This window comes from Methylosinus sp. Ce-a6, assembly GCF_009811655.1.
GTDB lineage: Bacteria > Pseudomonadota > Alphaproteobacteria > Rhizobiales > Beijerinckiaceae > Methylosinus.
In genome coordinates this window covers 1-51,291 of the sequence record NZ_BGJX01000025.1, presented here as the reverse complement: position 1 = coordinate 51,291, position 51,291 = coordinate 1, and the positions used below count along the sequence as shown (strand labels likewise).

Genomic DNA, 51,291 nt, shown 5'->3' with positions numbered 1-51,291 from the left:
GCCGTCGTCTCGGCCAGAGCCTCGAAGTCGCGTCCGCTCGCGTCCATCGCAATCCCCCAAAGATCGAATCAGAGGATGCCGAGAGATTCAGCTCAGACGCGTCTTGTCACCTACTTCTTCACCCGATCGCCCTGCCATTTCTTGCGGTCTGTGTTGACGAAAAGCGCGCAACGCCTCAGTCGAGCTCATGGAGGCCGCTCCGTCGCCGACATACGTTGGGGGGATGTGAACCGGGTCGAGATGGCCCATCCCTTCGCCGATGCTTTGCCTGTTCTGGCGTCCTTTCTGACGATGCCGCGCACGGGGCTGGCCGGATGTCCGCAATGCGTGCGGTACTATTTCGCCGAGAACGGCAAGGGTTCTGGCGCCAATGCGCGCATGGTTGTCGCGCCGGGGCGCGAAGCGGATGGGCTGATGCAAATGGCGGCGGGACAGTCCGGGCAACTCCTTTCGGACCACTACGCCGACCAGCAGTCCGATTGGGTCGCAGGCCGCTCGAGCCCGTTTCGCCGAGCAGATCTCACAGGATCGATCATGCTGAAGCCTACCTCCCTCCGATGAGGCGAGGGGTGAGACGCCGCGCGGCTGCATGGCTGCGTCTTTCCGGCCGACCTCATTCTCGACGATCCGATCAATGGGTCAACGGTTCAACGCCTATGTCGAGCAGGTCCTCGTCCCGACGCTCGCGCGCGGCTATATCGTCGTGATGGATAATCTCGACGGCAACAAGGGCGCCGGCGCGTGTCGGTCGATCGAGGCGCCGGTGCGACGGCGCTCGTTTTGACGGGCAATGAGGCGCGATCTATCCTAGGAACAAGCTCATCGACCATCCGCGGCGCATCATGTCCATCGGGTCGCGCGATTGGGCGCAAAGATCATCACACGTCCAGATTGGCGACGTTCAGCGCATTCTCTTGGATGAATTCGCGGCGCGGCTCGACGATGTCGCCCATCAGCTTCACGAAAATATCCTCGGCCTCGGCGGCCTCCTTCACCTTCACTTGCAGCAGCGACCGCACCTCGCGGTCGAGCGTCGTCTCCCACAATTGGTCGGCGTTCATCTCGCCGAGTCCCTTGTAGCGTTGGATGGCGAGGCCCTTGCGGCCCTGCGCCGCCATAGCGTCATAGAGCGCGAGCGGGCCGGAGAGCGCGATCTCGTCGCCGCGCCGCGCCAGCGCCGCCGGGCCGAAGAAAATCTCGCGCAGCGTCTCGGCGCGCTCCTGCAGCTTGCGCGCCTCGCTCGAGGCGAGCAGAGCGGCGTCCAGCGTCACCGCCTGCGTGACGCCGCGCAGAGTGCGGCGGAAGACATAGCCGCCCTCGCGCAATTCGCCGGTCCAGCCGCGCTCGGTCTCCTCGGCGATCGCATCGAGACGTTCCGCTATTTCCGCCGCCTTCGCGTCGTCGGGCGGCGATTTGAGCGCGTCGGCCATCGCCGTCTGCTCGACGACGCCGCGGTCGTAGCGCGAATGCAGACCGTTCATGATGGTGCGGAAGGAGCGTGCGTCCTCCAGCGCCGCGCGCAGATCCTTGCCGACGCGCGTTTCGCCATTGCCGCAGCGAAGCGCGGCGCCGTCGAGCAGGGAGTCGATGAGATAATCCTCGAGCGCGCGCTCGTCCTTCAAATATTGCGTCGACTTGCCCTTGGTCACCTTATAGAGCGGCGCCTGGGCGATGAACACATGGCCGCGCTCGATCAGCTCCGGCATTTGCCGATAGAAGAAGGTCAGGATCAACGTGCGAATATGGGCGCCGTCGACGTCGGCGTCGGTCATGATGATGATCTTGTGATAGCGCAGCTTATCGGCGTTGAACTCGTCGCGGCCGATGCCGGTGCCGAGCGCGGTGATGAGCGTGCCGATCTGCTCCGACGACAGCATTTTGTCGAAACGCGCGCGCTCGACATTGAGAATCTTGCCGCGCAGCGGCAAGACCGCCTGGAACTCGCGATTGCGGCCCTGCTTGGCCGTGCCGCCGGCCGAATCGCCCTCGACGATGAAGAGCTCCGCCTTCGCCGGATCGCGCTCCTGGCAATCGGCGAGCTTGCCGGGAAGATTGGCGACGTCGAGCGCGCCTTTGCGGCGCGTCAGCTCGCGCGCCTTGCGCGCCGCCTCGCGCGCGGCCGCCGCCTCGCAAACCTTGGAGACGACGCTTTTCGCCTCTTGCGGATGCTCCTCCAGCCATTGGTCGAGCATTTCATTGACGACATTCTCGACCGCCGGACGCACTTCCGAGGAGACGAGCTTGTCCTTCGTCTGCGAGGAGAATTTCGGGTCCGGCGCCTTCACCGAGACGACGCAGGTCAAGCCCTCGCGGCAGTCGTCGCCTGTGAGATCGACCTTCTCGCGCTTGGCAAGGCCGGAACGTTCGGCGTAGCCGGTGATCTGCCGCGTCAGCGCGGCGCGAAAGCCCGCGAGATGCGTGCCGCCGTCGCGCTGCGGAATATTGTTGGTGAAGGCCAGAACAGTCTCGTGATAGGAATCGTTCCACCACAGCGCCACTTCGACATTGATGTGCTCGCGCTGCCCATGGATGAGAATCGGCGCCGAGACGAGCGGCGTCTTGGCGCGGTCGAGATAGCGCACGAAGGCCTCTAGCCCGCCTTCGTAATAGAGCTCCTCGCGCTTTTGCTCGGCGTGGCGCGCGTCGGTGAGCACGATGTGCACGCCGGAATTCAGAAAGGCCAATTCGCGCAGGCGCCGCTCGATCGTCGCATAGTCGAATTCGACCATTGTGAAAGTGGCGGGCGAGGGCAGGAAGGTCACTTCCGTTCCGCGCTTGACCTTGCCGTCCTCGATCGGCGCGTCGCCGACGATCACGAGCGGCGCGACGGAATCGCCATTGGCGAATTCCATGAAATGCTCGCGCCCGTCCTGCCAGATGCGCAGCTTCAGCCAGGAAGAGAGCGCATTGACGACGGAGACGCCGACGCCGTGCAGGCCGCCGGAGACCTTGTAGGAGTTCTGATCGAATTTGCCGCCGGCGTGCAGCTGGGTCATGATGACCTCGGCCGCCGACACGCCTTCCTCCTTGTGGATGCCGGTCGGAACGCCGCGGCCATTGTCGGTGACGGTGCAGGAGCCGTCGGCGTTGAGCGTCACCGTGACGAGCGTGGCGTGGCCGGCGAGGGCTTCGTCGATGGCGTTGTCGACGACCTCATAGACCATGTGATGGAGGCCGGTCCCGTCGTCGGTGTCGCCGATATACATGCCGGGACGCTTGCGGACGGCGTCGAGGCCACGCAGCACCTTGATCGAATCCGCGCCATATTCGGGCGGCGTCGTCGCTCCGTCTTCGGTGTCGGTCATCTTTTCGGGGACTCCTCGGGCAGGGCGGGGACGGCGCGATTCGAGAATGTTGATTTTACCGCTAAAAGCGGATGGAAAGCACGAAAAACCGAGCGGCCGCGCGGGGGCCGCTCGGCGCCGATATCGGCGACCGCGAACGGCCGCGAGCTCGAGCGCGCGCCGGGGCTGAAGGTCGTGGATCGGGGTGACGGCGCCGCTTTGGTCACGCCCCCACGAAAGCCCCCGGCAGACGTAAAATCCGGCAGGCGCCGCCTGTGTCCACCGTTGGAGCTCCCGCATCGCGAATGAGCAGCGCTTGCGAGCGCGCGAGCTCGGTCAGCAGCGAGGAATCCTGCAAGGCCTGCGGCGTGGCGACGAGGCGTCCCTCGGCGTCGCGCGTCAGCGTCGCGCGCATATAGTCGCGTCGGCCTTTATTGGCTTTCAGCGGCGCGCCGGCGATGGCCGCCTCGCTCTCGTCCGCGCCGGCGCGCGGATCGCCCTGCAGCGCGCGAATGAGCGGGGCGAGAAAGACCAGCGCGCAGACGAAAGCCGCCACCGGATTGCCCGGCAGGCCGAGAATGCGCGTCTCGCCGAGCGTCCCGTGGATGAGCGGCTTGCCCGGCCGCATGGCGATGCGCCAGAAATCGAGCGCCATGCCCTGGCGGGCGAGCGCCGGCCGCAGGAGATCATGGTCGCCGACCGAGGCGCCGCCGAGCGTCACCACAATATCGGCCTTCGCCGCGCGCGCCTCTTCGAGGCCTCTCTCCAATTCGGCGATGTCGTCGCGGAAAATGCCGAGATCGATCACTTGCGCGCCGGCGGTTTCGGCGATGGCCGCCACCGCATAGCCATTGCAGGCGATGATCTGGGCGGGGCCGGGCTCGGCTCCGGGCGGAACCAGCTCGTCGCCCGAGGCGATGAGCGCGACGCGCGGGCGCCGCGCCACCGGCAGCAGCGGATGATTGATCGCGGCGGCGAGCGCCAGCTCGCTCGGGCCGAGCCGCGTTCCGGCAAAGAGCGCGGCGTCACCCTCGCGAAAATCGAGCCCGCGCTCGCGAATATGCCGGCCGGGCGGAGGGGGGGAGGGGGAGGCGGAGCCGACGCCGGCGGCGTCGATCGTCGCATCCTCCTGCAGAAGGATCGTATCCGCGCCCGCGGGAACGGGCGCGCCGGTGAAGATGCGCGCCGCCTCGCCCGCTCCGAGCGCCGCGCCATAGCCATGCCCCGCGGCGCTTTCGCCCACGACTTTCAATCGCGCGCCGGACGCGGCGAGATCGGCGGCGCGCAGCGCATAGCCGTCCATGGCGGAGACGGCGACCGGGGGCTGTGTGCGGCGGGAGACGAGGTCCGTCGCCAGCGTGCGGCTGAGCGCCTTCGAGAGGGGGACGTCTTCCTCGCCGGAGAGGCGCGTCACGCCGGCGAGCACGCGGGCGAGGGCCTCGTCCACGGACAGCAATTTGTCGTCAGCCATTTTGGTCCATTTCGTCGCGACGCCATTGGCCGGAGCGTCCGCCGCGCTTTTCGACGAGCTCGACGCCCTCGATGCGCATGCCGCGATCGACGGCCTTCAGCATGTCGTAGATCGTCAACAAGGCGACGCCGACCGCGGTCAGCGCTTCCATTTCCACGCCGGTCTTGCCGGTGACTGAAACTTCCGCCGTCGCGCGCACGCCCGGCAGGCTCGCGTCCGCCTCGAGATCGACGGCGATTTTGGTGACGGGCAGAGGATGGCAGAGCGGAATGAGCTCATGCGTCTTCTTCGCCGCCATGATGCCGGCGACGCGCGCGACGCCGAAAACGTCGCCCTTCTTCGCCTGTCCCTCCACTGCGAGAGCGAGAGTCGCCGCATCCATCATTATGCGCCCGCGGGCGATGGCGACGCGCTTCGTCTCCGCCTTGTCGGAGACGTCGACGATATGCGCTTCGCCCTTGTTGGAAAGATGCGTCAGCGATCCCATTGCTACGCGCCCGCCCGCCTGTGGTCGCCCTTCGCCGAGCCATGCAGCAGCTCGCGCGTCGCCGTCGCCACATCCTGCTTGCGCACCAGGCTCTCGCCGACGAGGAAAGTATAGACGCCCGCCTTCTCGAGCCGCAGACAATCCTCGTGGCTGGCGATGCCGCTCTCGGCGACGATGATCTTGTCCTTCGGAATTTTCTCGGCGAGACGCTCGGTCGTCTCGAGAGAGACGTCGAATGTATGCAGATCGCGATTGTTCACGCCGATGAGCCGCGTCTCCAGCGCCAGCGCGCGGTCGAGCTCTTTCTCGTTATGGACCTCGACGAGCACGTCCATGCCCAGATCATGCGCTGTCGTGTTGAGGATCTTCGCCTCGTCGTCCGATACGGCGGCCATGATGATCAAAATGCAATCGGCGCCATAGGCCCGCGCCTCGAACGCCTGGTACGGATCGTAGAGGAAATCCTTGCGAATCGCCGGCAGGTGAGCCGCCTTGCGGGCGGCCTCGAGATCCTCGAGCCTGCCCTGGAAGGAGGGGCCGTCGGTCAAAACGGAGAGACAGGCGGCGCCGCCGGCCTCATAGGCGCGCGCCAGCGCCGCCGGGTCGAAGTCGTGGCGCAGAACGCCCTTTGACGGGCTCGCTTTTTTGATTTCCGCGATCAGCGCGATGCGGCCTTCGGCGAGTTTTGCCTCGATCGCATGGACGAAGCCGCGCGGCGGATCATGGTCGCGCACATTGCGCTCGAGCGTCGCCAGCGGCATGCGCACCTTGGCGTCGTTGATCTCGGTCCGCTTATAGGCTTCGATCTTGTTCAGAATGTCGGTCATGCCGCTTCGGGTCCTTCGCGCTTGTCGAGGATTTCTATCACGAAGTCACGAAGGACACGACGTCTTTCCCGCCAGCGCGGCCCCGCGCCGCAGGGATTTCACCGCGTCGGCGCGGCTTGCGCATTGGAGACTCGAATGAGCGCCTCGAGCTTCGCGAGCGCGGCGCCGCTGTCGAGCGCGCGCGCGGCGAGCTCGGCGCCCTCGCCAATGTCCGCCGCCGCCTCGGCCACCACCAGCGCCGCCGCTGCGTTGAGAACCGCTATGTCGCGATAGGCGTCGCGCGCGCCCTCGAGAACCGCCCGCAGGGCGCGGGCGTTATGGGCCGGGTCGCCGCCGATCAGCGCTTCCGGCGCCGCCCGCGCGAGGCCGGCGTCCTCCGGCGAGACCGTGAAGCTTCTGACGACGCCGTCTTCGAGCGCGACGACATGGGAGGCCGTCGTCGTCGTCAATTCGTCGAGCCCATCCTCGCCATGGACGAGCCAGACGCGCTTGGAGCCGAGCTCGGCCAGCGCGCGCGCCAGCGGCTCGAGCAGCGCGCGCGATGAGACGCCGAGCAGCTGCTTCTCCACGCGCGCCGGATTGCACAGGGGACCGAGCAGGTTGAAGACGGTGCGCAGGCCGAGCTCGGCGCGGATCGGCGCGGCGTGGCGCATCGCCGGATGGTGCGTCGCCGCCGCCATGAAGCAGACGCCTGTCTCGGCGAGGCAGAAGGCCGCGTGCTCGGGCGCGACGCCGACTTTGACGCCGAGCTCCGCCAAAACGTCGCTCGCTCCGGAGCGCGAGGACGCCGCCCGGCCGCCATGCTTCGCCACGCGGACGCCGCAGCCGGCGACGATGAGCGCCGCCAGAGTGGAGACATTATAGGTGCCGGCGCCGTCGCCGCCCGTGCCGACGATGTCGATGGCGTCGGCCGCGCCCTCGACCGGCGCCATCGCCGCGCGCATGGCTTGCGCCGCGCCGACGATCTCGTCGATGGTCTCGCCGCGCTGGCGCAGGCCCATCAGCAAGGCGCCGAGCTGCGCCGGCGTCGCGCCGCCCCCGAGCACGACCGAGATCGCCGCGCGCGCCTCCTCGCGGGAGAGCGCCGCGCCCGTGGCGATGGCGGCGAGAAATGGCTTGAGGTCGGTCATCGCCGAAGGTCTCGGTTGAAGGATGCGCCGGAAGGCTCGTGGTCCAGGGCGGGGGTCGGACAGCGAGCCCTCGGGCTCGCTCGGCTCACGCGACTTTGGCGGGGCGGCGCGTCGCGTTCCACTCTTGCGCGAGATCGAGGAAATTGCGCAAAATCTTGTGCCCGTGCTCGGAAGTGATGCTCTCGGGGTGGAATTGCACGCCATGAACGGGGGCGCTCTCATGCGAGAGGCCCATGATGAGCCCGTCCGGCGTCTCGGCGGTGACGCGCAGGCAGGCGGGCAGCGTGTCGCGCGCGACGATCAGCGAGTGATAGCGCGTCGCCTGGAACGGCCCCTCTATGCCGCGAAAGATCGTCTCGCCCCGGTGCAGGATCGTCGCCATCTTGCCATGGACGGGGAGGGGGGCGCGGATCACATCGCCGCCGAACGAGAGGCCGATGGACTGATGGCCGAGGCAGACGCCGAAGATCGGCACATTCGCCCAGGCCGCAGCGATGAGATCGAGGCAGATTCCCGCTTCCTTGGGCGTGCAGGGGCCGGGCGAGAGCACGATGGCCTCAGGACCCGCGGAGAGCACCTCGGCGACCGAGACCGCATCGTTTCGCCACACCGTCACCTCGGCCCCGAGCGAGCCGAAATAATGCACGAGGTTGAAGGTGAAGCTGTCGTAATTATCGATGAGCGTGACTTTTGTCATTCGCGCAGGGTCCGGTTCTCGGCGGGGCGGGCTTCCACTTGGCGGATTTTTTCGGCTCTTCGGCCCGTTGAGTCAATTCATTCGCTCCGCAGGGCCGGGGCGATGATTCACTTTTCCCTTCCAGGGGGAGGCGGAAGCCCATGGGGAGGTGGAAGCGCGGACTTGCGAGGTTTGTCGCTCACCAGATCGGCGGTCTTTCATGCTCTCTACCCGCGCCGCGCGAGCCGCCAGTCCGGCCGCAGATTGGCGATGAGCATGATCTCGGCGATGCTCTGGCGCGTCAGCAGGCCGACGAGCCCTCCCTCGGCGTCGAGCACGCCCATGGCCGAGGCGCCGGCGAATTTCTCGATCGTCTCGTCGAGCGGCACGGCGGCGCTCACGGTCGGCGCGTCGCGCTGGACATGGGGAGCGATCGGCGCGCCGCGATCGTCGCCCTTCAGCGCGTCGATGATGTCGGCGCGGTCGAGCAGCCCCATGAAACGGCCGTCCGCCGCGACGACCGGAAACTGATCCTGCGATGTGGCGAGCAGGGTCTCGACCGCCTCTGCGAGATCGGCGCCCCAGCGGATGGCGGCGATGCGCGTCTCCATGGCGTCGGCGACCGAAAGGCCGCGCGCGGCTTCGCTCGCCATGGTCATCTGCGCCTCGCCGCTCGCGGCGATGTAGACGAATATGGCGATGAACACGAGCACCGGATTGCCGAACAGGCCCAAGAAGCCGAGCGCGAAGGCGAAACCTTGGCCGATGAAGGCGGCGATGCGCGTCGCCTGCCCGCGCGGCAGCCACATGGCGAGCGCCGCGCGCAGCACGCGGCCGCCGTCCATGGGGAAGGCGGGGATCATGTTGAACAGCGCCAGGAACAGATTGGCGGCCGCGAGCCGGGCGACGACATTGAGATGCGGATCGTCGAGCTGCGCCAGCGTCTCCGGCTGGAAGGCGCCGAGCGCGATGAACAAAATCGCGGCGATGACGACGTTCACCGCGGGTCCCGCGAGCGCGACGAGCAATTCCTGATAGGGTTTTTCCGGCATATGGTCGAGATTGGCGACGCCGCCGATCGGCAGCAGCGTGACCTCCGTCGAGACGATGCCGAAGCGTCGCGCCGTCAATATGTGCCCGAATTCATGCAGCACGACGCAGGTGAAGATGAGCGTGATGAAGATCACGCTGTCGCGCGCCGCTGGCGCGCCGCCGACGCGATAGGCGGAAAAGCCGATCCAGGCGAGCAGCAGCAGGAAGGTGATGTGAATGCGGACGGCCGTGCCCTTGAAAGACCCGAGAGTGAGCGACCAGCGCATGGAAGAGGCCTCTGTCCCTTACGTGACGTCCGCGACGTCTTCTCATAGCAGAAATCCCCGCCGATCGGCCATGAAAAAGGGCGATCGACGCGAGATGCGCAGATCGCCCGAGTAGAGCGGAGTAAGTCTGGGAGGGGAAGCGTTAGAGGCGATAGCGTATCTGATCGGTCCAGAAACGCTCGAGGCGCGTCAGAGCGGTGTTGACGGTGCGGAACTCGGCCGGCGACACGCCGCCGATCTGCTCCACGGTGGTCGCATGCTTCTCATAGAGAGCGGCGACGATGTCGTGCACTTCCTTGCCCTTGGGCGTGAGGCTGATGCGCACGGAGCGGCGGTCGACGCGGGAACGGGCGTGGTGGAGATAGCCCATCTCGACGAGCTTTTTCACATTGTAGGAGACGTTGGAGCCGAGATAATAGCCGCGCGTGCGCAGCTCGCTCGCGGTGAGCTCCTTGTCGCCGATATTGTAGAGCAGCAGAGCCTGAACGGAATTTACGTCGCCGCGATTGCGGCGGTCGAACTCGTCCTTGATCACGTCGAGCAGACGGCGATGCAGACGCTCCACCAATGTGAGCGATTCGAGATAGATCGGGCGTATCTCGTTGATCTTCTCCGCGCGGGCCTGCGCGGCCTCGGTCTTCGACGCCGTATTCATGAACTAGCTCCGTCTCGTCTTTTGCGCCGGATATTCGAGGTCCGGTCCGTTCTCCATGGACAGAAACCTATCCGCCGCGAATGAAGACCGCTTTAAACAACAGTCTGAATCCGCCGTTTACCTCCACTACCGTCGATGGGGTGAACGGTCTGTGAATCAAATTGTTAGAATTGCATTAGGCGTGTTTCGGCAAGAGCCGCGCCGCCCTATTTGCCGAGCCGTCCGAAGAGCGCGCGCAAATAGCGCTGCGCCCGGCCGAAGACGCCGCCCGCCGCCTCCGCCTCGGGGCTGCGGCGTCTGCGTCTCTTCTCGCGCAGGCGCCGCGCCTCATAGTCGCGGCCGGCCGCGAAGGTGAGGAAGAAATAGAGCCCGATGAGCGCGAGGTCGAGGGCGACGAGCCAGTAGCCGCCGGCGAAAAATCCCGGCACGCTCAAGGTCACGAATATTTGCGCGCCGGCGATGAGCAGCCACAGCACGCCGCCCCAGGGCGTCGCCAGCCAGAGCCCGACGCCGGCGACGAGATCGAGCACGGCGAAGAAGACGATGGCGATCGCGGCGTTGGTCGGGGCCTCGTCGAAGATCGGCCGGCTGGCGGCGAGCACGATGACCCACTGCATCACGCCCTGCAGCAGCCAGAACAGCGCCATGATGCGCATGAACAGCGTGAGCATCTGGCCCCAGCGCGCCGCCTCGCCCGCGGCGCCCGCGTCGCCGACGCGGATCGGCCGGTGAGGGTCGTCCGCATCGTCGTAGAGCGAATTGTCGGTCACGCCGCGCCTCTTTGGCGGTGAATCAGGAATCTCGACGCGCGACCCCTTCTCCCGCGAGCGGGAGAAGGGAGCGCCCTTTGCTGCGCGCTTCTCTGTTTCACTTGCTCGGCCGCCTCTCTGGCGAATGCGCCCTCAAATGCTCGATGGGTTGCAGACTTGCTCTCGCTATTGCCCGCGCCTCGCACGCGTCGCGAAGCGCACGGCTTCTTCGGCGGCGCGGAACAGCGCCTTCGACTTGTTCACCGTCTCGCGATGCTCGTAATCGGGATCGCTGTCATAGACGACGCCGGCGCCCGCCTGCACATGCATCGCGCCGTCCTTCACGATCGCGGTGCGCAGCACGATGCAAGTGTCCATCTGTCCGCCGGCGCCGAAATAGCCGATGCAGCCGCCATAGATGCCGCGCTTATCGGTCTCCAATTCGTCGATGATCTCCATCGCGCGCACTTTCGGCGCGCCGGAGACGGTGCCCGCCGGGAAGCCGGCGGCGAGCGCGTCTATGCAGTCGCGCGCGGGATCGAGCGCGCCTTCGACATTGGAGACGATATGCATGACATGGCTGTAGCGCTCGATGGCGAAGCTCTCCGTCACGCGCACCGTTCCCGTCGCGGCGACGCGGCCGACGTCGTTGCGTCCGAGATCGAGCAGCATCAGATGCTCGGCGCGCTCTTTCTCGTCGGCGAGGAGATCGGCCGCGAGGCGCTCGTCCTCCGCCTTCACGGCGCTGCGCCAGCGCGTGCCGGCGATGGGGCGGATCGTCACCTTGCCTTCGGCGACGCGCACGAGAATTTCCGGCGAGGAGCAGACGATCTGGAAATCGCCGAAATTCAGGAAGCAGAGAAAGGGCGCCGGATTGACGCGGCGCAGCGCGCGATAGAGCGCGAAGGCCGGCAGCGAGAAGGGCGCGGTGAATCGCTGCGACAGCACGACCTGGAAAATGTCGCCGGCGCGAATGTAGTCCTTGGCGCGCTCGACCATATCGAGGAATCGCCCGGGCGCCGTGTTGGAGACTGGCTCCTCGGCGAGCAACAACGGATCGGCCTCGGCTTCGCGCTGCGTCAGCGGCGCCTCGAGCGTGGCGACGACGCAGTCGAGCCGCGCGAGGGCCGCCTCATAGGCCGCCTCTGCGGAAACGCCCGCCGCGGGACGCGCGGGCGTCACGACGATGATCTCGTCGCGCACATTGTCGAAGACCACCATGACCGTCGGCCGCAGCAGGATCGCGTCGGGAACGCCGATCGCATCCGGTTTGGCCGGCGCGAGGCGCTCCATCAGCCGCACCGTGTCATAGCCGAGATAGCCGAACACGCCCGCCGCCATGGGCGGCAGATGCGCGACCTCCTCGATCGCCGATTCGGCGAGCAGGTCGCGCAGCGCGTCGAGCGGCGGCTCGGCGCAGGGCTCGAAGGCGTCCCGTTCGCGCAGCGCGCGGCGGTTGATCTCGGCCTTCTCGCCATGGATGCGGAAGACGACGTCCGGATCGAGGCCGATCATCGAATAGCGGCCGCGCGCGGCGCCGCCCTCGACCGATTCGAGCAGGAAGACATTCGCCTCCCGCTCGCGCGCGAGCTTCAGATAGGCCGCGACGGGCGTCTCGAGATCGGCGACGAGCCGCGTCGCCACGAGCGAGGCGCGGCCCGCCCGATAGGCGGAGGCGAAATCGTCGAACGCCGGTTCGGACAATGCGCTCACTGGTTCTGATCCGCTCCGGCGGTCGCCGCCTGCAACGCATGCTCGTTGATGGAGACGTTGAAGACCTTCTCGAGCGCGCCGACATATTGCTCGAGAATGTCGTTGGTGAAGGCCGGTTGCATCTGGTCGGCCGCCGCCTTGGCCTCGATCGAGGCGGGATCATAGGCCGGCGTCGTCGCGCTCTTCACTTGGAAAACGAGCCGGCCGCCGTCGACGGCGGCGGAGCCCGCGCCATGCGGCGGCGCCTCGAAAATGGCGACGATCGCCGCGGTCGAGAGCTCGGGATGCGGCGCGCGCTTCACCTCGTTCACATGTTTGGGCGCGGCGCCCGCGCCCTTGGCGACGTCCTCGAGCGTCTTGCCGGCGCGCAGCTCCGCGGTGAGCGCTTCGGCGCGCTCGGTCAGCGCCTTCTGCTGCTTCTCCGCGCGCAGCGCCGTCTCGACGGCCTCCTTCACCTCGTCGAAGCCGCGCTGGCGCGCCGGCTCGACTTTGGCGATCTCGAACCAGACATAGCCGCCGTCGCGCGTCGCCACCGTGTCATTGTCGACGCCGACGTCGGAGGCGAAGACCGCCTTCAAGAGATCCTCGGAGCCGAACAGGCCGGGGACCGGCTTGCCGGCGGGATCGAGGCCGGTCGAATCGACGGCCTCCACCGCGGCCGCCTCGAGCCCGGCCGATTTGGCGGCCTCGCCGAGCGCCTTGCCGCCGGCGCGCTGATCCTCGATCGCGTCACGCAGCTTGCGAACGGAGGGAGCGGCGCGCTCCCGCGCGATCTCGCCGCGCAGCTCGTCCGTCGCCTGCTCATAGCTGCGGGTGAAGACGCTCGGCACGATCTTCTCGACCTGGAGGATCGCCGAGCCGAAGGCCGTCTGAACGGGGCCGACGAAGCCCGGCTCACGCGAGGCGAAGACCTTGTCGGCGATCTGCTTGTCGCCGAGATCGTGGGCCTCGAGCAGGCCCAAGTCTATGTCCTTTTGCGAGAGCTTGCGCTCGGCGGCGAGCTGGTCGAAGGAAAGGCCTCCCTTCAGCCGCTCCAGCGCCTTGTCGGCCTCGTCCTTGGAGGCGAAGAGAATCTGGCGCAGATGGCGCTTCTCCGCCGTGCCGTAGCGCTTGGCCTTGACCTCGTCATAGAGCTTGCGGACATCCGCCTCGCTCACCTCCCGCGGCTCGGCGAGCGTCGCCGGCGTCACGGCGAGAAGGGCGAGCTTACGATATTCGCGCGCGCGAAAGCTCTGCTCGCGATCGGCGAAATATGTCTTCAGCTCTTCCTCGCTCGGCTTGGCGATCTCGCCGACGGCCGCGGCGGGAAGCAGGAAATAATCGACCTCGCGGATCTCGTTGCGGAAGCGATGCAGCGCCTCGAGCACGAGGCGCGGCGGCTCCAGCCCGGCGACGACGGAATCGGTGAGCTCCTTGCGCAGATAGCTGCCCTTCTGCTCGAGGAGGAAGCTGCGCTCCGTGTAGCCGGCGTCGCGAATGAGCTGCTTGAAGCGGTCCGCGTCGAATTTGCCTGTGGAGCCCTTGAACACATTCTCGTCGCGGGTGAGGCGCAGCGTCTCGTCCTCGGAGATGGCGAGGCCGAGCGATCTCGCCTTCTGGTCGAGCGAGACCTCGGTGATGAGGCGCTGCAGCACCTGCTGGTCGAGGCCGAAGCGGCGGGCCTCCTCATTGGTGATGGCGCGCCGGGCGCGCTGCTGCAGCCGGCGCAGCTCGTTCTGATAGGCGCTGCGATAGGCCTCGACCGAAATCTCGCCCGAGCCGACCTTGGCGAGGCGCGTGGAGGTGAAGCCGCGGAACACGTCGCCTATGCCCCAGACCGCGAAGCTCAGCGCGATGAAGCCCATGACGAGCCCGAGGATGATGCGGCCGATCCGATGTTGCGAGGCGATGCGCAGGCCTTCCAGCATGATGTGGGGCTTCCCTTGGGCGTTGCGGTCTCCGGCTCATTCGGCTGATCCCGGCCGGAATTCGCGCGGACTATAGGTAGCGTCGCCTCCACTTGCAATCTTGCGCTCGCCGCCCGCTCGGGCGGGTTCTGGGCGGCGGCCGGCGGGCCGCGGCGGAGGAGCCGTCGCCGCCTCCCGACCTTTTGGTCGCGCGAGGAGGCCGCGGCCGCTCGCGAGTCGACCTTGGGTCCGCGGTTCGTCTCGTTAACGGGCGGTTAACCGTGAGACCGGAGACTTTCCTATTCGAGGCATCGCCTCGGCGCTCACGAGGTCTCCCATGTCGACGATTGCGGCGCGGCCCTCCCTCACTCGATTTTTTCAGCCCTTCGGCCTCGTCGTCGCCGCCGTCCTCGCGGGGGGCGCCACAGGCTTCGTGCTGGGCTCGCGCACGGGGGTGGGGGAGCCGATCCGCGCGGCCAGGCCGTCCGGCGCGCAAGCACTCGCCAAGGCCCTCTCCTGGAAGCGGGAGACAGCCGACGAGTCGGAGCAGCGTCGCGAAATCGCCGACCTGCTCGACGAGCTGCGGACCGCTCGCGCGCTGATCGAATCGTCGCGCCATGACGAGGAGGGGCTGCGCATCGCGTCGCGCCTGCGCGCATTGGAGGCCGCGCGCGATGCGGGCGCCGCGCGCATGGAGCGGCTCGAGTCGCATCTCGAGCGGCTCGAGAGTCAGCGGATCGATTTCTCACCCACAGGCTCGGCGCCCAGCTCGGCGTCCAAGAGCGAGCCGCGCCGCAACGGCCGTTGAGCTCCGGCCGGGCGCCGACCGCCACGCGCTTCCGCGAGGCGCTCGAGGGCTTTGAAGCCTATGGGGTGATGACGCTGAAAAGCGTCACCACCTGGGGTCGTTATGGCGAGATTTTCGCATGTGACGAAGGCGCGCCGGTCTTCAGCCTGGAAAATCCGCGATAGGCCGGGCGGCTCGCCCGGCTCATCGCACGCGCATCAGCTGTCCGCGCAGCTCGCCCTCGGGATGTTTGGACGAGTGGAGGTTGAAATACCATTTGCCGTCCTCGAGCTGCTTGATCTGCTGCGCGTCGAGCGTCGCCGATCCTTCGAATTTTCCGCCCGCGGCCGGGGCGGGCAGCACCGGCCCGGCGTTTTCGCCCGCCTTGGCGGGGCCGTGGAAATGCGCCTGGGTCTCCTGTCCCTGCAGGCCCTGGTAATGGCCTTTCCAGGTGATCTTCTTGGTCGAGGGATCGAGCGTGACCTCGATCGATCCCGTGCCTTTGCTCATGCTCGGCGGATTCTCCGCTCCGCCGGAGAGATCGCCCTTGAACATCATGACTTCGGCGACGGCCGGCGAGGCCGCGAGGGCGAGCGCGACGGCCGCCGCGAGCGACGCGTTCAGCGATGCGTTCCTGGACATTTATCGACCTCCTGTGCCAAATGGCGGGAAGAACGCCCCCGAGGCGCCTTCACCTAACGCGCCGGCGCGGCGCTTCAAGCCGACGGCGAAAGCCGCGGCGCTGGAGGAGCGAAGCGCGAGCTCGCGCATCGATTTGGGAAGAAACATCATGGCCGAGTGGTATAACGAGATCAGCCTCGAGGATTTGAAGAGCGGCATTGCCGACAAATCGATCATTCTCGTCGACGTGCGCGAGGCGGACGAATACGCCCAGGGCCATATAGACGGCGCTTTGTTCGTGCCGCTGTCGAGCTTCGATCCGACGAAGATTCCGACGCCGGCGGCAGGTCAGAAGGTCGTCGTCTATTGCCGTTCCGGCAAGCGCTCGGTGAACGCCATGGAGCAGGCGCGCCTCGTCGGCCGCCGCGACGTGAACACGCATTTCGGCGGCGGCATCATCGGCTGGCAGAAGGCCGGCGAGCCGGTGGCGACGGGAATGTGAGCGGTGGGAGGCGGAGTGTCTTTTTGCGCGCTCGACAATCCGCCCCGCCTGGGCCCGCGTGCGACGACCAGTGGCCCGACACACGACCGATAGAAGCGCGAACACGTAATTTTAACAGTTTTCTCTAAAATGCGGCGGTCTGGACTTCGAACGGAGCCGGTTTCGGAGCGCCCTCGGCGGCGCGACGAGCTGCGCGGGACCAATTCGGTCGAATTCCGCCTCCAACTCGCGCATCGATCCGCGATCGCGTCGTAACGTGGCGCGCGGGAGAGTCGTTGCGCGTCGTCATTCTGGGTTTCTCCCAGGAACACACAAGGCGTCGTCGCATATGAGGATTGCTCCCAAAATTCTTGCTCCCGCTATCGGCCTTTCCCTCATCATGGCCATGAATGTGGGCCTTGCGCTCTGGCTCGCGCAGGATGTGGCGCAGGCCAACGCCCAGATGGCGAAAGCCGCCGACGAGGCGCTCGAGGCGAGCGAAGTGCGCGCGCTGAGCCGCGCCATCCAGCGCGACATGGTGAAGCTGACCGCCGACGCCTGGAAGGAGTCGCAGCACAAGCTCGACGCTTCCATCGAAACGCGCGCCCGCGCCTTGCTCGAGCGGGCAAAGAAGCTCGCGAATATGGTCGATCCCGCCAATACGGCGATGCATCGCGATTTCGTCGCCTTGCAGGAGACGGTGGTGAAAGAAATTCTCGCGGCGAAGGCGACCGTATTCGCCGGGGATCGCGGCAAAGCGACAGCGGAATTCGTCGGCCGTGTCGAGCCTGCGGAAAAAGCGGCGTCTGCATTGACCGACGCGTTTCTCGAGGAGACCGAAAAGCGCATCTTCGCGCTCGCCGCCGAAGTTCGGCGCGTGCAGGCGTACTCGCAGACGGCGCTCATCGGCGTTTCGGTCGTTTCGCTCGTCTTGGCGTTGGGCGCCTCGCTCTTGATCGTGTTCCGCGGAGTCGCCGGTCCCTTGCTGGCGCTGGCGACGGCGATGCGGCGCCTCGCCGCCGGGGATTTCGATCTCGAATTGCCCGGTCTCGACCGAAGCGACGAAATCGGGGAGATTGCGACGGCGGTGGAGCGGTTCAAGGCGCAGGCCGCCGAAAAGGCGCGGCTCGAGGCCGAGGAAATGCATCGGCGGCAGCAGGCGGACGCCGAGACTCATGCGGAAATCGCAGCCAATAATGCAAGGATCGCGGCCGAGCAGGCGGCGGTCATGAAGGAGCTCGGTCACGCTCTCGGCCGTATCGCCGAAAAGGATCTCACCTATCGCATCGACGAGTCCCTGCCAGACGCCTATTCGCGTTTGCGCGATGACTTCAATTCGGCGATCGGCCAACTCGAAGCGGCGATGACGGACGTCATCGGCGCCGTGGAATCTATAGGAGCCACGACGCATGACATAGCCGCGGCGTCCGACGATTTGTCGCGGCGCACGGAACAGCAAGCGGCCGCGCTGGAAGAAACGGCGGCGAGCATGGAAGAGATCGCCCAATCTGTCGGCCGCACCGCCCAAGGCGCGACGCACGCCAGCGACTCTGTCGCTTCGGTGAAAACGGAAGTGCAGGCGAGCGGCGCCGTCGTGGGAATGGCCATCGACGCCATGAGCCGCATCGAAAAATCCTCGCGGGAAATCGGGCAGATCATCAATGTGATCGACGAAATCGCGTTCCAGACGAATCTGCTCGCGCTGAACGCTGGCGTCGAGGCTGCGCGCGCTGGCGAGGCGGGCAAGGGCTTCGCCGTCGTCGCTCAGGAAGTGCGCGCGCTCGCCCAGCGCGCGGCGGAGGCGGCGAAAGAAATCAAGGGCCTCATCTCCGCGTCGAGCGCGGAAGTGGGCCAGGGCGTCGATTTCGTCAATCGCACGGGCGCGGTGCTCGAAAAGATCGTCGGCCAGGTGCTGGCCATCGATCAAATCGTCGCCGACATCGCCAGCGGCGCCAATGAGCAGGCGTCCAGCCTGAACGAAATCAGCGCCGCCATCACGCAAATGGATCAGATGACGCAAAAGAACGCGGCAATGGTGGAGGAGACGACCGCAGCGAGCCACAGCCTGCGTCATGAGGCCGGCGCGCTGGCGACGTCGGCCGGAGCCTTCCGAATTTCGGCGGCCTTGCGCCGGGCTTCCGACCACGCTCGGCCGACCTCCGTCGCGCCGCTCGCAATCGTTGCCGGCGCGTCGCGCAAACGCGCGGTCGGAGACAATGGTTGGGCGGAGTTCTAGACCAGCTCAGCTTCCGATCCTTTTGGATCGGAAGCGGGTCTGACGGGAAAGATGCCGCAAGCGCTCGGTGGCTTCACTCCCACTCGATCGTCCCCGGCGGCTTGCTGGTCACGTCATACACCACGCGATTCACCCCGCGCACCTCATTGATGATGCGCGTCGCCGCCCGGCCCAGAAAGCTCATGTCGAAGGGATAGAAATCCGCCGTCATCCCGTCCGTGCTCGTCACCGCGCGCAGCGCGCAGACATGATCGTAGCTGCGGCCGTCGCCCATCACGCCGACTGTGCGCACCGGCAGCAGCACGGCGAAAGCCTGCCAGATCACGTCATAGAGCCCGGCCTTGCGAATCTCGTCGAGATAGATGGCGTCCGCCTTGCGCAAAATCTCGAGCTTCTCGCGCGTGACGCCGCCGGGGCAGCGGATCGCCAGGCCGGGGCCGGGGAAGGGGTGGCGTCCGACGAAAGCCTCGGGAAGGCCGAGCTCGCGGCCGAGCGCGCGCACCTCGTCCTTGAACAATTCACGCAAGGGCTCGACGAGCGTCATATTCATGCGCTCGGGCAGGCCGCCGACATTGTGATGCGATTTGATCGTCACCGACGGCCCGCCAGAGAAGGACACGCTCTCGATGACGTCCGGATAAAGCGTGCCTTGCGCCAGAAATTGGGCGTCAGTTTGCTTCGCCTGCTCCTCGAATGTCTCGATGAAGAGGCGGCCGATCGTCTTGCGCTTGACCTCCGGGTCCTCGACGCCGTCGAGCGCTCGGAGGAACAGCTCCTGCGCCTCCACATGCACGAGCGGAATATTGTAATGGTCGCGGAAGAGGCTGACGACCTCTTCCGCCTCGCCGGCGCGCAGCAGGCCGTGATCGACGAAGACGCAAGTGAGCGCGTCGCCGATCGCCTCATGGATCAGCACGGCGGCGACGGCGGAATCGACGCCGCCCGAGAGGCCGCAGAGCACGCGGCCGGCGCCGACCTGCCGGCGCACGGCGTCTATCGCCTCGCCGCGAAAGGCCGACATGGTCCAGTCGGATTTCAGCCCCGCGACATTGTGAACGAAATTGGCGATGAGCTTCGCCCCATCCGGCGTATGCGCGACCTCGAGATGGAACTGCACGCCGTAATAGCGCCGCGCCTCGTCGGCGATGGCGGCCATGGGCGCGTTCTCGGAGGCGGCGATGACGCGAAACCCCTCCGGCAGGCGGGTGACCCGGTCGCCATGGCTCATCCAGACGGGATAGCGGCCGCCCTTCGTCCAGACGCCGGCGAAGAGCGGGCTCTCCTCGACGACGCCGAGCTCGGCGCGGCCGAATTCGCGATGATGGCCGCCCTCGACGGCGCCGCCCAATTGCGCGGCGAGCAATTGCTCGCCGTAGCAGATGGCGAGCACGGGGATTTTCGCGTCGAAAATGCTCTGCGGCGCGCGCGGCGAGCCGTCCTCGGTGACGGAGCAGGGGCCGCCGGAGAGGATCACCGCCTTGGGGCGGATGTCGGCGAAGGCCCGCTCCGCGCTCTGAAAAGGCGCGATCTCGCAATAGACGCCGGCCTCGCGCACGCGCCGCGCGATGAGCTGCGTCACCTGCGAGCCGAAATCGACGATCAGCAGCTTGTCGTGGCGATCGGCGATGTCGTGGTGGAAGCTCTCAGTGGCGGTCATGCTGGTCTTTCGTGATGGGGGCGCGAGACGTAGTGACTACCTCGCGTAGTCGATAGTGACTACCTCCCGTAGTCGGTCGTGTGCAAGAGCGCGGCGCGCCCCCTCCCCAACCCTCCCCCGCTGGCGCGGGAGAGGGAGCAGATTGCGCGCTTCATCGAAACTGCGCAAATATTTGCCAATAGACCAGCGACGCCGCCGTTCTAACCCTCTCCCGCGCAGCGGGGGAGGTGGCGAGCGCAGCGAGCCGGAGGGGGCCCCGGATGCGCCAAACACGCTTGATGACCAAGCGCGCACGGAGCCTCAGGCGTGAGCTGACCGACGCCGAACGCAAGCTGTGGTATGCGCTCCGCGCGCATCGTCTCGCTGGTCTGTCCTTCCGCCGACAAGCGCCTTGTGGGCCTTACATCGCCGATTTTCTCTGCGCCGAAGCGCGGCTCGTGATCGAGGTCGATGGAGCGACGCATTCGACAGAGGAAGAAATCGCTTACGATCGACGTCGAGAGGAATGGTTCGCTGCGAATGGCTATCGTGTGCTGCGTCTCGCCAATGACGAAGTCTATCGAAATCTCGACGGTATTTGCGAAACGATACTTTCTTCCGCTCACCCTCTCCTCGACACACAAACATAAAACCCATCCGTCCCCGCCGTTCGCGGCGTCAGCCGGAATCCCGCCCCATGCGTCGAGCCGAAGCGGGCGAGCTCCGGCAGCCCGGCCTTCGCCGCGGCCTCCGCGGCCGGCACGGCGGAGAAATCCGCATGTTCCGCCAGAAAGCGGGCGATCTGGTCCTCGTTCTCGTCGAGGAGCAGCGAGCAGGTGACATAGACGATGCGTCCGCCCGCCTTCACGAAGCGGGGCGCTTTATCCAGCAGCTCGCGCTGTTCGGCGAGGCGCTGCTCGAGCGCGCCGGGAGCGAGGCGCCATTTGGCGTCCGGATGGCGCCGCCAGGTCCCCGTTCCGGTGCAGGGCGCGTCGATCAGCACGAGGCCGCAGCGACCCTCGAGATCGGCGAGAACATCAGCCTGCCCACGCGGGGAGCGCACCTGCACATTGCGCGCGCCGGCCCGCTCGAGGCGAGCATAGATGGGGGCGAGGCGCCGGCCGTCGTCGTCATAGGCGTAGATTTGCCCGCGATTATGCGTCTGCCCGGCGAGCGCCAAAGTCTTGCCGCCGCCGCCGGCGCAAAGGTCGAGAACCTGCTCGCCGGGCTCGGCGGCGCAGAGCAAAGCGGCGAGTTGCGAGCCTTCGTCCTGCGGCTCGACGAGGCCTTTGACATAGGCCGGCTCGGCCGTGAGCGCGGGTCCGCGCCCCTTGGCCGTGGGCGCGATGCGCAGGCCGAGCGGCGAGAGCGGCGTCGGCTCGGGGGTAAGATGCGCGAGGCGGCGAATCGCGTCCTCGCGCGAGGCCTTCAGAATATTCGCGCGCAGATCGACGGGGGCCCGTTCGGCGAGCGCGCGGCCCTCCTCCGCGGCGGCGTCGCCGAAGGCGGCGGCGAAGCGCTCGGCGAGCCATTCCGGATAATCGCCGCGAATATGGGCCGGCGCGCCCTCGAGCGTCGCTGTCGCGAGGCGCTCGCGCTCCTGCGCCGTGAGTGGGGCAGGGGCGTGGCCCTCGCCGGTGAACAGCGCCGCGATGTCCTCCGCGCCGAGGCCGCGCGCCTCGCGCAGCGCGCCGACGACGATCGCGCGCGGCGTCTCCGACCCCATCAGAAACGCCGCCGAGGCGCGCTTTCGCAGCGCGTCGAAGACGAGGCTCGATATGGCCGCGCGGTCCTTGGAGCCGGCGAATCGATGGGAGAGGCCCCAATCCTTGATCGCGTCGGCCGCGGGACGGCGGCGCTCGGCGAGCTCGGCGAGGATTTCTATGGCGGCGGAGACTTGGGCGGCAGGCGTCATGATCGGCTCAGCTTTACGGCCTGCGGGGCCGGCAGGCCAGCGCCGCGCGCCCCTGGGGACCAGATAGAGCGTGGAAAAACAAAAAGCCTCAGAAAATGGCCACAGCCGCGCTCACGGCCACATTCTGGCCTCAATGGCTCCGTTCAACGCATGTTGCGCTGCGGAATCGGCGGCGTTTTCCCATCCTCGTTTTCCCATCCCCCATCGACGGAAGCACCAATGCGCTCTCTTCGTCAGCTCGCCGCCATTCTGCTCGCCCTCTCCCTCGCCGCCTGCGCGGCTCAGTCGCAGCCCGACCCGACCCCGCCGCCGAAGAAGCCGCTCGACGCCAAGACGCAGCTCGAGACCGGCCGCAAATACTAAAGGTTTCGCTTCGCCGCGCCGGAGCGTCAGGAAAGGACGATCCGGGCGGCGAAGATCGCCCACATGAGAACGAGCAGGGCGAAGCCTGCGGCGAAGACGAAAAATCGCCGCGGCACATGATTGCTCGTCACATGAATATAGGCGTGCGCGAAGCGCGTCGCGACAAAGGCCCATTCCAGCGCGACGAGAAGACGATCGGCTTTCTCCGTGACGAGCGCCAGAACGACCAGCGCATAGAAGAGCGTCGGCAGCTCGAACTGGCTGGCGTAGGAATTGGCGAGCTGGACGATCGGGTCCGGCCAGTTCCGATTGAGCGCTATGTCTTTCGGCTTCACCGCGCCGCTGCGCAGAACGCCGATGCGCGTCAGCGCCAGAGCGGTGAGCAATCCGAAGGCGAGAGCCGCCAGGGCGAAGACGGGAATGAGAACGGCTTTCGCGGACATCGCTCAATCCATCCCGAACTTTCCCGTCGCGCGATGCTCGGCGCAGATGCGCCGCACCGTGCCGGTCGAAGAGCGGTAGACGAGCGTCTCCGTCTCGATCGAATCCTTGCCGAACACGACGCCGAAGAGCAGCGGTCCGTCGGTGACGCCAGTCGCGCAGACGACCACATCGCCCGAGGCGAGTTCCTCGAGCTCGTATTTTTTTCGCGGATCGCGCACGCCCATGCCGGCCGCTCGCGAGACTTTCTCGGCGCTGTCGAGAAGGAGGCGGCCCTGCATCTGGCCGCCGACGCAGCGCAGCACGCCCGCCGCCAGCACGCCTTCCGGCGCGCCGCCGGCGCCGAGATACATGTCGACGCCGGTCTCGGTCGGCTGGGCGGTGAAGATGACGCCCGCCACATCGCCGTCGCTGATGAGCCGCACGCGCGCGCCGGCCGCGCGGCATTTGGCGATGAGCTCGGCGTGGCGAGGCCGGTCCAATATGCAGATCGTCACATCCTGCGCGGCGACGCCCTTGGCCGCGGCGAGCGCGGCGATATTGGCGCAGGGCTCATTGTCGAGGTCGACGACGCCTTGCGGATAGCCCGGCCCTATGGCGATCTTGTCCATATAGACATCGGGGGCGTTGAGCAGCGAGCCCGAAGCGGCGATGGCGACGATGGAGATAGCGCCCGGCATGTCCTTGGCGCAGAGCGTCGAGCCCTCGAGCGGGGCGACGGCGAGATCGACGCGCGGGCCGCCGCCCGAGCCCACCTCCTCGCCGATGAACAGCATGGGGGCGGAGTCCCGCTCGCCCTCGCCGATGACGACGCGGCCGCGAATCGCGAGCTTGTCCAATTCGCTGCGCATGGCGTCGACGGCCGCCTGGTCGGCCGCCATTTCGTCGCCGCGCCCGCGCCAGCGCGCCGCCGCCACGGCCGCCCTTTCGGTGACGCGCGCGAGCTCGAGGGTCAGATTGCGATCGAGGGCTTTGTCTGCGGCCGAGGGGGGGCGCGCCATGCCTTTTTCTCCGGCGATGCGCGAGAGTCTTTTCGTGTTTCATTGAAACATGAAAAGACTCTCGCGCTTTGTTTTTAATGCGTTTCCAACGCCGAACCGGCGTCCACTTCGGCTGGAAACGCTCTATTCGCGCTCGATGCGGATGACCTGCGCCGGCTCGGCGATCGTGCCGTCGGCGTAGATGGCGTCGAGCGCCTCGCGCACGAGCCGCTCCGTCGTCGCATGGGTGATGAGAATCACGCCGACCGGCGAGTCGCCGATGCGCCGCGTGGCGCGGCCGCCGTGCTGCATGATGCTCTCCAGCGAGATCTTGCGCTCCGCCATGCGGGTGGCGATGGCCGCGAAGGCGCCGGGCACGTCGGGCACCGCGAGGCGGATGTAATAGCCGCCCTCGTGCAGCGCCGCCGGCGCGCGCTCGAGCTTGCGCAGCGAGGCGCTCGGCAGGCCGAAGGGCGCCGAGCGCACGCCTCTCGCCACATCGGCGATGTCCGCGACGACGGCCGAGGCGGTGGCGTCGCCGCCGGCGCCGGGGCCGACCAGCGTCAGCTCATGCACCGCGTCGGCGTCTATGGTGACGGCGTTGGTGACGCCCATTACTTGGGCGATCGCCGTCGTCTTGCGCACCATAGTGGGGTGCACGCGCTGCTCCACGCCCTGCGCGGTGCGTTGGGCGACGCCGAGCAGCTTGATGCGGAAGCCGAGCTCGCCCGCCGCGTCTATATCGGCCAGAGTGACGCGCTCTATGCCTTCGATCTCGACGGCCTCGGGCGCGATCTTCGCGCCGAAGGCGAGGGAGGCGAGAATCGACAATTTATGCGCCGTGTCGAAACCGCCTATGTCGAAGGTCGGGTCCGCTTCGGCGTAGCCCAGGCGCTGCGCCTCCTTCAGACAGTCCTCGAAGGAGAGGCGCTCGGCCTCCATGCGGGAGAGGATGTAATTGCAGGTGCCGTTGAGAATTCCATAGACGCGCTCGATCGAATTGCCGGCGAGCCCCTCCCGCAGCGTCTTGACGATGGGGATGCCGCCCGCGACCGAGGCCTCGAAGGCGAGCGCGACATGGCGGCTCTCGGCGAGCTCGGCCAGCGCCGAGCCATGGGCGGAGAGCAGCGCCTTATTGGCGGTGACGACGGAGCGGCCCTTGCCCAGCGCCGTCTCGACGCTGGCGCGCGCCGGCCCCTCGGCGCCGCCGATGAGCTCGACGAAAAGGTCTATCGTATCCGAGGCGGCTAGCGCGATCGGGTCCTCATAGAAGGTCGCGCCGGAAAGATCGACGCCGCGGTCCTTGGCGGGATCGCGGGCGGAGACGGCGGTGACGACGATCTCTCGTCCCGTGCGCGCCGAAAGCGCCTGCGCCTGCCGCTGCAAGAGCCGCACGACCGAAGCGCCCACCGTGCCCAAGCCCGCGACGCCGACGCGCAAAATATCCGCCATTTGACCCAGTTCCGGAAATGGAGTTGGCGTCGCGGCGATAGGGCCGCGACGTGGGCTGTTGTGACTTATTCCGGCGGGCGGATCAAGGAAAGCCTCGTTCCGGTGGCGGGCGGGCTCGGCCGTCGCCTTCCCCGGCCTCGAGCTCCTTCGGTCTGCGGCTTGACGGAGGGCGAGGGAGCGCGCATGTTAGCGCCCATGACGAGCACGCTCCGTTTCCGCATTCCTTGTCGGATCATTATCAGCTAGCGCAATCGCTGGCCGGAGCCGTCACGTCTCTCTCAATGACACGCAATGACGCCCCGGGCCGGCAGGCCGAGGGGAAATTCATGTCGTCCGACGCTCCTGTTCTGAAGCTCTACAATACGCTGACGCGCGCCAAGGAGGAGTTCCGCCCCCTCGATCCGGCGAATGTGCGCATGTATGTCTGCGGTCCTACCGTCTATGACCACGCCCATATCGGCAACGCCCGGCCGCTCATCGTCTTCGACGTGCTGTTCCGCCTGCTGCGTCATCTCTATGGCGCGGATCATGTCACTTACGTCCGCAACATCACCGACGTCGACGACAAGATCAACGCCCGCGCCGCCGAGCGCGGAATCTCGATCCGCGAGCTGACCGAGCAGACGAACGCGATCTTCCAGCAGGATGTGAGAGCGCTCGGCTGCCTCGAGCCGAGCGTGCAGCCGCGCGCGACCGAGCATATCGCCGAGATGATCGCCATCATCGAGAAGCTCATCGCCGCCGGCCACGCCTATGCGGCGGACGGCCATGTGCTGTTCGACGTGCCCTCCATGGCGGATTACGGCCGGCTGTCGCGTCGGCCGCTCGACGAGATGATCGCCGGCGCGCGCGTCGATGTCGCGCCCTATAAGCGGGGCGACATGGATTTCGTGCTGTGGAAGCCCTCTAAAGAGGGCGAGCCCGGCTGGGACTCGCCCTGGGGACGCGGCCGGCCCGGCTGGCATCTCGAATGCTCGGCCATGTCCTGGAAGCATCTCGGCGAGGTCTTCGACATTCACGGCGGCGGCGTCGATCTCGTGTTTCCGCATCACGAGAACGAGATCGCGCAGACGCGCTGCGCCTTCGGCCATGAGGTGATGGCGAATTACTGGATGCACAATGGATTTCTCCAGGTCGAGGGCAAAAAAATGTCGAAGAGCCTGGGGAATTTCGTGACGATCCATGAGCTGCTGAAGGACTGGCCTGGAGACGTTCTTCGACTGAATATGCTGAGAACGCATTATCGTCAGCCAATAAATTGGACAAGGGAGGGGCTCGAGCAGAGCGACTCGTTTTTGGACAAATGGCGCTCTGAGGCCGATGGCGTCGCTCCGACCACGGTTTCATCTGACGTGATTGCTGCTCTCACAGATGACCTCAACACGCCTTTGGCGATTTCCCACTTACACAGAATTTCGGACCCAGGAGTGCGGAAAGCTTCACTGCTTCTGATGGGGATCAATGTCGAAAGCAAAGATACGACGCGTCGACGAACAATCGAGGCTGCTGTGGTGGAACAGTTGATCGCAACGCGCCTCGCCGCCCGCGCCGCCAAGAACTGGGCCGAATCCGACCGCATCCGCGACGAGCTCGCGGCGATGGGCGTCGCGCTCAAGGACAATAAGGACGGCACGACGACATGGGAGGTGCGGCGGTGACGCTTCATCCATCTCGAACATTATCCGACCATCACGACGCGCGTCTCCTTCTCCCGCTCTGCGGGAGAAGGTGGCCCCGCGAAGCGGGGTCGGATGAGGGCTCGCTGCGGCGACTGCAAGCGTCGGACAGCGACACGGACCCTCATCCGACCCTCGCTGACGCGAGGGCCACCTTCTCCCATAAATGGGAGAAGGAGACGCGCACGAAGATCACGAGAGGAGGCCACGCCCATGCTTAAGAACGACTGGCGAAGATTTCTGCCCTTTCCGGGGCATTGGGCGTCCTATCTCGTCTTCAAGCTCATCATCCTCGCGCTCGCCGCAGCGCTCGCCTGGCGTGTGCTCGCCGCCTTCGAGATCATCTAGCCATGGCGCGCGCCGCTTCCGTCCCCGGGCTTCGCCCCTTTCTGCCGGCCGACGCGCCTCGGCTCGCGCAATTGTTTCGCGCGAGCGTCGAGACGCTCGCGGCGGAAGATTACGACGAGGATCGGCGCGCCGCCTGGAGCGCCGCGGCGGATGACGAGGCGGCTTTCGAAAAGAAGCTCGCGGGCGCGCTCACCATCGTCGCTTCGCTCGACGGACAGATCGCGGGCTTCGCCAGCCTGAGCGAGAATAGATTTTTCGACATGCTCTATGTGCATCCGCGCGCGGCGCGGCGCGGCGTCGGATCGGCGCTCGCCGACGCCGTCGAAAAGCTCGCCGCCGCGCGTGGGACGCGCGAGATCAGCGTCGACGCGTCCGACGCGGCCCGCGATTTCTTCGCCGCGCGCGGCTATGTCGCCCATCAGCGCAACATGCGCGAGCTGCGCGGCGAATGGCTCGGCAACACCACGATGAAGAAGCAACTCGAGAGCAAGGCTGCAACGCGATGACACGGGAGAGGCTGACGCTCTTCGACACGACGCTGCGCGACGGCGCGCAGACGACCGGCGTCGATTTCTCGCTCGCCGACAAGCGCCAGATCGCCGCTCTGCTCGACGAGCTCGGCCTCGATTATATCGAGGGCGGCTATCCCGGCGCCAACCCGCTCGACACGGATTTCTTCGCCAAGCGCCCGCCCTTGAAGGCGCGTTTCGCCGCCTTCGGCATGACGCGCCGGCAAGGCCGCTCGGCGTCGAACGATCCCGGCGTCGCCGCGCTCCTCGACGCCGATTGCGACTGCGTGACCTTCGTCGCCAAGGCCTGGGACTATCAAGTGCGCGTCGCGCTGCGCTCGACGCTCGAGGACAATCTCGACGGCATCCGCCAATCCGTCGCCGCGGCTGTCGCGCGCGGTAAGGAAGTTCTCGTCGATTGCGAGCATTTCTTCGACGGCTATAAGGATAATCGCGATTATGCTCTTCTCTGCGCCAACGCCGCTCACGAGGCCGGCGCGAGGTGGATCGTGCTCTGCGACACCAATGGCGGCTCGCTGCCGCATGAGGTCGAGCGCATTGTTTCCGAGGTCGCGCGCGTCATTCCGGGCGAGAAGCTCGGCATTCACGCTCACGACGATACGGGGCAGGCGGTCGCCGTCTCGCTCGCCGCGGTGCGCGGCGGCGCGCGGCAGATTCAGGGCGCGCTGAACGGTCTCGGCGAGCGCTGCGGCAACGCCAATCTCACGACGATCATCGGCAATCTTCTGCTCAAGAGCGAATTTTCCGATCGCTTCGAGATCGGCGTGACGCGCGAGAGCCTGACGCATCTGACGCGCGCGAGCCATGCGCTCGACGAATTGCTCAATCGCGCGCCGAACCGCCATGCGCCCTATGTGGGCGCCAGCGCCTTCGCCACCAAGGCGGGCATTCACGCCTCCGCCGTGTTGACCGATCCGCGCACTTACGAGCATGTGCCGCCGGAGAGCGTCGGCAATCAGCGCCGCGTGCTGGTGTCGGATCAGGCGGGCAAGTCCAATATCGTCGCCGAGCTGGAGCGATTGGGAATCTCGCTCGCGAAGGACGATCCGCGCCTCACGCGCCTGCTCGAGGAGGTCAAGGAGAAGGAGGCGCAAGGCTACGCTTATGAGGGCGCCGACGCGTCATTTTTTCTGCTCGCCAAGCGCCTGCTCGGCGAGGTTCCGCATTATTTCGACATCGAGCGCTACAGCGTCGCCGTCGATCGCCGCTTCGGCGCTCTCGGCTCCGAGGACGCGGGCGCGGAGGCGATCGTCAAGCTGCGCATCGACGGACGATCGACGATCTCCGCCGCCGAAGGCAATGGGCCGATCAACGCGCTCGACGTCGCGCTGCGCAAGGACCTCGGCAAATATCAATCCTTCATCGAGGATGTGAAGCTCGTCGACTATCGCGTGCGCGTGTTCCAGGGCGGCACGGATGCGGTGACGCGCGTGCTCGTCGAATGCGCGGACGCCAAGGGCGATATCTGGTCGACCGTCGGCGTCTCGCCCAATGTCGTCGACGCCTCCTTCGAGGCGCTCGTCGACGCCATCGTCTATAAGCTCGTCAGATCGGGCGCGGTCTAGCCGTTCTCCCTTCTCCCGCTCGCGGGAGAAGGTGGCCCGACGAAGTCGGGTCGGATGAGGGCGGTTGCCGCGGCGACGATCTCGGTGATTGTCTCGCGAACCGCGGCAGCCCTCATCCGACCCCGCTTCGCGGGGCCACCTTCTCCCATTTCATGGGAGAAGGAGCGTTGCGCTGTTCAAAAATGCTGCTCTATGGCTTTCTCGTCGCCTTCATGCTCGACGGAGCGCGCCGCGCGCAGCATGGGGATCACATCCTCTATGCGCTCGGCGACCATGTAGCGCACCTCATAGCCCGGCCGGATGAAGCCGGCGTTGTGCATATGGGCGAAGAGCGAGAGCAGCGGCTTCCAGAAGCCGCCTATATCGGCGATGACCAGCGGCTTGCTGTGGCGGCCGAGCTGAATCCATGTCAATTGCTCGGTCAATTCCTCGAGCGTGCCGATGCCGCCCGGCAGCGCCACGAATGCGTCCGACTTCTCGAACATCAGACGTTTGCGCGTATGCATGTCCGGCACGATCTCCAGATCGGTGACGGAGGTGAGCGCGATCTCGCGCTCGTCGAGGAAGCTCGGAATGATGCCGGTGACCTTGCCGCCCTGCGCGAGCGTGGCGTTGGCGACCACGCCCATGAGGCCGCAGGAGCCGCCGCCGAAGACGAGCTCCACGCCCTCGCGCGCGAGCGCCGCGCCGAGCGATTGCGCGGCATGGGCATAGACGGGATCGTCGCCGGAGGAGGAGCCGCAATAGACGCAGACGCGTTCGATTTTTCGAATATCGTTCATTCCCGTTTGATGGCCCGCTCCTGTAGCCGCGTCAAGGCCGAGGGATTTCGCCGGCGTGAGCGGAGCGCTGGTGCGTTCGCACTTCAAACCACTTATATGAAATCCAGATGTCATTGTGGCGCCTCCTTGGGAAGGACTGGACGAGACCGATGCGACAGGTCGACGGGGACGAAGAGCAAGCTTCGGCGCAAGTTTCTGTACATGGCGCGGCGGAAGAATCGGAAAAGCCGCTCGGCCGGGAGTCCGTCGTCGCGACGATTCGCGGCCTCTGGCCCTATATATGGCCTCGAGGCCGGCGCGACCTCGAGCGACGCGTCGTCGTCGCGCTCGCTCTGCTGATCGTCGGAAAATTGGTGAATATGGCCGTTCCCTTCGCCTTCAAATGGGCCGCGGACGGTCTGGCGTCGGGCGCCGCGGTCCCGACGATGCTCGGCGGGGCGGTCGGCTTCACCATTCTCTATGGCGCGCTGCGGGCGGTCTATGCGCTGTTGACGCAGGCGCGCGACGCGCTGTTCGCGGCCGTCGCCATGCATGCGGTGCGGCGGCTCGCCAATCACGTCTTCGTGCATATGCACCAATTGTCGCTGCGGTTCCATATCGGCCGCAAGACCGGCGGCCTGACGCGCGTGCTGGAGCGCGGCCGCGACGGCATAGAGACGCTGACGCGGCTCGTGATGTCGACGGCGGTCCCGACCATCGTCGAATTCGCGCTCGTCGTCGGCGTGCTCGTCGTCCAATTCGACTGGGATTATGCGCTCGTCGCCATGCTGACGATCGCCGCCTTTCTCGTCTACACGCTGATCGCCACCAATTGGCGCATCGCCATTCGCCGCTCGATGAACGAGAGCGACGTCGACGCCAATGTGAAGGCGATCGACAGCCTCCTCAATTATGAGACGGTGAAATATTTCGTCGCCGAGCGGCGCGAGGCGGAGCGTTACGACAAATCCATGGCGGTCTACGAGAACGCCAGCATACGATCCTATATCTCGCTCGCTCTGCTGAACGCCGGACAGGCGGTGATCTACACGATCGGCCTCGCGGTCATCATGCTCATGTGCGTGGAGGGCGTGCGCAGCGGGCGCAACAGCGTCGGCGATTTCGTGCTGGTGAATGCGATGATGATCCAGCTCTATCAGCCGCTCAATTTCATGGGCACGCTCTATCGCGAGACGCGGCAGGCGGTCGTCGACATAGAGAAGATGTTCGCGATTTTGTCGCGGCAGCCGGAGATCGCGGATCGGCCGGGCGCGCCGGACCTCGAGGTTCGGGATGGGCGCATCGTCTTCGACGACGTCGTTTTCGCCTATGACCGCAAGCGGCCGATTCTGCAGGGCGTGAGCTTCACGGCCGAGCCCGGCGCGACGATCGCCATCGTCGGCCCTTCGGGCGCCGGAAAATCGACGATCTCACGCCTGCTGTTCCGCTTCTACGAGCCGCAGGCGGGGCGCATCGCCATAGACGGGCAGGATATTTCCGCGATCACGCAGCGCTCGCTGCGCGAGGCGATCGGCATGGTGCCGCAGGATACGGTGCTGTTCAACGACACCATCGCCTATAACATACGCTATGGCCGCTGGGACGCCGCCATGGAGGAGGTGCGCGAGGCGGCGCGCCTGGCGCAGATCGACAGCTTCATCCGATCCATTCCGGGCGGCTATGACGCGCAGGTCGGCGAGCGCGGGCTCAAGCTCTCGGGCGGCGAGAAGCAACGCGTCGCCATAGCGCGAACGATCCTGAAAGGCCCGCCGCTGCTCATTCTCGACGAGGCGACTTCGGCGCTGGACAGTTTCACCGAGCATGAGATTCAAGAGGCGCTGGCGCGCGTCTCGCGCGGCCGCACCACGATCGTCATCGCGCATCGGCTGTCGACCGTTGTCGACGCCGACGAAATACTCTTTCTGGACCATGGCCGCATCGTCGAGCGGGGCGCGCATTCGGACTTGTTGGCGCAGAATGGCGCCTATGCCGCCATGTGGCGCCGTCAGCGGCAGGCGGACGAGGCCGAGGAAGCGCTGCGGCGCGATCTCGGCGAGGAGCGGGAGGCGGAGGACGCGCCGGCTTGACGCGGCGATTCGAGGCCGATCGCGCCGCTCAAATGTCGATGGTTTTTTGCGGCGTGACGCCCGCGGCTCGCAGCTTGTGGAAATTTTCGGCGGCGCGGATCGCGATCGCCGTTCCACCGAGCTCGACGATCGTCAGCGATGCGAGCATGGGCCGAGCGTTCTGGAAATCGCGGTCGCGGTCGAAACCTTGCAGAACCTCGGTCAGAATCAGATCGCCGATCGCGATCGGCTTCGCTCCAGCAAAAGGTCCAGCCGATCCGTCTGCGGCGTCGCGAGTCCGCGGAAATAGTCGATCCAAACGCTGGAATCGACGAGAATCATACGTCCTTCCGCATTGCGTCGAGATCGCCGCGCCAATCCAGCTTGCCGCGCAGTTTCCTGATTTCCTTTTGTCTTTGCAGACGCAGCAGGGTTCGCAGAGCGAGTTCGACGGTTTCCTTCTTGGTCGCGAGGCCGGTCGCCCGCATCGCATCCTGCATCAGCCGGTCGTCGATCACGATATTGGTGCGCGTGTATAAAATCCTCATTCGATACACATGACATGCCACGGGCGCGCCGCCTACAAGCCCGCGCCGGCGCCGCTTCCATTTGACGCCGTCCGGGGCCATATTCGCGGCCATGGCCTCTCCTCCGAAAAAGCCCAAGAACCCGGCCCGTCCGACGCGCGCCAAGGCCGCCAAGCCCGAGGTGTCGCCGATCGCGCCGCATCTGCAGGCGCTGCTCAATCCTGGGCTCGCCGAGCGTCAGGCCGGTTTCGAGGAGGCGCCGCAGGCCGCCTATGATCCGGGGGCCGTGACCGGCGTCGACGAGGAGCTCGCGGAAAAGCTCGATCTGCGCGGGCCCGGCGGCGTCACCGCGACGATGGAGAGCCTCGAGCAGCTCTTGAAGCTCGGCGATCCCAATCTGCGCGAGAAGAAGCCCTGGACGCCGCACCGCCCGGAGCGGCCGCAGAAGAGCGAGGGCGGCGTCGAATTCGCTCTCGTCTCCGACTATCAGCCGCGCGGCGACCAGCCGCAGGCGATCGACGAGCTCGTCGCCGGCGTGGTCGCCAATGAGCGCGATCAGGTGCTGCTCGGCGTCACCGGCTCCGGCAAGACCTTCACCATGGCGCAGGTGATCGCGCGCACACAGCGGCCGGCGCTGGTGCTCGCGCCCAACAAGACGCTGGCCGCCCAGCTCTATGGCGAGTTCAAGAGCTTCTTTCCGAACAACGCCGTCGAATATTTCGTCTCCTATTACGATTATTATCAGCCCGAGGCCTATGTGCCGCGCACCGACACCTATATCGAGAAGGAATCGTCGGTGAACGAGCAGATCGACCGTATGCGCCACGCCGCGACGCGCGCGTTGCTGGAACGCGACGACGTCATCATCGTCGCCTCCGTCTCCTGCATCTACGGTATCGGCTCGGTCGAGACCTATACGGCGATGACCTTCGGCGTCAGCGTCGGCGAGAAATTGGAGCAGCGCCAGCTCGTCACCGATCTCGTCGCTCTGCAATATCGCCGCATCGGCTCCGATTTCACGCGCGGCACGTTCCGCGTGCGCGGCGACACCGTCGACATCTTCCCGGCCCATTATGAGGACCGCGGCTGGCGCATCTCCTTCTTCGGCGACGAGGTGGAGTCGATTTGCGAATTCGATCCGCTTACGGGAAAGAAGACGCAGGACCTCGAATTCGTGAAGGTCTACGCCAATTCGCATTATGTGACGCCGCGTCCGACGCTGTTGCAATCGATCAAGGCGATCAAGGACGAGCTGCGCGCGCGGCTCGACGAATTGAATCGCGCCGGACGCCTCGTCGAGGCGCAGCGGCTCGAGCAGCGCACGCGCTTCGATCTCGAAATGATGGAGGCCACCGGCTCCTGCGCCGGCATCGAGAATTATTCGCGCTATCTCACTGGGCGCAAGCCGGGAGAGCCGCCGCCGACCTTGTTCGAATATCTGCCCGACAACGCCATCGTCTTCGCCGACGAGAGCCATGTCAGCATTCCGCAGATCGGCGCCATGTACAAGGGCGACTTTCGCCGCAAGGCGACGCTCGCCGAATATGGCTTCCGCCTGCCGTCCTGCATGGACAATCGCCCGTTGCGCTTCGAGGAATGGGACGCGATGCGCCCGCAGTCGATCGCCGTCTCGGCGACGCCGGGCAATTGGGAGCTGGAGCGCACGGGCGGCGTCTTCGTCGAGCAGGTCATCCGCCCGACCGGCCTCATCGATCCTCCGGTGGAGATACGCCCCGCGCGCTCGCAGGTCGACGATCTCTTGGGGGAGGTGAAGGCGGTGAGCGATCTCGGCTATCGCTCGCTCGTCACCGTGCTGACCAAGCGCATGGCGGAGGATCTGACCGAATATCTGCACGAGAATGGCGTGCGCGTGCGCTATATGCATTCGGATATCGATACGATCGAGCGCATAGAGATCATTCGCGATCTGCGCCTCGGCGCCTTCGACGTGCTCGTCGGCATCAATCTGCTGCGCGAAGGTCTGGACATCCCCGAATGCGGCTTCGTCGGCATTCTCGACGCCGATAAGGAAGGCTTTTTGCGTTCCGAGACGTCTTTGGTCCAGACGATCGGCCGCGCCGCGCGCAATGTCGACGGGCGCGTGATCCTCTATGCGGATCATGTCACCGGCTCGATGAAGCGCGCCATGGACGAGACCGATCGCCGCCGCGCCAAGCAGCAGGCCTATAATGCCGAGCACGGCATCACGCCGGCGAGCATAAAGCGCGATATCGCCGATATTCTCGGCTCGCTCGCCGAGCAGGATCATGTCACCGTGGACGCCGGCCTTTCGGAGCTCGCGCCGGGGCACAATATGCAGGCGACGCTCGCCGATCTCGAGAAGCGCATGAAGGCGGCCGCCGCCGATCTCGCCTTCGAGGAGGCGGCGCGCTTGCGCGACGAGATTTCCCGCCTGCAGCGCGCCGAGCTGCTCGCCGAAGCCAATCCGCTGATGCGCCCGCGCGGAAGGGGAGGGGAGCCGGCTTCCATCCCCGGCACGCGCGCCCACAAGCCGACCGACGCCGATATGGGCCCGCATAATTTCGGCGGCGGCGAGGCGCGGCCGTTGTCGCGTCCATCGCCGCGATCCATGGCGGGCAAGGCGGGAACGAAGGTGGTGAAGGGGAAGCTGAACAAATAGCGTGCGAATCTCGACCCGCGAGTCCTTCTCCCACTCGTGGGAGAAGGTGGCCCCGCGAAGCGGGGTCGGATGAGGGCCGCCGCGGTTTCTTGCATCCATAAAGCTTCGAGAGCGATGGGGCGGATCGAACCCTCATCCGACCCTCGCTGGCGCCAGGGCCATCTTCTCCCGCAAGCGGGAGAAGGGCGCGCGCCCATTCGGCGCGAGGGATTGTTTCCGACACTTGCGGCCGCCCGTCGCTTTCGCCATCCTGGCTACCCGACAATTGATCCGAGTCTCGCATCCCATGCCCGTCTGGACCAATGAGCAGGAGCGCGCGCTCTTAGCCGTCGCCACATGGCTGAAGGACGGGCGGGCGCAGCTGTTTCGCCTGTTCGGCTACGCCGGCACGGGCAAATCGACGCTCGCGCGTCACATCGCCGAGAGCGTCGACGGCGACGTCGCCTTCGGCGCCTTCACCGGCAAGGCGGCGCTGGTCATGCGCTCCAAGGGCTGCGAGGGCGCGCGCACCATTCACAGCCTCATCTATCGCGCCACCGATACGGAGACGGAGGAGCCCGCCTTCGAGCTCAATGAGGACAGCGACGCGGCGAAAGCCAAGCTCATCATCATCGACGAATGCTCCATGGTCGATGAGGAATTGGGCCGCGATCTCCTGTCCTTCGGCAAGAAAGTGCTGGTGCTGGGCGATCCGGCGCAATTGCCGCCGGTGAAGGGCGGCGGCTATTTCACGGAAGCCGAGCCGGACGTCATGCTGACGGAAGTGCATCGCCAGGCGGCCGACAATCCGATCGTGCGCCTCTCCATGATCATTCGCGAGGGCGGGCGGCTCGATTATGGCGTCTATGGCGAGACGCAGGTCGTGCGACGCGACGCGCTCGATCCCGCGCTCATCACGGGCGCCGATCAGGTGCTCGTCGGCCTCAATCGCACGCGGCGCGCCTATAATAATCGCCTGCGGCAGTTGCGCGGGTTCACCGGCGCGCTGCCGCAATCGGGCGAGAAGCTCGTGTGCCTGCGCAATAATCGCAAGAAGGGCCTGCTCAATGGCGCGCTCTTTTCCGTGAAGAGCGCCGGCGCCGTACGGCGCGGCAAGGTGCGCCTGCTCGTCGAGCCGGAGGAGGCGGCCGGAAAATTCCAGCGCGTCGGCGTGCTGCCGCAATTCTTCGAAGGCGGCGACGCCGAAATTCCCTATGCGCAGCGCAAGGATTCGGACGAGTTCGACTTCGGCTATTGCCTCACCGTGCACAAGGCGCAGGGCTCGCAATGGGACGATGTCGCGCTGTTCGACGAATCCTTCGCTTTTCGCGAGCATCGCGCGCGCTGGCTCTACACGGGCGTCACCCGCGCCGCGCGCCGGCTCACCGTGGTCGCCTGACGTTTTCTCCGTCATTGCGAGCGAAGCGAAGCAATCCAGCGCCGTGAGGCGGCCCCTGGATCGCTTCGCTACGCTCGCGATGACGGCGGCTCGGATGATGGCGAATATTGACTCCGGCGCAATAGGGGCATATACATCTTTCGCATGAGAGAGCCCGATCCGGCCGAAGTGAGAGCCTGCGCCGAGAGCTGCGCGGTCGCCAATGTGCGCCGCGCGGCGCGCGCGGTGGGCAAGCTCTATGCGGAGAGTTTTTCCGGGCTCGATCTCGAGCCGACGCAATATTCGCTGCTCGTCGCCTGCTCGCTGGCGGAAGGGTGGACGGTCAGCAAACTGGCCGAGACCTTTGTGCTGGACCGCAGCGCGCTCGCGCGAAATCTCGCGGTGATGGAGAAACGCGGGCTCTTGCGCGTGAAGCCGGGCGACGATCGGCGCACGCGCGAGGTGACGCTGACGAAACAGGGACGCGCGGCCTTGGCCAAGGCCCTGCCGCTGTGGCGCGCGGCGCAGACGCGGGCGGAGCAGAAATTCGGCGCCGAGAGATTGGCGCATCTCGTCGGCGAATTGCGCGCGCTCGCCGAGGCGGTTCAGGAAGAGTGATAGGTTTCGGGGTGGAGCGAGAGCGAGCCTGAAGGCTCGCGGTCCAGTTTTCGTGAGACGCGCATCGGACCGCGAGCCTCAAAGGCTCGCATCGGCCGGTTCGCGCGCAAAAAGGGGCATATGCATATGTCTGTGGAGGCTCATGAAATCCAGTCGTCGGCCGCCCTCGCGCCGGTTTTCGAAGCGCGGCGGCTGCGCGAGATGGCGCTTTCCGCCGGCGCCGACGATGTCGGCTTCGTCTCCATCGACGATCCGGCTATTCGCTTCGAGCGCGAGGAGATCCTCGCGGCCTTTCCATTCGCGAAAAGCCTCGTCTCTTTCGTGATGCGGATGAATCGCGAGAACATCCGCAGCCCGGCGCGCTCCGCCGCCAATGTGGAGTTCCACCGCGTCGGCGACGAGACCGACGCGGTCGCGCATCGGCTCGCGCGAATGCTCGAGGATATGGGCGCGCGGGCGGCCTATCCGTCCATGGCCTTTCCGATGGAGGCGCAGCGCTGGCCGGCGAAAATGTGGGTCCTCTCGCACAAGCCCGTGGCCGTCGCGGCGGGGCTCGGGCGCATGGGGCTGCATCGCAATGTCATCCATCCGAAATTCGGCAATTTCATCCTGCTCGGAACGGTGGTCGTCGATCTCGCGCTCGATTCCTATTCGCGCCCAATCGACAATAATCCCTGCCTCACTTGCAAGCTCTGCGTCGCCGCCTGTCCGACCGGGGCCATAGGGCCGGACGGCGCCTTCGATTTCGCCGCCTGCTACACGCATAATTATCGCGAATTCATGGGCGGCTTCATGGATTGGGTCGAGACGATCGCCGACGCCAAGACCTCCCTCTCCTATCGCGAGAAGGTGAGCGACGCGGAGAGCGTCTCCATGTGGCAGAGCCTCGCCTATGGGCCCAATTACAAGGCGGCCTATTGCATCGCCGTCTGTCCGGCGGGCGAGGATGTGATCGGCGCCTATCGCGACGACCGCAAGGGATTTTTAGCGAGCGTCGTCGATCCGCTGCAGAAGAAGGAAGAGACGATCTATGTGACGCCGAACTCGGACGCCGAGGATTATGTGAAGCGTCGCTTCCCGCACAAGAGCGTGAAGCGCGTCGCCAATGGCATGCGGGCGAGCTCCATCGCGGCCTTTGCGCGCGGTCTCTCGCTGCGCTTTCAGAAGAAGCGCGCGGGCGATTTGCGCGCCGTCTATCACTTCGCTTTCCGCGGCGCGGAGCGCAAGGACCTCACCGTCGCGATCGAAAATGGCCGACTTCGCGTCGACGAGGGGTTGATCGGCGGCGCCGATTTGCGGATCTCGGCGGACGCCGAGGCCTGGCTGCGCTTCCTGCGCAAGGAGACGAGCCTGTTATGGGCGCTTCTCACCCTCGAGATCAGGCTGCGCGGCGACCCGCGGCTGCTCGTCGCCTTCGGCCGGTGTTTTCCATAGCGTTGGAGCCGCCTTGGAGGCCGTTCCCGAAGCCCCGGTCGCCGACTATATGGAATGAGAGCGCTCCGCTCGAGAGGGGGCGGATCAGGCGAGGGAACATGGATAATGCATCGAGGTCGCAACGGACCCGCAAGGCGGTTATCCAGGCCGCGCTGGCGATCATCGCGCGCGACGGGCCGGGCCGATTGACGCTCGACGCGATCGCCCGCGAGAGCGGCGTCGGCAAGGGCGCGCTGATGCATCAGTTCCGCACGAAAGAAGCCGTGCTCAAAGCTCTGCTCGAGCATCAGATCGACTATTTCGCCGATTTTTCACGCGCCTATATGGCCGAGCACGGCGCCGGCCAGTCCGAGCCTCGTCTCGCCGCGCAGATCGCGACGCTGCGCGAGACCCTCGTCGCGCCGCATTCGGTCGTCTTCGCGATCTTCGGCGCGGTCGGGCAAGACCCTGGCCTTCTCGCGATCACGCGCGAGAACGACGCGGAGGCGCTCGCCGCGATCAAGGCCGAGGCCAAGGATGTGGATCTGGCCTTGCTGCGATGGGAGGCGGCGCGGGGATTGGCGGTCAGCGCGCTGCTCGGTTTCTGCCCGCTCGGCGAGGAGGAGCGCGACCGTCTGTTCGAGCGCCTGCTCGACGAGAGCCGCTGGTCCGGATTCGCCGAAGGATCGGGAGGCTCCCCGGCCTCGCCGGCGAAGACCGAATAGGGCGGGACCCTGCTCGCCGAGCTGGTCGCGCCTCCGCGCCGCAGGGCTCCGAATCCAGGTTAACGAGCAGACATGTTTCCAGCGTCATGGCCGCGCTTGTCGCGGCCATCCACGCCACGACGCTCCGGAAAGCTGAGAACAAGAGCGGAACAATGCCGCCTCTTCTCCCCGCTTGCCGCAATGTCCCGGCGTGGACGCCCGCGACAAGCGCGGGCATGACGCGGCTGTATGGGCTCCGCCTTTGACCCGCCCCCCACTTTGCGCTAAACGGTTGGAGTAACGAGCCCCGGCGTTACGCGCCGGGGCTTTTTCATGTCACCCGAGAAAGCAGACTGAAACGCCATGGCGAATGTGGTCGTGGTCGGCGCCCAATGGGGCGACGAAGGCAAGGGCAAGATCGTCGACTGGCTCTCGCTCGAGGCCGATGTGGTGGTGCGCTTCCAGGGCGGCCACAACGCCGGCCATACGCTCGTCATCAATGGCGTCACCTATAAGCTCGCGCTGCTGCCCTCTGGGATAGTGCGGCCGGGCAAGCTCTCGGTCATCGGCAATGGCGTCGTCGTCGATCCGCATTTCCTCGTCGGCGAGATCGAGCGCCTGCGCGAGCAGGGCGTCGAGATCAGCCCAGAGAATTTCAAGATCGCCGAGAACGCGCCGCTCATCCTCTCGCTGCATCGCGAGCTCGACGCCTATCGCGAGGAGGCCGCCGGCAATGGCGTGAAGATCGGCACGACCAAGCGCGGCATCGGTCCCGCTTACGAGGACAAGGTCGGCCGCCGCTCCATCCGCCTCATGGATCTGGCCGAGCCCGACACGCTGGACGACAAGATCACGCGGCTGCTCGCCCATCACAATCCGCTGCGGCGCGGCCTCGGCCTCCCCGAGATCGAGCCCGCGGCCGTGCGCGACGAGCTGCTCGCCGTCGCGCCGCAGATACTGCCTTTCATGGATGCGGTGTGGTCGCTGCTCGAGGATTTGCGGCGCGCCGGCAAGCGCATTCTGTTCGAGGGCGCGCAGGGCGTGCTGCTCGACGTCGACCATGGCACCTATCCTTACGTGACCTCCTCCAACACGGTCTCGGCCTCGGCGGCGAGCGGCTCCGGCCTCGGACCGGGCGCGATCGGCTATGTGCTCGGCATCGCCAAGGCCTATACGACGCGTGTCGGCGGCGGGCCTTTCCCCACCGAGCTCCATGACGAGATCGGCGCGCTCATCGGCGACCGCGGCCATGAGTTCGGCACCAACACCGGACGGCGCAGGCGCTGCGGCTGGTTCGACGCCGTGCTGACCCGGCAGGCCGTGAAGACCTCCGGAATAGACGGCATCGCCTTGACCAAGCTCGATATTCTCGACGGCTTGGACAGAATCGAAGTGTGCACGCACTATCTGCTGGACGGCGTCCGCATCGATCGTCTGCCGGCCTCGCAAGCGGCGCAGGCGCGGGTCGTTCCCGTCTATGAGACGATCGAAGGGTGGAAGGAGACCACCGGCGGCGCCCGCTCCTGGGCCGATCTTCCGGCCCAGGCGATCAAATATGTGCGCCGCATCGAGGAGCTGATCGGCGCCCCGGTCGCTCTTCTCTCCACGAGTCCGGAACGCGACGACACGATTCTCGTGCGTAATCCTTTCGAGGATTGACGGGAATCGCTCGAGATGGTCTTAGAAGCCCCATGGCCGACTATTATTCGCTGCTCGCCCGCGCGGTCGCCGCTCTGCCGAACTCCGCGCCGGAGTCGCGGCAGGCGGTCTATGAGCGAGCCCGCAAGGCGCTGTTCAACCAGTTGCGCGGCATTCAGCCTCCGGTCGCCGAAGAGGACATAGACGCCGAGGGCCGCGCCCTGGACGAGGCCATCGCCCGCCTCGAGCTCGAAGTCGTTCGCGAGCAGGCCGGCAAGCCCGCGCTCCCGCCCAGAGCGGCCGCGGAGAAGCGGCCTGCGGAGCCCGATAAGAAGCCCGAAACGAAAAAACCCGCGAAAAGCGCCGAGCCGATCGTGCCTGAGCCGGTCCCCGCCGAGCCGCCGGTCGAACAGGCCGCCGCCGCCGAGCAGGCCGCCCCGGTCGACGAGGGGCCCGCGCCGCCGCAGCGCCCGCCGGCGCCGCTGCCGCCTCTGCCCGAGCCCGCCAGCGTCTCCCGTCGGATGATCGTGATCGGCGGCGTGCTCGCCGCGGTCGTCGCGCTCGTCGCCGTGCTCGCGCTGCAATTTCGCGAGCGTCCCGAAGATCTCGCCAGGCTGCAGCCGGAGCCCGCGACCGCAGACAGCGGCGAGGGCGGGAAGATCGCCGATCGCATCGGCGGCGACAGCGACGCGCCGCCTTCGCGCGTGACCGCCGAGCAGAAGCCCCAGTCGGTCGCCGTCGCCCAGAAAGCCGAGCTCTGGGTCGCCGCGCCGGACGAGGCGGCCAAGGTCAAGACCTATCCGGGAACCGTGGTGTGGCGGCTCGACAGCATGCCGGCGGGGCCGGGGCAGCCGGTCTCCCCGGCGATCCACGGCGAGATCGACTTTCCGACGGCGAAGCTGAGGACGACGCTCGTCATCCAGAAAAATCTCGATCCGACTCTTTCGGCCTCGCATACGGTGAATGTGTATTTCGACCTCGCGCCCGGGAACGAGCTCAAAGGGATAAAGGCGATCGGGCCGATACAGATGCGCCGGCCGGAGGCGCAGTCGGGCGAGCAGGTCGCCGGCGTGCCGGTGTCGATCACCGCGAACGCCTACCTCATCGGCCTGCTGCGCGGCAATCGCGAGGCGCGCAATGTCGTGCTGCTGCGCGCGCCCATGGTGCTCGATCTGCCGATGCAGCTCGAGGACGGCCGCGCGGCGACGATCTCGCTGGAGAAAGGTCCGGGCGGCGAGCGCGTCTTCGCCGACGCTCTGGACGCCTGGACGAAATAGAGCGTTTCCAGCCGAAGTGGACGCCGGTTCGGCGTCGGAAACGCGTCAAGACAAATGCCTGACGCAGCCCACTAGTGGCTTGCGTCAATGAAAGTGAAGACGCTCGAGCCCCCTCCCCAGCCCTCCCCCGCTGCGCGGGAGAGGGAGCAGATTCGGCGCTTCATCGAGAATACGCGAAACGTCGACGCCCCCTCTCCCGCGCAGCGGGTCGAATGACGCAGGCCACCAGCGTCTTTCCATGTTTCAACGAAACATGGCGAGACGCCAGTCTCGCGGCGCGGCTTCTTCACCCTGCGGCCCACATGGCCCTATAATCGCGCGCATGACGCATCCGTTCTTCTCGCTTCATACGCATGGCTTCGTTCGCGTCGCCGTGGCCGGCCCGCGCACGCGCGTCGCCGATCCGGCCTTCAATGTCGCGCGGACGATCGAGATGACCCGCGAGGCGGACGCCAAGGGCGCGTCGCTGGTCCTCTTTCCAGAGCTCGGACTGAGCTCTTACGCCATCGACGATCTGTTGCATCAGACGGCGCTGCTCGACGCCGTCGAGGCGGCGATCGGGCAATTGCTGGAGGCGAGCCGCGCGCTGCATCCGCTGATCGCGGTCGGCGCGCCGCTGCGCTGGCGCGGGCGTCTCTATAATTGCGCGCTGATCCTGCGACGCGGCGAAATCCTCGCCGTCACGCCGAAAATCTATCTGCCCAATTATCGGGAGTTCTACGAGAAGCGCCATTTCGCCTCCGGCGCCTTCATCGCCGGCGAGGAGATGGAGATCGCCGGGCAAGCCGCGCCCTTCGGCTCCGATGTGCTGCTCGAGGCGAGCGATTTTCCCGGCCTCGTCATTCACACGGAGATTTGCGAGGACGTCTGGGTTCCGATCCCGCCCTCGACGCGGGCGGCGCTCGCCGGCGCGACGGTGCTGCTCAATCTCTCGGCCAGCAACGCCATCGTCGGGAAATCCGATTATCGCGCGACGCTCTGCGCCGCCCATTCGGCGCGCTGCCTTTCCGCCTATCTCTATTCGGCGGCGGGGCAGGGCGAATCGACGACCGACCTCGCCTGGGACGGCGAGGCGATGATCCACGAGAATGGCGCGCTGCTCGCCAAGGCCGCGCGTTTCGCCGATGAGCCGCAGCTCATCCTCGCCGATGTCGACATAGGCCGGCTCACGGCCGAGCGCATGCGGCAGGTCACTTTCGGCGATTGCGCCGATAGTGAAGCCGGCGCGACGAGCTTTCGCCGCATCGCCTTCGAGCTTCATGCGCCGCGCGACAAGAATCTGGGCCTATTGCGCGAGACCGCGCGCTTTCCCTTCGTTCCTGACGACGAGGCGCGGCTCGCGGAGCTCTGCTTCGAGGCCTTCAACATTCAGTCGCATGGGCTGCGGCAGCGGCTGGAGGCGGCGAAATTCCAGCGTCTCGTCATCGGCGTCTCGGGCGGGCTCGATTCGACCCATGCGCTGCTCGTCGCCGTCACCGCCTTCGACGCGCTCGGCCTGCCGCGCGAGAATATCCTCGCCTATACGCTGCCGGCCTTCGCCACCACCGACCGCACCAAGGCCAACGCCTGGCGGCTGATGCGCGCGCTGGGCGTCTCCGCTCGGGAGATCGATGTGACGGCCGCCTGCCGGCAGATGCTCGAGGACATCGGCCATCCCGCCGCGCGCGGCGAGCCGGTCTATGACACGACGTATGAGAATGTGCAGGCGGGCGCGCGCACCTCGCTCTTGTTCCGCCTCGCCAATCGTCATGACGCGCTGGTGCTCGGCACCGGCGATCTCTCGGAATTGGCGCTCGGCTGGTGCACCTATGGCGTCGGCGATCAAATGTCGCATTACAATGTCAACGCCTCGGTGCCGAAGACGCTGATCCAGCATTTGATCCGCTGGTGCGCGCGCGACGCGCATTTCGGCGCGGAGACGGTCGCCGTGCTGAACGACATTCTCGACACGGAAATCTCGCCGGAGCTGGTGCCCGGCGCGAGCGTCCAGCGCACGGAGGATGTCGTCGGACCCTATGCGCTGCAGGATTTCAATCTCTTCTACACGACGCGCTTCGGCTTTGCGCCGTCGAAGACCGCCTTTCTCGCCTTTCACGCCTGGAGCGACGCCGCCGCCGGCCGCTGGCCCGCGGATATTGCAGCGGAAAAGCGCCGCGCCTACGACATTGAAGAGATCAAGCTTTGGCTCGGCGTCTTCGCCCGGCGCTTCTTCGCCTCGAGCCAGTTCAAGCGCTCGGCTTTGCCGAATGGACCGAAGGTCAGCTCCGGCGGCTCGCTGTCGCCGCGCGGCGATTGGCGCGCGCCGAGCGATTCGAGCCCGAACGCCTGGCTCGCCGACATAGACGAGATTCCTTGAGGTGATTCCGTGAGTAAGTGATTCATCGATCGGGCGCCCTCGCCGGCGCGGTCTCGCGTGCGTCGGCGAGGACATTTCGGGGCGGGGTCGCGAGGCAGGCTCCTGCGGCCCTCCTACAACGCTACGTCAGAGATTGGCGAAGGCCGTGATCGCCGCGGTGATGGCGGCGCAGGCCGCGACGATCGAAAGAATTGTCGTCAACGTGTTCATGAGCGCGTTCCCCATTTTTCGTCGTTATGGGGGACGAACAGCCGCACCCGGCGACGCTCGCCCTCGGTCGACGGCTCACAGTAACACGGCTTCGTCCGTTTTGCGACATTTTGTCGCGCCGCAGATTCAGCTTTTGTCAAAATCTCTCTGACCAGGGCCGAAGCTCGACCTCGAAGGACCAGGCGCTGCGCTTCTGGCGCAGCAGGTCGAAATAGGCGTCGGCGATGGCGTTCGGCTCGAGCGTGGCGTCGGAGGGATCGGCTCGGCCCGCCTCGCGGATCACCCCGTCGATGACGATATGCGCCACATGCACGCCCTTGGGGCCCAATTCGCGCGCCGCGCTCTGGGCGAGGGCCCGCAACGCGAATTTGCCCATGGCGAAGGGCGCCGAGATCGCATAGGCCTCGAGGCTCGAGGTCGCGCCGGTGAAGAACAGCGCGCCGCGTCCGAGCTTCTCGAAGCGCTTGGCCGCCTCTCGCGCGACGAGAAAGCCGCCGAAAGCGTTGACGTCGAAGGCCCTCCGCACCGCCTCCGGATTGAGCTCGGCGAGCGGCCCGCGAATGCGCGCGCCGGCGTTGTAGACGACGACGTCGATCTCCCCGAGCTTCGCCTCCGCCGCCTGAAACAGCCGCTCGACGGAAACGGGGTCGGTCGCATCGGCCGCGAAGCCTTCGGCGCCCGTCTCTGCCGCTATGGCGCCGAGCCGCTGCGCGTCGCGGGCGACGAGGCCGATTTTCAATCCGGCAGCGGAAAAGCGCCGCGCAAGCGCCGCGCCGACGCCAGGGCCGGCGCCGACGATGAGCGCGGCGCGATAGGGAATGTCGGTCATATTTCGTCCTCGAGGCTCGGCCGCGGCTCCGCCGCGACAGGGTCAATCGTCGAAAGCGACGAAGCAGCGCAGCTCCATGCTCTCGCGCGGGCGAGCGCCCTTCGGCGTCGCCGGATCATCGAAGGCCGTGTGAGGCGAAAAGCGCGCCACCTCAACGGGGCGTCAGATCGGCGTCGACGGTGACGAGATTGCGCCCGCGCGATTTGGAGACATAGAGCTTGGCGTCGGCGCGTTGGATGAGGCTTTCGGCGGTCTCGCGCGGCGCGAGCTGCGCGACGCCGAAGGAGGCGGTGATGCGCCCGATCGGCGCGCCGCCCTTGATCGCCCATTTCTTGTTCTCGAATTCGGCGCGGATTCGCTCCGCCGTCGATTTCGCTTCGGCGAAGGAGACGGAGGGCAGGATGATCGCGAATTCCTCGCCGCCGTAGCGCGCGACCGTGTCCTTCTCCTCGATGTGCTTGGACATCGTCTTGGCGAAGTTCTTCAAGACCTCGTCGCCGATGAGATGGCCATGGCCGTCGTTGATCTTCTTGAAGTGATCGATGTCGGCCATGATGAGGCTCAAGGCGCGCTCCGTCGCCGCCGCCTCTCGCGCCTCGCGGGCGAGCGTCTGATCGAAATAGCGGCGCGTGAACACTTGCGTGAGCGAGTCGCGGACATTGAGCTCCTGCGTCTCGGCGAGCTCGGCGCGCAATTGGCTGATCTGCTGCTGCGATTCCTCCAGTCGGCGCTGATGCTCCTCGGTCTCGCGAAGCATATTCCGATTTTCCGCGATCAGGAGAACGACAGCCGTGCGGATCTGATCCGGACTCGTCGTCGTCGCGAGCGCGCTGTGGCCTTTCGCCAGGGCGGCGGAATAGTTCTTGTTGCTCTCGAGATGCGAGCGAACCAGCGAGAGGATCGTGCCGAGCTCGCAGTCGATCGAGCGACGCGTCTGCGCGAGATCGTCCGGCGCGGCGCCCGCGGCGCGGTTCGAGCGCGTGACGATCTCGACGATGCGCGGCGCCCACGAGAGAACGCCGATGAAGGAAGCGCAGACGAGCGCGAGATTGCGCGCCAGAGCGAAAGGCTCATGCGTGACGCGGACGCGCTCTCCCGATGGGCCGACGCTCGTCGTCACCCAATCGTCGAGCGACCAGGACCAGAGCGAGGAGATATCGGGCGGCGAGAAAAAACCCGCTCGACCGAGAGCGAATGCGCCTGCCGCGGCGACTAGAGCGGCGCCTGCGAGGAGAGCCGCCTTTCTCGAATCGAGCTTCATTTTCCTTCGACTTTCCCCGTCTTCGGCGTCGAGGCAAATCCCCGCTGCATCCGCCTCGCCGAAATCGAGGGGACGCCGCCGAGACAGAAGCGAATCACATCTCGTATGGAACTATTTTCCTCTCTCCTCCGCCTGCGTCCAGAGAGTGTTTCCATGTTTCATCGAAACATGGAAACACTCTCTAGGCTTTTGTATCGACGGGTTTTCGCAGCCGAACCACTGCGGCTGGAAACGTTGGCGGCGTCGGCGCCGAGAACGAAAATTGCTCGATCTCAGAATTTCGGGAAGCGCGCGAGAGGCGAGAAACGGCGGGTCAGATTCCTCGGCCGCTCTCGTCCACGGCGATTCGACGGGCGTCGGAGAGCGCCTTGACCGCGAGGCCGCAAATCGCGAAAGCGGCCAGTATCATGATGGCGGCGTCGAGCCGCGAGACGCCGTCGTCGATCGTTTCGTCGACGCCCATGGCGTGGGCGGCGAAAGGCCAGATCGCCATGAGAATGCGAAACTCCGTCGCGCCGAGGCCGATATAGGCCATCTGCTGAACATGGCGGGCGATCGCCCGAATATAAGTATAGGCCGAGAAGAGCAGATAGCAGATCAAGACGACGAAGGCCGACGCGATCGACAGAAACGGCGAGAGGCCGAATGCGACGATGATCAATATTTGCGAGAACAGATCGTAAGTGTGCTCGACGAGGCCGAGGCGGGGATCGGAGGTGCGGCGATGCAGCGCCAGCGGGCCGTCCAGCGCCGCGCCGAACCAGTTGAGAAAGAGGCCGAGCGGAATGAGCGGCGTCCACAGCGCCGACCAGCGGCTGCCGACGAGCGCCACGGCGGCGACCACGGCGCCGAAGAGGCAGATGCGGGTGAGCTGCAGAGGCGAGACCGAATCCGGCAGCTCGGCGATGATCGCGCGCACGAGCCTTTGTTCGGCCGGAGCCAGAAAGCTCTGATGATGCCCCGATTTGGAATCGGCGATCTTCATGTGCGACGCACTCCGCGGTTGCCTCCGCTCGATCGGCTGCCCGTCCAATAATTCGGGCTTTTTATAATGCATCACATTCTCGCCGCCGCGCAAGGCCGCTCGATCCGTGGAAAGTGTAGCTAGGCCTTAAGCCAGGCGTTAACCTTTAGAAAGCATAGTCTTCGCGAAAATGGCGAGGAAATGACCGATGGCGAGAAGAGGCTCGGCGCATGGGCCGAAGGGTCCGCCCCGATCGCGTGACGCCGAGGCGGCGGCCGCGCGCTGCGCGGCGGCGCGGCGGCGGGTCATCTCCATGTCCTACAACGCCAATTCCGCCCATCTCGGCTCCTCGCTCGGCGTCGTCGAGATCCTCGACGCCGTATTGGCCGTCTCCGATCTTCGTCAGGCGACCGCCCGCGCGGCGGAGCGCGACCGCGTCATTCTCTCCAAGGGCCATGCGGCAATGGCCTATTATGCGGCGCTCGAGCAGTATGGGCTCGTCGATCCTGCTCTGCTCGACGTCTATCTGCAGAATGGCACGCCGCTCTGGGGACATGTCGGCCTCACCGAGGCGGCGCCGGCGATCGACGCGACCAGCGGCTCGCTCGGCCATGGCCTGTCGCTGGCGGCGGGCTTCGCGCTCGGCCATCGGCTGCGCGGGCGCGACGATCTTCGCTGCTTCTGCATCCTCTCCGACGGCGAATGCGACGAGGGGTCGACCTGGGAGGCGGCGCTCTTCGCCGGCGCGCGGAAATTGTCCGGGCTGACGGCGATCGTCGACTACAACCACATTCAATCGCTCGCGCCGACGAAAGAGGTGATGGACCTCGAGCCCTTCGCCGACAAGTGGCGCAGTTTCGGTTTCGAGGCGATCGAGCTCGACGGCCACGACTGGGCGGCGCTCGTCGCCGCGCTGTCGCGGCCCTCGCGCGGGCGCCCGCGCGCCATCCTCGCCCATACGGTGAAGGGCAAGGGCGTCGCCCGCATCGAGAACACCGTCGCCTCCCATTACAAGCCGGCGCTCGCCGCCGATCTGGAGCCGGCCTGATGCGCAAGCGGATCATCGAGCTCATAGAGGCGGACGCCAGCGTCGATCCTCGAATCGTCTTCCTGACCGGAGATCTCGGCTTCTCCTTCGTCGAGCCGCTCGAGCAGGCCCTCGGCGAGCGCTTCGTCAATATGGGCGTCGCCGAGGCCAATATGATCGGCGTCGCCGCTTCGCTCGCCGCGAGCGGCTTTCGGCCTTTCGCCTATTCCATCGCGCCCTTCGTGACGGCGCGCTGCTTCGAGCAGATTCGCAACGACATCTGCTATCAGCGCCGCGCCGTGCGGCTCATCGGCGTCGGCGCGGGTTTCTCCTATGGGACGCTCGGTCCGTCCCATCATGCGCTGGAGGACGCCTCGATCATGGCCTCGCTGCCCGATCTCGTCGTCGCCAATCCGGGCAATGTGGCCGAGCTCGACCGCTGCTACGCGGCGCTGCTCGACGATCCGCGGCCCGCCTATTTCCGCATCGCCCGCGAGAGCGGCGCCGATTATGGCGCGCCGATCTTCTCGCCGCAGACGGCCGCTTTCGAGGCGCGCCGCGGCGCCGACGTGACCTTGGCCGCGAGCGGCGGATCGGTGACGCAATGCCTCGCCGCCGCCGCGATTTTGGCGGGGGAGGGGATCGAAGCCTGCGTCGTCAGCGTGCCCGTCCTGCAGCCTTTCCCGGCAGACGCCTTCGCCGCGCTGCTGACAGGCGCGCCGGTCGTCGCCGTTTTCGAGGGCTATCGCGGCAATCCGCTGTCGGTCGGCGTCATGGAGACGCTGCTGGCGCGGGGGCGGGGCGAAGTCTTCGTCGATCTCGTGGCGCCGCAGAGCTTTCCGAACCTCGTCGGCGACACCGAGACCTTGCGCCGCCGCGCCGGGCTCGATCCTACGTCCATCGCCGCGACGGCGCGCGCGGTCGTCGAGACGCGGAGCGTCAGGACGCTCGGGGCGCGCGCATGAATGCGGCCCCCGACGGCGGGCTGTTGCTGGACCACCCGCTCTATCGCGAGGATATCGCGCAGATCGTCGAGACGGACCTTCCCTGGGACGCGCTCGCCGGCCGGACCGTTCTGGTCACGGGGGCGAACGGCTTCTTGCCCGCGATGATGGTCGACGCGCTGCTCGCTTTGGCGAAACGCCGCGCCGATGTCGGCCTCGGAGTGCTGGCGCTGGTTCGCTCGCGCGAGAGGGCGGAGCGCCGCTTCCGCGCCCATCTCCACGATCGCGCGCTGACGATTTTCGAAGGGGACGCCGCCGAGCCCTTCGATCCGCCCGGCGCCGTCGATGTCGTCATTCACGCGGCGAGCCAAGCCAGTCCGCGCTACTATGGCGTCGATCCGGTCGGCACGGCCGCGCCGAATGTGATCGGCACGATGCGGCTGCTCGATCTGGCGCGCCGCAAGAACGCGTCCCGCTTTCTCTATTTTTCGAGCTCGGAGGTCTATGGCGCGCTCGCGCCGCAGGAGCAGCCGGCGCAGGAGACGGTGTTCGGCCGCCTCGATCCCGCCACGCAGCGCGCCTGCTACGCCGAATCGAAGCGCATGGGGGAGACGCTCTGCGTCGCCCATCACGCGCAATATGGCGCGCAGGCCGTCATCGTGCGGCCGTTCCACACCTATGGGCCCGGCATGCGCCTCGACGACGGCCGCGTCTTCGCCGATTTCGTGCGCGACGTCGTGACCGGCCGCGACATCGTGCTCAACAGCGACGGATCGGCCGAACGCGCCTTCTGCTATCTCGCCGACGCCGTTCGCGCCTTTTTCGCCGTCCTGCTGAAGGGCGAGGCCGGCCTCGCCTATAATGTCGGAAATCCGGAGGCGGTCGCCTCGGTCCGCGCGCTCGCAGAGACGCTGATCGGGCTCTATCCGCAGCGCGGCGTAAGCCTGCGGTCGAGCGTTCCCCCCTCGGGCTATATTCCGAGCCAGATCCAGCGATCGGCTCCCGATACGACGAGGCTCGAAGCGTTGGGCTGGCGTCCGACGGTCGGAATCGCCGAAGGCTTCAAGCGGACCATCGATATCTACAGCGATATTTTCGGCGCGGCGGCTTAGCGCACGTTCCCGAAAAGTGCGAAGCGGTTTTTCGGAAAAGAACATGCGAGTTCAAATCGCTCTCGAGCGCTTTCCGCTCGAACGGAATCGTTCGATCGACCAGAATTCGCTCCAAACGAAAAATTGCACCAGCTTCTGACCCAAAAGGATCGGAAGCTGGTCTAAACGCGCAGGCTCCCATGTCGGCGGGTCGGGATTTGATTAACCATGGGCTGTAGCGCTCGGGTCACAGGGGGCGGATAAAGGGCGGGTGTGGCGCGGAAGGCCTTGTCTTTGCCGTGGAGACGGGGTCATTTGGGCGCGCGGCGAAGCTTCGGGAGCGGCCCGGAGCATTGGTCGGGGGCGGCGTGGTTTTGAA

Annotated in this window: 45 protein-coding genes and 1 pseudogene; 24 read left to right on the top strand and 22 right to left on the bottom strand. The window is 66.3% G+C overall.

All coding sequences use genetic code 11. From position 1 onward, the window contains the following. Positions 1–75 precede the first annotated feature (75 nt). Together Mspo_RS14740 and Mspo_RS14735 are read left to right on the top strand one after the other, a co-directional pair. Positions 76–561 (top strand): penicillin acylase family protein, encoded by a 486-nt coding sequence (locus tag Mspo_RS14740; RefSeq protein WP_244613462.1) that lies wholly within the window; start codon positions 76–78, stop codon positions 559–561. A gap of 85 nt (positions 562–646) precedes the next feature. Continuing rightward, positions 647–760: pseudogene (locus tag Mspo_RS14735) on the top strand (IS630 family transposase); the annotation flags it as partial. Between the two features lie 118 nt (positions 761–878). On the opposite strand, the gene gyrB reads toward Mspo_RS14735, so the two are convergent. From gyrB to Mspo_RS14680, 11 genes are all read right to left on the bottom strand, one after another. Then, complete coding sequence (gyrB, locus tag Mspo_RS14730) at positions 879–3,305, bottom strand: DNA topoisomerase (ATP-hydrolyzing) subunit B (RefSeq protein ID WP_159731015.1); 2,427 nt, start codon at positions 3,303–3,305, stop codon at positions 879–881. Between the two features lie 202 nt (positions 3,306–3,507). After that, complete coding sequence (glp, locus tag Mspo_RS14725) at positions 3,508–4,755, bottom strand: gephyrin-like molybdotransferase Glp (protein WP_159731013.1); 1,248 nt, start codon at positions 4,753–4,755, stop codon at positions 3,508–3,510. After that, positions 4,748–5,242, bottom strand: a complete 495-nt coding sequence (moaC, locus tag Mspo_RS14720) for a cyclic pyranopterin monophosphate synthase MoaC (RefSeq protein WP_159731011.1) — start codon at positions 5,240–5,242, stop codon at positions 4,748–4,750. Before moaC ends, glp begins: the two co-directional genes overlap by 8 nt. A 2-nt stretch (positions 5,243–5,244) precedes the next feature. Then, positions 5,245–6,069, bottom strand: coding sequence for an indole-3-glycerol phosphate synthase TrpC (gene trpC / locus Mspo_RS14715; protein WP_159731009.1), 825 nt, complete (start codon positions 6,067–6,069; stop codon positions 5,245–5,247). 98 nt (positions 6,070–6,167) lie between these two features. Then, on the bottom strand, positions 6,168–7,199 hold the full coding sequence (gene trpD / locus Mspo_RS14710) for an anthranilate phosphoribosyltransferase (RefSeq protein WP_159731007.1): 1,032 nt from the start codon (positions 7,197–7,199) through the stop codon (positions 6,168–6,170). 85 nt (positions 7,200–7,284) lie between these two features. Further along, the gene (locus Mspo_RS14705; RefSeq protein ID WP_159731005.1) at positions 7,285–7,896 is read right to left on the bottom strand and encodes an aminodeoxychorismate/anthranilate synthase component II; all 612 of its coding nucleotides are present in this window, start codon (positions 7,894–7,896) and stop codon (positions 7,285–7,287) included. A 206-nt stretch (positions 7,897–8,102) separates the two neighbouring features. After that, the gene (locus Mspo_RS14700; RefSeq protein WP_159731003.1) at positions 8,103–9,194 is read right to left on the bottom strand and encodes a site-2 protease family protein; all 1,092 of its coding nucleotides are present in this window, start codon (positions 9,192–9,194) and stop codon (positions 8,103–8,105) included. 142 nt (positions 9,195–9,336) lie between these two features. Then, positions 9,337–9,849 carry a MarR family winged helix-turn-helix transcriptional regulator gene (locus tag Mspo_RS14695; RefSeq protein WP_159731001.1) on the bottom strand — a complete coding sequence of 171 codons (513 nt, stop codon included), beginning with the start codon at positions 9,847–9,849 and terminating at the stop codon, positions 9,337–9,339. Positions 9,850–10,055: 206 nt separating this feature from the next. Continuing rightward, positions 10,056–10,619: a DUF6163 family protein gene (locus Mspo_RS14690; protein WP_159730999.1), complete on the bottom strand. Its 564-nt coding sequence runs from the start codon at positions 10,617–10,619 to the stop codon at positions 10,056–10,058. A gap of 165 nt (positions 10,620–10,784) precedes the next feature. Further along, on the bottom strand, positions 10,785–12,302 hold the full coding sequence (gene trpE, locus Mspo_RS14685) for an anthranilate synthase component I (protein ID WP_201281715.1): 1,518 nt from the start codon (positions 12,300–12,302) through the stop codon (positions 10,785–10,787). Positions 12,303–12,307: 5 nt separating this feature from the next. After that, positions 12,308–14,218, bottom strand: coding sequence for a SurA N-terminal domain-containing protein (locus tag Mspo_RS14680; RefSeq protein ID WP_159730995.1), 1,911 nt, complete (start codon positions 14,216–14,218; stop codon positions 12,308–12,310). A gap of 316 nt (positions 14,219–14,534) precedes the next feature. On the opposite strand from Mspo_RS14680, the gene Mspo_RS14675 reads away from it, so the two are divergent. Both Mspo_RS14675 and Mspo_RS19950 read left to right on the top strand, forming a co-directional pair. Then, entirely contained in the window at positions 14,535–15,005 is a 471-nt protein-coding gene (locus tag Mspo_RS14675; RefSeq protein WP_159730993.1) for a hypothetical protein, read from the top strand. Continuing rightward, positions 15,002–15,169 carry a hypothetical protein gene (locus tag Mspo_RS19950; protein WP_244613461.1) on the top strand — a complete coding sequence of 56 codons (168 nt, stop codon included), beginning with the start codon at positions 15,002–15,004 and terminating at the stop codon, positions 15,167–15,169. Before Mspo_RS14675 ends, Mspo_RS19950 begins: the two co-directional genes overlap by 4 nt. 19 nt (positions 15,170–15,188) lie before the next feature. Here Mspo_RS19950 and Mspo_RS14665 read toward each other — a convergent pair whose 3' ends face one another. Further along, positions 15,189–15,626, bottom strand: a complete 438-nt coding sequence (locus tag Mspo_RS14665; RefSeq protein WP_159730991.1) for a CHRD domain-containing protein — start codon at positions 15,624–15,626, stop codon at positions 15,189–15,191. A 148-nt stretch (positions 15,627–15,774) separates the two neighbouring features. Here Mspo_RS14665 and Mspo_RS14660 point away from each other — a divergent pair, with 148 nt between their 5' ends. Further along, a complete protein-coding gene (locus tag Mspo_RS14660) occupies positions 15,775–16,107 on the top strand; it encodes a rhodanese-like domain-containing protein (protein WP_159730989.1) in 333 nt (110 codons plus the stop codon). 328 nt (positions 16,108–16,435) lie between these two features. After that, positions 16,436–18,322, top strand: coding sequence for a methyl-accepting chemotaxis protein (locus Mspo_RS14655; protein ID WP_159730987.1), 1,887 nt, complete (start codon positions 16,436–16,438; stop codon positions 18,320–18,322). Positions 18,323–18,395: 73 nt separating this feature from the next. On the opposite strand, the gene guaA is transcribed toward Mspo_RS14655, so the two are convergent. Beyond that, on the bottom strand, positions 18,396–19,979 hold the full coding sequence (gene guaA / locus Mspo_RS14650; RefSeq protein ID WP_159730985.1) for a glutamine-hydrolyzing GMP synthase: 1,584 nt from the start codon (positions 19,977–19,979) through the stop codon (positions 18,396–18,398). 260 nt (positions 19,980–20,239) lie between these two features. Here guaA and Mspo_RS14645 point away from each other — a divergent pair, with 260 nt between their 5' ends. Next, positions 20,240–20,608 (top strand): endonuclease domain-containing protein, encoded by a 369-nt coding sequence (locus tag Mspo_RS14645; protein WP_159730983.1) that lies wholly within the window; start codon positions 20,240–20,242, stop codon positions 20,606–20,608. Here the strand turns inward: Mspo_RS14645 and Mspo_RS14640 are convergent. Then, positions 20,581–21,873 (bottom strand): RsmB/NOP family class I SAM-dependent RNA methyltransferase, encoded by a 1,293-nt coding sequence (locus Mspo_RS14640; protein ID WP_159730981.1) that lies wholly within the window; start codon positions 21,871–21,873, stop codon positions 20,581–20,583. The two genes, Mspo_RS14645 and Mspo_RS14640, sit on opposite strands and share 28 nt — an antisense overlap. A 219-nt stretch (positions 21,874–22,092) precedes the next feature. Between Mspo_RS14640 and Mspo_RS19615 the strand changes: the two genes are divergently transcribed. After that, a complete protein-coding gene (locus tag Mspo_RS19615) occupies positions 22,093–22,236 on the top strand; it encodes a hypothetical protein (RefSeq protein WP_201281712.1) in 144 nt (47 codons plus the stop codon). 26 nt (positions 22,237–22,262) lie between these two features. On the opposite strand, the gene Mspo_RS14635 is transcribed toward Mspo_RS19615, so the two are convergent. The 3 genes from Mspo_RS14635 to Mspo_RS14625 form a co-directional block, all read right to left on the bottom strand. Then, entirely contained in the window at positions 22,263–22,679 is a 417-nt protein-coding gene (locus Mspo_RS14635; protein WP_159730979.1) for an MAPEG family protein, read from the bottom strand. 3 nt (positions 22,680–22,682) lie between these two features. Further along, a complete protein-coding gene (gene glpX, locus Mspo_RS14630) occupies positions 22,683–23,678 on the bottom strand; it encodes a class II fructose-bisphosphatase (protein ID WP_159730977.1) in 996 nt (331 codons plus the stop codon). Positions 23,679–23,801: 123 nt separating this feature from the next. After that, positions 23,802–25,109 (bottom strand): homoserine dehydrogenase, encoded by a 1,308-nt coding sequence (locus Mspo_RS14625; protein ID WP_159730975.1) that lies wholly within the window; start codon positions 25,107–25,109, stop codon positions 23,802–23,804. 326 nt (positions 25,110–25,435) lie between these two features. On the opposite strand from Mspo_RS14625, the gene cysS reads away from it, so the two are divergent. From cysS to cimA, 4 genes are all read left to right on the top strand, one after another. Further along, entirely contained in the window at positions 25,436–26,767 is a 1,332-nt protein-coding gene (cysS, locus tag Mspo_RS14620; RefSeq protein WP_159730973.1) for a cysteine--tRNA ligase, read from the top strand. A 231-nt stretch (positions 26,768–26,998) separates the two neighbouring features. Next, positions 26,999–27,133 carry a hypothetical protein gene (locus Mspo_RS20105; RefSeq protein WP_256366361.1) on the top strand — a complete coding sequence of 45 codons (135 nt, stop codon included), beginning with the start codon at positions 26,999–27,001 and terminating at the stop codon, positions 27,131–27,133. Positions 27,134–27,135: 2 nt separating this feature from the next. Further along, complete coding sequence (locus Mspo_RS14615) at positions 27,136–27,639, top strand: GNAT family N-acetyltransferase (RefSeq protein WP_159730971.1); 504 nt, start codon at positions 27,136–27,138, stop codon at positions 27,637–27,639. After that, the gene (cimA, locus tag Mspo_RS14610) at positions 27,636–29,228 is read left to right on the top strand and encodes a citramalate synthase (RefSeq protein ID WP_159730969.1); all 1,593 of its coding nucleotides are present in this window, start codon (positions 27,636–27,638) and stop codon (positions 29,226–29,228) included. The genes Mspo_RS14615 and cimA overlap by 4 nt, the downstream gene beginning before the upstream one ends. A 176-nt stretch (positions 29,229–29,404) precedes the next feature. Here cimA and Mspo_RS14605 read toward each other — a convergent pair whose 3' ends face one another. Then, positions 29,405–30,010, bottom strand: a complete 606-nt coding sequence (locus Mspo_RS14605) for a TIGR00730 family Rossman fold protein (protein WP_159730967.1) — start codon at positions 30,008–30,010, stop codon at positions 29,405–29,407. A 149-nt stretch (positions 30,011–30,159) separates the two neighbouring features. Here Mspo_RS14605 and Mspo_RS14600 point away from each other — a divergent pair, with 149 nt between their 5' ends. Further along, complete coding sequence (locus Mspo_RS14600) at positions 30,160–32,076, top strand: ABC transporter ATP-binding protein/permease (protein ID WP_159730965.1); 1,917 nt, start codon at positions 30,160–30,162, stop codon at positions 32,074–32,076. 317 nt (positions 32,077–32,393) lie between these two features. Here the strand turns inward: Mspo_RS14600 and Mspo_RS14590 are convergent, their stop codons facing one another. Next, the gene (locus Mspo_RS14590) at positions 32,394–32,603 is read right to left on the bottom strand and encodes a type II toxin-antitoxin system VapB family antitoxin (RefSeq protein WP_159731019.1); all 210 of its coding nucleotides are present in this window, start codon (positions 32,601–32,603) and stop codon (positions 32,394–32,396) included. Positions 32,604–32,694: 91 nt separating this feature from the next. On the opposite strand from Mspo_RS14590, the gene uvrB reads away from it, so the two are divergent. From uvrB to Mspo_RS14550, 8 genes are all read left to right on the top strand, one after another. After that, positions 32,695–35,223, top strand: a complete 2,529-nt coding sequence (gene uvrB / locus Mspo_RS14585) for an excinuclease ABC subunit UvrB (protein ID WP_159730963.1) — start codon at positions 32,695–32,697, stop codon at positions 35,221–35,223. Between the two features lie 286 nt (positions 35,224–35,509). Continuing rightward, positions 35,510–36,601 (top strand): ATP-dependent RecD-like DNA helicase, encoded by a 1,092-nt coding sequence (locus Mspo_RS14580; protein WP_159730961.1) that lies wholly within the window; start codon positions 35,510–35,512, stop codon positions 36,599–36,601. A 144-nt stretch (positions 36,602–36,745) separates the two neighbouring features. Further along, a complete protein-coding gene (locus Mspo_RS14575) occupies positions 36,746–37,198 on the top strand; it encodes a MarR family winged helix-turn-helix transcriptional regulator (RefSeq protein ID WP_159730959.1) in 453 nt (150 codons plus the stop codon). A gap of 120 nt (positions 37,199–37,318) precedes the next feature. Beyond that, a complete protein-coding gene (locus Mspo_RS14570; protein ID WP_244613460.1) occupies positions 37,319–38,632 on the top strand; it encodes an SCP2 sterol-binding domain-containing protein in 1,314 nt (437 codons plus the stop codon). A gap of 98 nt (positions 38,633–38,730) precedes the next feature. Beyond that, a complete protein-coding gene (locus Mspo_RS14565; RefSeq protein ID WP_159730957.1) occupies positions 38,731–39,336 on the top strand; it encodes a TetR/AcrR family transcriptional regulator in 606 nt (201 codons plus the stop codon). A gap of 342 nt (positions 39,337–39,678) precedes the next feature. Continuing rightward, positions 39,679–40,974: an adenylosuccinate synthase gene (locus Mspo_RS14560; protein WP_159730955.1), complete on the top strand. Its 1,296-nt coding sequence runs from the start codon at positions 39,679–39,681 to the stop codon at positions 40,972–40,974. Between the two features lie 32 nt (positions 40,975–41,006). Beyond that, positions 41,007–42,230 carry a hypothetical protein gene (locus Mspo_RS14555; RefSeq protein WP_159730953.1) on the top strand — a complete coding sequence of 408 codons (1,224 nt, stop codon included), beginning with the start codon at positions 41,007–41,009 and terminating at the stop codon, positions 42,228–42,230. Between the two features lie 322 nt (positions 42,231–42,552). Beyond that, positions 42,553–44,586: an NAD(+) synthase gene (locus tag Mspo_RS14550; protein ID WP_159730951.1), complete on the top strand. Its 2,034-nt coding sequence runs from the start codon at positions 42,553–42,555 to the stop codon at positions 44,584–44,586. A 346-nt stretch (positions 44,587–44,932) separates the two neighbouring features. On the opposite strand, the gene Mspo_RS14545 is transcribed toward Mspo_RS14550, so the two are convergent. The 3 genes from Mspo_RS14545 to Mspo_RS14535 all read right to left on the bottom strand — a co-directional run bounded on the left by Mspo_RS14545 (position 44,933) and on the right by Mspo_RS14535 (position 47,871). Further along, positions 44,933–45,625, bottom strand: coding sequence for an SDR family NAD(P)-dependent oxidoreductase (locus tag Mspo_RS14545; RefSeq protein ID WP_159730949.1), 693 nt, complete (start codon positions 45,623–45,625; stop codon positions 44,933–44,935). A gap of 151 nt (positions 45,626–45,776) precedes the next feature. Further along, positions 45,777–46,886, bottom strand: coding sequence for a GGDEF domain-containing protein (locus Mspo_RS14540; RefSeq protein ID WP_159730947.1), 1,110 nt, complete (start codon positions 46,884–46,886; stop codon positions 45,777–45,779). Positions 46,887–47,199: 313 nt separating this feature from the next. Beyond that, a complete protein-coding gene (locus Mspo_RS14535; protein ID WP_159730945.1) occupies positions 47,200–47,871 on the bottom strand; it encodes a CDP-alcohol phosphatidyltransferase in 672 nt (223 codons plus the stop codon). A gap of 187 nt (positions 47,872–48,058) precedes the next feature. Here Mspo_RS14535 and Mspo_RS14530 point away from each other — a divergent pair, with 187 nt between their 5' ends. From Mspo_RS14530 to Mspo_RS14520, 3 genes are read left to right on the top strand one after another with little or no spacing between them, the layout of a single operon-like run. Further along, positions 48,059–48,898 (top strand): transketolase, encoded by an 840-nt coding sequence (locus Mspo_RS14530; protein ID WP_159730943.1) that lies wholly within the window; start codon positions 48,059–48,061, stop codon positions 48,896–48,898. Next, positions 48,898–49,842 carry a transketolase family protein gene (locus Mspo_RS14525; RefSeq protein WP_159730941.1) on the top strand — a complete coding sequence of 315 codons (945 nt, stop codon included), beginning with the start codon at positions 48,898–48,900 and terminating at the stop codon, positions 49,840–49,842. Before Mspo_RS14530 ends, Mspo_RS14525 begins: the two co-directional genes overlap by 1 nt. Further along, positions 49,839–50,933, top strand: coding sequence for an NAD-dependent epimerase/dehydratase family protein (locus tag Mspo_RS14520; RefSeq protein ID WP_159730939.1), 1,095 nt, complete (start codon positions 49,839–49,841; stop codon positions 50,931–50,933). The genes Mspo_RS14525 and Mspo_RS14520 overlap by 4 nt, the downstream gene beginning before the upstream one ends. Positions 50,934–51,291: the final 358 nt, after the last annotated feature.

Coding starts and splice junctions, on each gene's coding strand:
- Mspo_RS14740 (WP_244613462.1), top strand. CDS start 76: ATGCCGAGAGATTCAGCTCAGACGCGTCTTGTCACCTACTTCTTCACC.
- gyrB (WP_159731015.1), bottom strand. CDS start 3,305: ATGACCGACACCGAAGACGGAGCGACGACGCCGCCCGAATATGGCGCG.
- glp (WP_159731013.1), bottom strand. CDS start 4,755: ATGGCTGACGACAAATTGCTGTCCGTGGACGAGGCCCTCGCCCGCGTG.
- moaC (WP_159731011.1), bottom strand. CDS start 5,242: ATGGGATCGCTGACGCATCTTTCCAACAAGGGCGAAGCGCATATCGTC.
- trpC (WP_159731009.1), bottom strand. CDS start 6,069: ATGACCGACATTCTGAACAAGATCGAAGCCTATAAGCGGACCGAGATC.
- trpD (WP_159731007.1), bottom strand. CDS start 7,199: ATGACCGACCTCAAGCCATTTCTCGCCGCCATCGCCACGGGCGCGGCG.
- Mspo_RS14705 (WP_159731005.1), bottom strand. CDS start 7,896: ATGACAAAAGTCACGCTCATCGATAATTACGACAGCTTCACCTTCAAC.
- Mspo_RS14700 (WP_159731003.1), bottom strand. CDS start 9,194: ATGCGCTGGTCGCTCACTCTCGGGTCTTTCAAGGGCACGGCCGTCCGC.
- Mspo_RS14695 (WP_159731001.1), bottom strand. CDS start 9,849: ATGAATACGGCGTCGAAGACCGAGGCCGCGCAGGCCCGCGCGGAGAAG.
- Mspo_RS14680 (WP_159730995.1), bottom strand. CDS start 14,218: ATGCTGGAAGGCCTGCGCATCGCCTCGCAACATCGGATCGGCCGCATC.
- Mspo_RS14675 (WP_159730993.1), top strand. CDS start 14,535: ATGTCGACGATTGCGGCGCGGCCCTCCCTCACTCGATTTTTTCAGCCC.
- Mspo_RS14665 (WP_159730991.1), bottom strand. CDS start 15,626: ATGTCCAGGAACGCATCGCTGAACGCGTCGCTCGCGGCGGCCGTCGCG.
- Mspo_RS14660 (WP_159730989.1), top strand. CDS start 15,775: ATGGCCGAGTGGTATAACGAGATCAGCCTCGAGGATTTGAAGAGCGGC.
- Mspo_RS14655 (WP_159730987.1), top strand. CDS start 16,436: ATGAGGATTGCTCCCAAAATTCTTGCTCCCGCTATCGGCCTTTCCCTC.
- guaA (WP_159730985.1), bottom strand. CDS start 19,979: ATGACCGCCACTGAGAGCTTCCACCACGACATCGCCGATCGCCACGAC.
- Mspo_RS14645 (WP_159730983.1), top strand. CDS start 20,240: ATGCGCCAAACACGCTTGATGACCAAGCGCGCACGGAGCCTCAGGCGT.
- Mspo_RS14640 (WP_159730981.1), bottom strand. CDS start 21,873: ATGACGCCTGCCGCCCAAGTCTCCGCCGCCATAGAAATCCTCGCCGAG.
- Mspo_RS19615 (WP_201281712.1), top strand. CDS start 22,093: ATGCGCTCTCTTCGTCAGCTCGCCGCCATTCTGCTCGCCCTCTCCCTC.
- Mspo_RS14635 (WP_159730979.1), bottom strand. CDS start 22,679: ATGTCCGCGAAAGCCGTTCTCATTCCCGTCTTCGCCCTGGCGGCTCTC.
- glpX (WP_159730977.1), bottom strand. CDS start 23,678: ATGGCGCGCCCCCCCTCGGCCGCAGACAAAGCCCTCGATCGCAATCTG.
- Mspo_RS14625 (WP_159730975.1), bottom strand. CDS start 25,109: ATGGCGGATATTTTGCGCGTCGGCGTCGCGGGCTTGGGCACGGTGGGC.
- cysS (WP_159730973.1), top strand. CDS start 25,436: ATGTCGTCCGACGCTCCTGTTCTGAAGCTCTACAATACGCTGACGCGC.
- Mspo_RS20105 (WP_256366361.1), top strand. CDS start 26,999: ATGCTTAAGAACGACTGGCGAAGATTTCTGCCCTTTCCGGGGCATTGG.
- Mspo_RS14615 (WP_159730971.1), top strand. CDS start 27,136: ATGGCGCGCGCCGCTTCCGTCCCCGGGCTTCGCCCCTTTCTGCCGGCC.
- cimA (WP_159730969.1), top strand. CDS start 27,636: ATGACACGGGAGAGGCTGACGCTCTTCGACACGACGCTGCGCGACGGC.
- Mspo_RS14605 (WP_159730967.1), bottom strand. CDS start 30,010: ATGAACGATATTCGAAAAATCGAACGCGTCTGCGTCTATTGCGGCTCC.
- Mspo_RS14600 (WP_159730965.1), top strand. CDS start 30,160: ATGCGACAGGTCGACGGGGACGAAGAGCAAGCTTCGGCGCAAGTTTCT.
- Mspo_RS14590 (WP_159731019.1), bottom strand. CDS start 32,603: ATGAGGATTTTATACACGCGCACCAATATCGTGATCGACGACCGGCTG.
- uvrB (WP_159730963.1), top strand. CDS start 32,695: ATGGCCTCTCCTCCGAAAAAGCCCAAGAACCCGGCCCGTCCGACGCGC.
- Mspo_RS14580 (WP_159730961.1), top strand. CDS start 35,510: ATGCCCGTCTGGACCAATGAGCAGGAGCGCGCGCTCTTAGCCGTCGCC.
- Mspo_RS14575 (WP_159730959.1), top strand. CDS start 36,746: ATGAGAGAGCCCGATCCGGCCGAAGTGAGAGCCTGCGCCGAGAGCTGC.
- Mspo_RS14570 (WP_244613460.1), top strand. CDS start 37,319: ATGCATATGTCTGTGGAGGCTCATGAAATCCAGTCGTCGGCCGCCCTC.
- Mspo_RS14565 (WP_159730957.1), top strand. CDS start 38,731: ATGGATAATGCATCGAGGTCGCAACGGACCCGCAAGGCGGTTATCCAG.
- Mspo_RS14560 (WP_159730955.1), top strand. CDS start 39,679: ATGGCGAATGTGGTCGTGGTCGGCGCCCAATGGGGCGACGAAGGCAAG.
- Mspo_RS14555 (WP_159730953.1), top strand. CDS start 41,007: ATGGCCGACTATTATTCGCTGCTCGCCCGCGCGGTCGCCGCTCTGCCG.
- Mspo_RS14550 (WP_159730951.1), top strand. CDS start 42,553: ATGACGCATCCGTTCTTCTCGCTTCATACGCATGGCTTCGTTCGCGTC.
- Mspo_RS14545 (WP_159730949.1), bottom strand. CDS start 45,625: ATGACCGACATTCCCTATCGCGCCGCGCTCATCGTCGGCGCCGGCCCT.
- Mspo_RS14540 (WP_159730947.1), bottom strand. CDS start 46,886: ATGAAGCTCGATTCGAGAAAGGCGGCTCTCCTCGCAGGCGCCGCTCTA.
- Mspo_RS14535 (WP_159730945.1), bottom strand. CDS start 47,871: ATGAAGATCGCCGATTCCAAATCGGGGCATCATCAGAGCTTTCTGGCT.
- Mspo_RS14530 (WP_159730943.1), top strand. CDS start 48,059: ATGGCGAGAAGAGGCTCGGCGCATGGGCCGAAGGGTCCGCCCCGATCG.
- Mspo_RS14525 (WP_159730941.1), top strand. CDS start 48,898: ATGCGCAAGCGGATCATCGAGCTCATAGAGGCGGACGCCAGCGTCGAT.
- Mspo_RS14520 (WP_159730939.1), top strand. CDS start 49,839: ATGAATGCGGCCCCCGACGGCGGGCTGTTGCTGGACCACCCGCTCTAT.